Genomic DNA, 55455 nt, shown 5'->3' on the forward strand with positions numbered 1-55455 from the left:
CCGAATACAGGTGCCAAACGACGCACCCACACGCGTGGTGGTAAACAAGTCGTAGTCCCTGAGCATACGATCCACCATCACCTGCTGATCCCGCCCGAGGAACTTGAACGCGGTGATCCCGCAATACAGCCGCGGATCATCCGAGGTCAGCACTTCAATGCCCGGCAAGGGGCGCACCTGGTTTACCCACAGATCCCGCAGGTAATTGACCCGCGCCCCCTTGGCCGCGGCGCCACCCAATTGCCGATGTTCTTCAAACACCAACGGCAAGGTCATCAGCGCGGGAAAGTTCGGTGTGCTGTAGGACGTACGAGCGCGCACATCCGTGGCCGGGTAGTGAAACTCGCCCATGTCCGGGTCGATATCGGCCAGGCGCTCGGGGGCGATATATAAAAAGCCCAGGGTCAGCGGTGCACCCATCCATTTGTGCAGGTTGAAGCCCGCGAATTGGATGCCCAGTTCAGCCAGGTTGAACTCGAACTGGCCCAGGGCGTGGGCGCCGTCGAGGATCACGTCGATATGCTGTTCGCGTGCGGCCTTGGCAATGGCCGCAACGGGCATCACCAGGCCGGTGCGGTGAGTGACATGCGTCAGGGCCATCAGTTTAAGACGCGGATACTGCGCGAACGCCTTGTTATACGTCTGCACCAGGCTGTCGAAACTGGCCGGGTGGGTGTGTGACACCTCGATCACCTCCACGCCGCGAACATCGGCAAGCCAGCGCATGGCGCCCTTGACCGTGTCGTACTCCAAATCGCTGATCAGCACCTGGTCGCCGGGTTGCAGGCGGTTGTAGTTGCGGATCAGCGACTGTAAGGCTTCGGTAGCGTTGCGCGTGAAGGCGATCGACTCGGGGTCGACGTCAATCAATGCCGCCAGCGTGCGGCGAATCTCGACGTTTTCACCTTGCTCGAAACGTTGGCGCACATGCACCGAGTTGCTGCGGTTGATAAAGCTGATGTGCTCAAGGTATTGCGCCTGCACTGCACGGCTCATACGCCCGAAGTAGCCGTTTTCCAGGTTGATCGGCCCGGGTTGCAGGTCATAGCACTGGGCGATGGTGTGCCAGTGGCGTTCGTTGTCGGCATTCCTTGGCATGGCGAGTCTCTTAATGGCGGGGGGCGGGTTTGCCGTGTTTGGCCCGCAGTGGTTCGAGCAGTTCGGCCAGGCCGTTGTGGTCGATTTCCTGCATCAAGGCCAGCAGACCGCCCAATTCGCCGTGGGGGAAACCTTCACGGGCAAACCAGTTCAGGTAGGGGCCAGGCAGGTCGGCGATGATCCGGCCCTTGTATTTGCCGAAGGGCATTTCGCGGGTGATCAGCAGTTCGAGTTTTTCAGGATTCATGAGCTTCGCGGGATTGAGGCGAGGTCTTCGAAAATACAGGCATTCTGCATGAAGGCCAAATGACAGATCATGCAAATAACGCACATACAGATGGTTCAATATTTCATAAGTTATTGAAATTAAAGGATAAGTTAATTCTTAAAAACCTGGCACGGGCGCTGCAATAACCAAGACACCCTTCTAACCCGTACAAGGAATTGAAAAATGACTGACATCAATAAAGAATCGATCTCCGTACTGAACGACCTGATCGAAACCAGCATCGACGGCCAAAAGGGTTTCAAGGAATGCGCTGAAGATATCAAGCATCCGGAACTCAAGGCTCTGTTTGCCAAGCGCTCTGCTGATTGCGCCACTGCCGCCGCTGAATTGAAAACCGCCGTGCGTGCCCTGGGTGGCGATCCGGAAGATTCCGGCAGCGTAGCAGGTGCTCTGCACCGTGGCTGGGTCGACGTGAAGTCGATGGTCACTGGCAAGGATGAAGAAGCGGTACTGAACGAAGCCGAGCGCGGTGAAGACCACGCACTGAAGGCTTACCGTGAAGCGATCGAGAAGATCAACAAGCACAACCTGCTGGGCATTCGTGACCTGGTGGAGCGTCAGTACCACGGCGTACAGCGCAACCACGACCAGGTAAAAGCCCTGCGTAACCAGGCTCGTGCTCAGTCGTAAGACCTGCACTGTAGCAACTGTGGGAGGGGGCTTGCTCCCGATGGCGGTGAATCAGTCGACCTATTCAGTGACTGACTCACCGCCATCGGGGGCAAGCCCCCTCCCACATTTTGCATTGAGTGACTTTTAAGGTTGCGCTTAGCCTCAGCCGATGCTGATCGGCGGCAACTCTGTCAGGGTCACAACCTGTTGCTTGCGCGGCGCGAGGATCTCTGCCTCGCCATCCACCACCAGCTCATCACGCTGGTTGAACACCCGCGTGGCAATGCGCACACGGAACTTCGGCAGCTTTTCGAGAATTTCCAAACGCACGGTAAGGGTATCGCCAATCTTGACCGGCTTCTGGAAGGTCATTTGCTGGCCGATGTAGATAGTGCCCGGCCCAGGCAGCTCGCAGGCTACGGCCGCACTGATCAGCGCACCGCTGAACATGCCGTGGGCAATGCGCTCCTTGAACATGGTTGCCTTGGCGTATTCGGCATCCAGGTGCACCGGGTTGTGGTCGCCGGACATGGCGGCAAACAACTGGATATCACGCTCTTCGACGGTCTTGCTGAAGCTGGCGGTCTGGCCCACTTCGAGCGCCTCGTACGGGGTGTTGGTTACCTGGGTCATCTAAAGGTGCATCCTGTGGCTTATCGGTAATTAATCGGCTGATTTTAAAGCAAAAACTATTCGCAGCGGGCTGGCCTGCGCAACGTCAGCGCCTGTTCCAGCCAGCTCAGAAGGTCGGCGGTGACTTCATCACGGTTGGTTTCGTTGAATACTTCATGCCGCGCCTGCGGGTAGAGGTTCAATTGTATGTTCTGGCAGCCGGCCTCACGCAGGGCATGGGCCAGGTCCTTGAGACGCTTGCCTTCACTTACCGGATCACATTCGCCGCCCATCACCAGGATCGGCAAGCCCGGGTCGATCTGCGCGAGATTGGACGCTTTGCTGATTTGCTGCAAGCCGCCCAGCAGGTCGATCCACAACTGGTTGGTGCAGCGAAAACCGCAGAGCGGGTCGCTGATGTACTTGTCGACTTCGTCCGGGTCGCGGCTCAGCCAGTCGCAGGCGGTGCGATTGGGTTTGAACGCTTTGTTGAACGAGCCGAATGACAGGAACTCGATCAACGCACTGCGGCCGCGCAACCCCTGGCGCATGCGTTCGATACGTGCGATCAGCCGTGCCGCGCTATACAACGCTACCGGCTGGAAATTCGAACCGCTGAGAATCGCGCCATGCAGGCTGGCGCTGTGGTGCAGCAAATAGCCCTGGGCGATGTAGCTGCCCATGCTGTGGCCGAGCAAAATAATCGGCAGGCCCGGTTTTTGCTGGCCGATATGCTGGTTGAGGCTGGCCAGGTCGCCGACCACTTTGTTCCAGCCATCCTTTTCAGCGTACAGCCCCAGGGTGCCCTCATCGGCAGTACGCCCATGACCGCGCTGGTCCAGCGCATACACCCCGTAGCCGGCGCTGCACAAGGCGTCGGCCAGGCGAGCATAACGACCACTGTGTTCGGCCATGCCGTGGGAGAGCATCACCACCGCCTTGGGCGGGGTGTCTGGCAGCCATTGATTGACGTACAGGCGGCTGTGGTCATTCGCGGTCAGCCAGAAGGTGCTGTGGGTCATGGCGGCTTCCTTTGCTCAGGGTCGTTGCAGTGTATAGCTCATTCGCAGAGTTGAGGGGTATCTGCCTACACGTTAGACGCAAGATTCATACAATCAATGACACGATTTAGCGTATTTGCCTGTTTGCTCATAGCTGCTAACGTCCCCAAAGCTCCGCTTTTTATAAACGCTTAAAGCGGCCGGACATACTCAGGTAAGAGGACAAGAATAATGCAACCTGATTTCTGGAATGACAAACGCGCAGCGGGCGTTCCCAATGACATCGACCTCACAACCTACAAGTCGGTGATCGAAGTTTTCGAGCGTTCCTGCAAGACCTTTGCCGACCGTCCGGCGTTCAGCAACATGGGCATTACCCTGACCTACGCCGAGCTTGAACGCCAGAGTGCGGCGTTCGCCGGTTACCTTCAACAGCACACCGACCTCAAGCCTGGCGAGCGCATCGCGGTGCAAATGCCTAATGTGCTGCATTATCCGGTTGCGGTATTCGGCGCATTGCGCGCCGGGCTGATCGTGGTCAATACCAACCCGCTGTACACCCCCCGCGAGATGCGCCACCAGTTCAAGGACGCAGGTGTGCGGGCGCTGGTGTACCTCAACCTGTTCGGTTCGCGGGTGCAGGAGGTCTGCACCGACACCGAGATCGACTACTTGATCGAAGCCAGGATGGGCGACTTCATGCCCGCCGCCAAAGGCTGGCTGGTCAACACCGTGGTCGACAAGGTGAAGAAGATGGTCCCGGCCTACCACCTGCCACGGGCTGTGTCGTTCAAGCGTGCGTTGCGCATGGGCGCGGGCCTTGGGGTGACGCGCCATCCGGTAACCCTGGACGATATTGCCGTGCTGCAATACACCGGCGGCACCACCGGCCTGGCCAAGGGCGCGATGCTCACCCATGGCAACCTGGTGGCGAACATGCAGCAGGTGCGGGCGTGCATGTCGCAACTGGGTGAAGACGGCCACCCGCTGATCAAGGAAGGGCAGGAGGTCATGATCGCACCGCTGCCGCTGTACCATATCTATGCATTCACGGCGAACTGCATGTGCATGATGGTGTCCGGCAACCACAACGTGCTGATCACCAACCCACGGGACATTGGCGGCTTTATCAAGGAGCTCAAGCAGTGGCGCTTCACCGGGCTGCTGGGGCTCAACACCCTGTTTGTGGCGTTGATGGATCACCCGGATTTCAAGAGCCTGGATTTCTCCCATCTCAAGATCACCAACTCCGGCGGCACAGCTCTGGTCAAGGCCACGGCGGAACGGTGGAAGGCGCTGACCGGTTGCTCCATCGGCGAAGGCTACGGCCTCACCGAAACTTCACCGGTGGCCAGCACCAACCCGTACGGCGGCCTGTCGCGCCTGGGGACCGTGGGCATTCCGGTGCCGGGCACCGCCATGAAAGTGGTTGATGATCAAGGGCACGAACTGCCGTTGGGTGAGCGCGGCGAGTTATGCATCCAGGGCCCGCAGGTGATGAAGGGGTACTGGCAGCAACCCCAGGCCACCGCCGAAACCCTGGACGCTGAAGGCTGGCTCAAGACCGGTGACATTGCCGTGATCGACACCGACGGCTATGTCAGCATTGTTGATCGCAAGAAAGACCTGATTATCGTCTCCGGCTTCAATGTCTATCCCAACGAAATCGAAGATGTGGTGATGGCCCACCCGGCCGTAGCCAGCTGCGCGGTGATCGGCGTGCCGGACGAGCGCACGGGGGAGGCGGTGAAGCTGTTCGTGGTAGCGCGGGCCCAAGGGGTGAGCCTTGAGGAGCTGAAGGCGTACTGCAAGGCCAACTTCACGGGGTACAAGGTGCCCAAGCACATTGTGCTGAGGGAGTCTTTGCCGATGACGCCGGTGGGGAAAATTCTGCGGCGCGAGCTTCGCGACATCGCCTGAATTGAAATAGGGTCAAAATGTGGGAGGGGGCTTGCTCCCGATAGCAGTGTGTCAGTCAACAGAGTCTTTGGCTGATCCACCGCTATCGGGAGCAAGCCCCCTCCCACATTTGTTATCCGTCGCCCAGGAAAGCCCATTCCAGAGCGTATTTCATTGATATAGAATTTTTGCTCTAAAAGTGACCATTGGATATTCTTGAGTCATGTTTATGACTGTAGGGCCCTCTTTTGGCTCTAGGCGGCCCTCGGCAAAGCTGCTACTCTCGGCGCGCTTTGTGACGTCTCGGCCTGCTTGAAAGCGCCAGATTCACCTAAAAACATACACCAATAATAATCGCATCAAATGCGATGATGAATTCGCGTCGCTGAGGAGTGGGCTTCCATGAATGAAGACTTTTGGAAGGATAAGTACCCCGCCGGGATTGCTGCACAGATCAATCCAGACGAGTATCCGAATATTCAGGCGGTACTGAAGCAGTCCTGCCAGCGCTTCGCCAACAAACCGGCTTTCAGCAACCTGGGCAAGACCATCACCTACGGTGAACTCTACGAATTGTCCGGGGCATTTGCCGCGTATCTGCAACAGCATACCGACTTGAAGCCTGGCGATCGAATCGCCGTGCAACTGCCCAACGTCCTGCAATACCCGGTCGCCGTGTTCGGCGCCATTCGTGCCGGCCTGATCGTGGTCAACACCAACCCGCTGTACACCGCGCGGGAAATGGAACATCAATTCAATGATTCCGGGGCCAAGGCCCTGGTTTGCCTGGCCAACATGGCGCACCTGGCTGAAAAAGTCGTGCCCAAGACCGCCGTCAAGCATGTGATCGTCACTGAAGTCGCCGACCTGCTGTCGCCGTTCAAGCGCCTGCTGGTCAACAGCGTGATCAAGTACGTGAAGAAGATGGTCCCGGCCTATCACTTGCCCCAGGCCATCACGTTCAATAACGTGCTTGCCAAGGGCCATGGCCAGCCGGTGAATGATGTCAGCCCGGCCAGCAGCGATGTGGCGGTGTTGCAATATACCGGCGGTACCACCGGTGTGGCCAAGGGCGCGATGCTGACCCACCGCAACCTCGTCGCCAACATGCTGCAATGCAAGGCGTTGATGGGGTCCAACCTCAACGAAGGCTGCGAGATCCTGATCACACCGCTGCCGCTGTACCACATCTATGCCTTCACCTTTCACTGCATGGCGATGATGCTGATCGGCAACCACAACATCCTGATCAGCAACCCGCGTGACCTGCCGGCGATGGTCAAGGAACTGTCGAAGTGGAAGTTCAGCGGGTTCGTCGGCTTGAATACCCTGTTCGTGGCGCTGTGCAACAACGAAGCCTTCCGCAAACTCGATTTCTCCGCGCTCAAAGTCACCCTGTCGGGCGGCATGGCCCTGCAATTGGCGGCCGCCGAGCGTTGGAAGGCCGTGACCGGCTGTGGTATCTGCGAAGGCTACGGCATGACCGAAACCAGCCCGGTGGCCACGGTGAACCCGATCCAGCATATCCAGATCGGCACCATTGGCATTCCGGTACCGTCCACAGTGTGTAAAGTCATCGCCGACGACGGTACCGAGTTGGCGCTGGGTGAAACCGGCGAGCTGTGCGTCAAGGGCCCGCAAGTCATGAAGGGCTACTGGCAGCGCGAAGACGCCACCGCCGAGATGCTCGACAGCGAAGGTTGGCTGAAAACCGGTGACATCGCGATCATCCAGCCAGACGGCTATATGCGCATTGTCGACCGCAAGAAAGACATGATTCTGGTCTCCGGCTTCAACGTCTACCCCAACGAACTGGAAGACGTACTGGCAGGCCTGCCGGGCGTGTTGCAGTGCGCAGCCATCGGTGTGCCGGACGAGAAGTCCGGAGAGCACATCAAGATCTTCATCGTGGTCAAGCCAGGCGCCACCCTCACCAAGGACCAGGTGATGGAGCACATGCGCGCCAACGTCACCGGCTACAAGGTGCCCAAGGCTGTTGAGTTCCGTGATGCGTTGCCTACAACTAACGTCGGCAAGATTCTGCGGCGTGAATTGCGTGATGAAGAACTGAAAAAGCTGGGTGTGAAGAAATAGCCCGGTAAAGCGTGAATTGAAAAGTACCCCTCGCTGAGGGGTATTTTTTTGCCTCTGGCGCGGCGTAATGCCCGGCTTGTCACTCCACGGGCTTGTGTGATATCGACTAATAACGACGCACGCTCGCTAAATACGCGACGCTTGCAAGTTGACGGCTGATCGAGGAGTGATGATGGACTTAGGGATTAGAGGTAAATGGGCTGTCGTCTGCGCTGCCAGTAAAGGGTTGGGTTATAGCTGTGCCCAGGCGCTTGCGGACGAGGGGGTAAACATCGTGATTAACGCACGGGGCGCGCCTGACTTAGAGGCTGCCGCACAGCGTTTGAAACTCAGAAACCCTGAGGGAGAAGTCATCACGGTGGTAGGTGATATTACTGACCCTTCGATTCGCCAGGCATTGGTCGATGCTGCCCCGCAAGTTGATATATTGATCAATAATGCCGGGGGGCCCAAGCCTGGGAACTTTCGTGAGTGGACCGATCAAGAGTGGCGTGCAGCAATTGATACCAATATGTTGGCACCTATCGAACTCATCAAGTCAGTGATCGATTCCATGGCAGGTCGAGGCTTCGGCCGGATAATCAATATAACTTCCGGCGCGGTTAAAGCGCCCCTGGATGCATTGGGGCTTTCAACCTCAGTCCGATGTGGGCTTACCGGTTTTGTGGCGGGCTTGGCGCGTCAGAAAGACTTCGCGTCGAGAAACACCACGATCAATAATATTCTCCCCGGTGCGTTCAAAACCGAGCGATTGGAAAATACCTTTCAAGTGGCGACAGAGCGTTCAGGAAAAACAGTGAACGCTATGGCTGAAAGTCGACTGGCAACCATTCCGGCGGGGCGCTTTGGTGACCCGGCTGAGTTCGCTGCATTGTGCGCTTTTTTATGCAGTCATCAGGCTGCCTATGTGACCGGTCAGAACATCCTTATCGATGGCGGCGCCTACCCGGGTATCTTCTAATGGATAGCCAAAGATGTCGTTGTGCCATATGAAATAGTAGAGTTTTTAAAATTTAAACCGCCAGCGATGGCGGTTTTTTTATGGGTTTTGCTTTTTCTTGTGTGCCGTAACGGACTGAAGTAAAACGAAAAAATTCAATGAGTCATAGATTGGATCCAATCTTATTCCATTTTGTTATTTGAAACGCGTTAAACCCTAGGATAGGTTTTTAGTGGTTGTAACAAGATATTTCTGTCGCGTCGGTGAGCGTAATGCCCGCTCGCCGATCACATTGGATCTACTGTCTTAGGGAGCAATGCATGTCGACCCAAAAACGCTTGAAAGTCTTTCCTACCTCATCGATCGGCACTATCGCCACCATCCCGTCCTCAAAACCTGAAACACAACGGGCAATTATTGCCGCCAGCCTCGCCTCGGGAACTTCTTATATTTACAACGACCTTCGTTGCCTTGAAACCGAAACAATGAAAAAGGCATGTCGTAGTATTGGTGCAATTATTGAGGAGCAACCAGGCAGATTAGTGGTAACTGGCACAGGCGGCTTGATCAAGCCCGAAAAGAAGGTGATCGACGCTCTAGGCTCCGGGTTGGTATTTCGAGTGTTTGCTGCGTTGACGTGCTTTACAACGACGCCGGCGGTTATTACCGGTGATGAAGTTCTGCGGGGGCGTGTCATGGAGCCTTTGTTTGTCGCCCTGGAAGGGCTGGGGGCCCATATTTCATGCATCAACCACAGTGGCAAGGCCCCGATTGTGAACTGGGGGGGTTATAAAGGGGGAGAGTGTACGATTGAGGGCAATATCAGCTCGCAATTCATCACTGCGATTCTGTTCTGCGCCCCCCTCGCCAAACAACCTACGGTGGTGAATATCCGCGGTGAAATTCTGTCGCTTTCGTATATCAAGCAGACTTTGGAAACCCTCAGCACCGCGGGGATCAGCTATGAGGTGAACGCTGACTATTCACAAATTACGGTGTATCCCGGCCACTATCGCAGCGCGAACTATACGATCGTCGGTGACTACACCTCATCGTCCTATTTGATCGCGGCCGGCATCATCTTTCCGGGCGAGTTGACGCTCAAGAACATGAACAGCAAGAGTTTGCAGGGCGAGCGTGCGATTCTCAAAGTGGCCGAGGCGCTGGGCGTCAATGTTGAGTTCAATGACGCTGCCAATGAAGTACGCATTGTTAATAAGTTGGCTGAGTTAAAAGGCAAGTATCATTTCGATGCGAGTGATTACCCCAATATTGTGCCGACACTGGCGGCGATCGGTGCTTATGTGCAGGGTGAGTTCAAAGTGACCGGCGGCTCCATTACGCGCTTGCACAAGTCGCCACGCATTGAGGCGATGGTGACCGAGCTGGTGAAAATGGGTGTGGACATACAGCCGTTGTTTAAAAACGGCGTCTACGATGGCTTCGTTATTCGTGGTGAACCGAGTTACGCCGGTGATGCAGTGTTGTCAGCCTGGGGTGACCATCGAATTTTCATGTCATTGTTTGTGGCTTCCTTGCGGTGCCAACAGCTTAATGAGTTGGATGGTTATCAGGACGTTCATTGTTCCTTTCCGGATTTCTTCCAGGAGTTTGAACGTCTGGGCGTGTCGTTTGAAGAAAGCTCGACAGCTGCCAAGCATGTTGAAGTCTGACTTTTTATCTTTGAATTAAAGGGAGGGTGGCCTGGGTCACCCTCTATATAACGGATTATAGATCATGAACTTTCGAGAAAAGCTTGAGCGGGATGGGTACGTCGTTATTCCAGGAGTACTCTGCAGCGAGCAGGTGGAAAAGTTGCGTAAAACGTATGTCCATAGTTTGGCAGAGACCGAGCAGAGCACGCTGTTGCCAACGGCGTTTCTGCAATTTAGTGATATGGTCAATGCACTGCTCCATCCTGGTGCTATTCAGGCGATAAAGGATATTTTTCAGTCGGATTTTTCGCTGTTACCGAATTTTACGGTGCGCGAGAGCGTTTATATACCATGGCACAATGATGCGTACTTTCTTCCCGACGAAGTGATTTCGCCTAGCGCATTTCCCGAATTCTTACAGTGTGCTTATTATCTTCAAGATAATGATCCTGTGTCGGGCGGCGGCATCACCTTACTGCCGGGATCGCACAAGCTCAGTAAAGATGAAGTCAAGATCAGGCTCGCCGAACCGGTAAAATTCGAGCGCACGATCATGAGTAAGGCCGGCGATCTGGTTATTTGGGATAATCGAGTAACTCATCGCAGCAGTGCGCCGGATCAGACGCCTGTGGAAACAAAGCTGGCCATTCAATGGACTGTTTCTGCTTCGACCAAACATAACGCATCCTACATTACCTACCTGCGTGCACGGGCTGAGCGCAGCCTGCATGTTTCGGACTATTTGCCCAACAGCCCCAAGCCATATTTTGCCGATATGCCCAATGTGCGCTACCCCTCTTCTTTTTCACAAGATGCCGTGTTGAAGATGAAGGGCGAGAACATAAAATTTATCGAGATCTGAACAGGGGATTTGCAATGGAATTGCAAAGTACTGGCGAAACCGGTGCACATTACATTCTTCGCCAACTTCAGTCTTTGGGGGTTACGCACTTCTTCATGGTGCCTGGCAAGTTGATCAATGCGTTTATGCGTTGTTATCCCAGTGATGGCTCTACAACGCTTGACATTGAACCGGTGGTTACAGCGTGTGAAACAGGCGCGTCCTATATGGCCGAAGGCTATGCGCGTGCCAGTGAAACATTCGGGGTGTGCCTGGTGATAGGCGGGCCGGGTGTTACCAACGCGCTGACCGGGATCGCTTCCGCTTACACGGACCACCAGTCGGTCTTGCTCTTGTCGGGCCAGATTGCGTCATCGCTGGAAATGCAAAACGTGCTGCAGGACGGGAGCCAAACCGGCGTGAATCTGTGTGATGTATTCAAACCCATCACCCGCAGTGCCCTCGAGGTCAAGGCAGGGCAACCCTTGTCGGCGTTTTTGCGCGAATCGGTGCGGTTGTTGAAAGGCCTGGAAAAAGGCCCGACCTACTTGGCCGTCAGCAAGGAAGCACTGTACGAGAAATCCACGAGCCGCGCCGATATCGCCGCCAACGTACTGGAGTCGTGGAGCAACCAAGCGCTTGCCGTTGAAAAGATCAAAAGCGCGGCGATCAAGGCCGTGTTCAAGCGCTCGACCAATCTCGTCATTCTCGCGGGGCTACGTTGCAAAAACTCCAAGGTTGGCGCTGCGCTCCTGGCATTTTCCGAGCGCTTTTCGATTCCGGTCGCGACCACCTTGAGCGCCAAAGGGCTGTTCCCGGAGGACCATCCAAACGCTTTGGGCGTTTACGGTTATTCGGGAAACAAGCGCGCTATCGAGGCGTTCAAGGGCGGTGTGGACGGTGTGATTCTCCTTGGGCTTGATACCACTCAATGGAGCACCATGCTCTGGTCCCATGAGCTAAGGCCTCAATTTGGCGCGATCCAGGTGGATGAGAACCCAGATTATCTGGGACGGTATCTTGATATTGATCACGGTGTGGTGGCGACGGGGGAGGGTTTCCTGAGGCTGGTCAGCGAGGTTCACGCACAAGAGCTGGAGGCCAGCCAGGAGAGTCGCTCCAGATGGTCGAATGATCTTCAACGGGTGCCGCTGCATTACCCGGTCGATGCCAAAGCTACGGGCAATCTTGCCGACCATCCCGCCGCCTATATCCCGGTGCTGCAAGCGTTTTTCCCCAGTGATGGCGTGGTGTGTGTCGATTCGGGCTCCCATCGATCCTTCTTCGGCCACTACTGGACCGCGCGGGGGGCGGCGGCCTATTTATCGGCAACCACATTAGGCCCGATGGGCTGGAGTATCCCGGCAGGCATCGGTGCAAGTTTCGCCCGCCCCGATGGCAAAACCATGGTGATTACCGGTGATGGCTGCATGCTGATGCAGGGCCTTGAGCTATCGACCGCCGCGAAACATGGGTTGAATATCGTCTTCGTCGTTTTCAATAACCGGTCCTATTCGGCAAGTTACTTCAATAACAAAGACAACTTAGCCGCGCTGACGCAAATTCCCGATTACAACTGGTGCCTGTTTGCCCAGAGCCTGGGCGTGAGCGCGACGTGCGTGGACTCCCCACAGGCCTTGCAAGATTGTATTGAAAGCATCATGAGCACCGCCGCACCTCATCTGATTGAAGTCAAATGCGACGGGCGACATACCACGCCCAATAGCGAATACGGCACACGCTTGAAAGACCATCCATTACTGTAAGGAGCCTGTCGTGAATTCTAGAATGGTGATCACCAACTCCTGCCTGATCCTGGTATTGGGGTTGTTTTCCATTGACTTGTACAACCCCGCCTTGCCGGAGATTGCACGGGTATTTTCGGTAACTGACGCGCAGTCCCAAAACCTGGTGGTCTTCTATCTGGCAGGCTTTGCACTGTCCCAGTTGGTGTATGGGCCGATCTCCGATAGAAAAGGGCGGGTACCGGTGATTATGGTCTCCCTTGCCCTCGGCGCCTTGGGCAATTACCTGACGTCGACGGCGGACAGTATTCAGGCGCTCTATCTGTTTCGTTTGTTAACAGGCATCGGTGCTGGCGGTTGCCCCGTGATAAGCCGGGCAATATTGAGCGATACGTTCAAAGATAAAACCGAGTTGTCCAAATCGCTGACGGTGTTCTCCATGGCGTCCCAGGTCTCGCCTGCGCTTGCGCCGGTACTGGGTGGTTTTATTACTGCTGCACTTCCTTGGCAATATAATTTCTACGCACTGACCCTGATCACGCTGCTCGGCGCCGTATTTATCAAGGCCACACTGGTTGAAACAGCTCCGCTGCAGGGCGTGCCTTCCAAACGGCTTGAGGGTTTCAAAGTACTGCTGCGCGACTTCAACTTCATGGTTTACAGCCTGGTCTCTGCGGTACTGTTTGCGATCACCATCGGCTACTTCACCGCGAGCCCATTCATCTATCAATTGCAGTTCCATCTGCAGAGCCAGGAAAACGGCCTGCTGTTCGTTGGCTACTCTGCGGGTATCGTCTTGGGTTCTTACCTGACCAAGCGGTTTTTGAATCGTTACTCGCCTGAGCGCATCCTGATGACGTCCCTGGTGGCGCTGACGGTGTTGGCGGCGCTCGCTCCGCTGGTTCTCCAGGCATTCAAGCTGGTCACGGCCCCGGCGTTGGTGGCGTATGGCTTTTTGGTCGCTCTCGGCTGTGGCCTGTCCTCACCCTTGTTGTTGGGGATCAGTCTGCATGGCCAGGCAAAACATGCCGGTACCGGGAGTGCGCTGCAAGGCGCGATCAAGATGGCGGGCGCGGCACTGGCGCTGTTCTTTTTCTCTGAGGGGCACACCAGCACCGCCATGGGGCTGATGATGGGGATTCTGGTCATGTCGCTGTTTTGCCTGTTTGCCATCGCCCTGGCTCAACGTATTGCCGGTCGGTCAGTGGCAACCGCCTGAAAGTGCGCGAGAGCGTGACTGTGGCACAGCAGTCACGCTCTCGCCGGTTAGGGGCGATGGTTACAGAGTGAACTGGGCAAAGCTCACGCCGGCACCCGCCGGGCGTACATCCTTGAGGAACGAGTCCTTGTCGGCGCTAAGTTCCAGGGTTATCTCCGGCTTGCGCTTGCCCGCATTGCGTACCACCAACCCTTCCAGCTTTTCGCGCAGAAACACAGTCGGCACCTTCAGGTGCAACAACTGGTCCGTCTCGGCGTTATGCATCAGCAGATGGATCCACTCGTACTGGCCCACGGCAATCCGCGCAACGGGCAGGTCGAACCACCAGATGTTGCGCTTGTGGTCCAGGTCGGTGAAATGGCAGTTGTTGACGCCGAGTACGGCACCGCCCAGTTCCTGGTTTCTGCGGGCGATAGCCTGTGCTTTATTGAGTTTCATAACCTTCCTACGGGATCTGTTATTCAGCGTTGCAGCCTGAATGTGCCGGGCATTCTCGTGGGTTGGCCGCAAAACATAAAGCCAAACCTGCGGCAGGCGATAAAATGCCTCGCGAAAATAATTGAAACTCTGCCGAAGCGCCCTGGGTCAACCTCTACGTAATGACCAAAACCCTCGATTGTTCCAGGAGAAATACCATGAGCAGCACATCGGATAAGGCAAAAGGTTTGGCGAACGAAGCGGTCGGCAACATCAAGCAGGGTGTCGGCAAAGTCACAGACAACGACAAGCTGCGTGCTGAAGGCGTGATCCAAGAGAAAAAAGGTGAAGCGCAGCAAGCAGTCGGGAAAACCAAGGACGCGGTGAAAAAAGCCACCGAATAAGGCGTTCTCCTGGGTTTGCCCAGCAGTATGGCGGCCATCCACGGATGGCCGTTTTTGTGTGAACTGTTGCAACTAAATTTTGGAAATTGTTTCAAAGTCGCCAAATGGGCTACTTTGATGTAGAAAACGGCCCCTGAGTCGCCCACGAACTCAACCTCTTTGCGGCGAAAGGAGACGCTATGATTTTTCCGGTACTCGATGGTCTCAAGCTGCACAAGGTGCTGATACGCACCGTCAAGGAATTCGTCGATGACGAGATGCCTACCTACGCTTCGGCACTGGCTTACCAGATGCTGTTCTCCTTGTTTCCCTTCCTACTTTTCCTGATTGCCCTGATCGGTTTCCTGCATCTGCCGGACTTCTTCACCTGGCTGCGCCTGCAGTCGGAGCTGGTGTTGCCGCCCCAGGCGCTGGAGCAGGTCAACCCGGTCATCGACCAGTTGCAACAGTCCAAGGGCGGCCTGCTTTCGGTTGGTATCGTCATCGCGCTGTGGACCGCCTCTGCGGGCGTACGCCTGATGATGAGTGCGATGAACGCGGCCTATGACGTCGTCGAAGGCCGGCCGATCTGGAAGCGCTTCCCCCTGTCGATTTTCTACACCGTCGGCATTGCCGGCATGTTGCTGGCCGCCGCTGCGCTGATGGTGCTTGGCCCGCAGGTCATGGAGTGGCTGGCCGGGCAGATCGGCATGCAGGAGTTCGTCGTCACCCTGTGGACCATCCTGCGCTGGCCATTGATCGTGATCCTGCTGATGTTCGCCGTGGCACTCATGTATTACGTGATGCCGGACGTCGAGCAGAAATTCCGCTTCATTACCCCAGGCTCGGTGTTGGCCGTGGTGGTGTGGATCGTGGCTTCCCTGGGCTTTGGTTATTACGTCAAGACCTTCGCCGACTACAACGCCATGTATGGCAGCATCGGCGCGATCATTGTCCTGCTCCTGTACTTCTATATTTCCGCCGCCGTGTTACTGCTGGGTGCGGAGATGAATGCCGTGATCGAACACATGTCGGCCGAAGGCAAGGACCCAGGTGAAAAGGAGTTTGACGAACCCGGTCACACCGATGAAAAAAAGCACGTCTCGGGCCTAGGCCGGGACCACTCCAAGCCCACTCCTGAAGAAGTGCCGCGATGATCCGTGAAATCCTGAAAATGGGCGACGAACGCCTGCTGCGTATCGCCCCACCGGTACCGCCGGAAATGTTCGACAGCCCCGAGTTGTGGCAACTGATCGACGACATGTTCCAGACCATGGAACACGTGGGCGGTGTTGGCCTGGCTGCACCGCAGATTGGTGTCGACCTGCAACTGGTGATTTTTGGTTTCGAGGCCAGCGAACGCTACCCGGAGGCGCCGCCTGTACCGCAGACCATCCTGATCAACCCGCTTATCACGCCCCTGAGCCCGGTGCTGGAAGAGGGCTTCGAAGGCTGCCTGTCGGTGCCGGGTTTGCGCGGCGCCGTGAACCGTTATCAACAGATCCGCTACGAAGGTTTCGACCCCAAGGGCGAGCCGATTGTGCGTTTTGCTGACGGCTTTCATGCACGGGTGGTGCAGCATGAGTGCGACCACTTGATCGGTCGGCTGTACCCGTCGCGGATCACTGATTTCAGCAAGTTCGGGTTTATCGAAGTGATGTTTCCGGAATTGGATCCGACAGCTGACGAATAAACACCAGGCTACCTGAGGTCCCAATGTGGGAGGGGGCTTGCTCCCGATAGCGGTGGACCGGTCGACATTTCAGCGACGGATACTCCGCCATCGGGAGCAAGCCCCCTCCCACATTTTTATCCGGCATCATTCAGGTGATTGAGAACCCCATCGCAATCATCGGCTTGTTCCGTTTGTAGCGCACCAACCGCTCGCTGAGGGACTGCGGCAGCAGCGTGTCCTGACTGAACCCCATACGCTGATACAACCCCTCCAGATCCGGATGGCACAGCAGCCACACCGTACCCTCCACTCCGGCTACCGCCTGCTCAATCAAGCGTGCCGCCAACCCCTGGCCGCGATAGGCCGGATCGACAAACACCCCCGTCAGCCACTGCCCACCCACCACCGGGCTCAAGCACAACCCAGCCACGATCTCGCCGTCGCGAGCTACCCACAAACGGCCGCCCTTGAGGGCCTTCATCGAAGAGTTGTGGCTGCGGTAAAACTTGTTCAACAGTGGCCACAGAGGCTCTGCCAGCGGTTCGATGTGCAGTTCGGGCATGGTCTTTGGGCCAGCGGGGTCAGGGCCGGGGATTATAAGCGCCTTCTGCCGGGCAATAGGTGGTATACCCAGTGCTACATCCCCTTAAGTTGAGCATGCATCATGGCCAAAGGTATGGATTCAAAGAAAGCCGCGAAGAAAAAACCGGCAAAGACCGCCGATGAAAAGCGTGCGGACAAGAAAGCCAAGAAGTCCGAGACTGGGCTGTTCGGTCACTGAGTTACAAGCTTAGAACCAAAGGATCTGCAAGATTGGCGCGTCTCGCGGCACAGAGTAGGAAACACCTGCTCTGAGCTGCCGATGGCCAACTACCTTGACCTGAGCCACCGCCGGGAAATTCAAGCCCTGGCTGCAAGTTTTACTGCGAAGACCGAATGGCCGACCTGGCTGCTGTTGCTCGGCGTGTATGCCGGCTGGTTCGGTGTGTTGTTTGCCAGCCACTGGCTGGGCCTGTGGTGCAGCACCTTGTTGCTGATCCCGTTGGTGACCCTCTGGCTGTCGCTGCAACACGAGTTGCTACACGGCCATCCCACCCGTTTGCCGTTGGTGAACAAACTGCTCGGTTACGCGCCGTTTGCCGTTTGGTACCCCTATACCCTGTATCGCGACAGCCACCTGTTGCATCATCACGACGAAGACCTGACCCTGCCCGGCATCGACCCGGAAAGCCGCTACCTTAACCAACAGCAGTGGGACGCCAGCTCGCGCTTGCAACGCAGCGTGCATTGGCTGACCAAGACCGTATTCGGTCGCTTGCTGCTGGCGGCACCCCTGGCCATCAGCCGCTTACTGCGCGATCAATGGCAACGCCTGCCAGAGGTTTGGCCGATGTGGCTGGCCCACGGCGCCGTGACCCTGTTGATGCTGGGTTTTATCGCCCATTACAGTGCCTTGCCGGTGTGGCATTACCTGCTGCTGGTGAGCGTGCCGGCCTTGTCCTTGGCGTCGATCCGTTCCTACTATGAACATCGCCCGCATCCGCGGCCGGAACAGCGCACGGTGCTCAACGAAGCGTACTGGCCCTGGCGCTGGCTGTTCCTCAACAACAACCTGCACCTGGTGCACCACGACCTGCCGAAACTACCCTGGTACCTGCTACCTACGGTATATCGCGCCCGTCGCGAACAGTGGCTCGCGCGCAGCGGTGGGTTCCTGGTGAAGGGCTACGGCCAGTTGATCGGCCGCCATGGCCTCAAGGCTATCGACAGCCCTCGGCACCCCTTTGCCTGAGAGATGCCCATGAGTGAGCACTATGCCGAGTTGCGCATGTATGTCGCCCCGGAGCCCATCGAGCAAGCCAATCAACAGTGGCTTGCGCGCATCCTTGAGCGCTTGGGCCTGCATCGGCGTAACGCCGACCACCTCGACTTGCCCGGCCTGTGGCTGGCGCCAGAATTGCTCGTCACCCAAACCTGCGGCTACCCGCTGATGACCCAACTGCGTGGCCAGGTTCGCGTCGTCGGTCGCCCCCGCTACGAGCTGCCCCATAGCAGCAATGGCGAACACTGCAGCCTGTTGCTGAGCCGCGTTGACAACCCACGTACTATCCTGGCGCAGTTCTACAACAGCCGCGGGGTGATCAACGGCCACGACTCCAACAGTGGCATGAACCTACTGCGCCACTGCCTGGCACCGTTGCAGCGCGACGGGCGTTTCTTCGCCAGCGTCGCCGTCAGCGGTGCCCACCGTGAGAGCCTGCGCTGGCTGCGTGAAGATCGCGCGGACCTTGCTGCCATCGACAGCGTGACCTACGACTACCTGGCGCGTTTCGTGCCCGAAGAGGTCGCGGGTTTGCGCATGGTTACCCGCAGCGCGCCGAGCCCGACCTTGCCCTATATCGGCCCGCCGGGCTTGAGCGATGTGCAGCTGAAGCAGGTCCGCGAAGCGATGAACCTGGCGTTGCAAGACCTGCCGCAGGTGGCGCAAACCCTTGGTGTGCAAGCCGTGCTCCCCGCTAGCGAAGACGACTATCAGGTGCTGTTGGATTACCAACGGCAAGCCGCCAGCCTTGGCTATACGTATATTCAATAAAGCTATATAAAAATGCATTTTAAATATTATTAAAGAATAAGAGGCCTTGCTAGGATCGCTCTACCGGAACACCGGACATAACGCGCACCCTACTCGACAGGAGCCACTATGTCCGGCGCCGACACCTCTCACCCCGCCTACGTGGGCGCACTGTTCCGCAGCCATTACGCCTGGTTGTGCAGCCGCTTGTATCGTCAACTCGATTCCCGTGCACATGCCGAAGACATCGCCGCCGACACCTTTGTCCAGCTCCTGAGCGCACTCGACGTCGCCCCGATCCGTCAGCCTCGCGCCTTGCTCACCACGATTGCCCAGCGCCTGATGTATCAGCTGTGGCGGCGACGTGACCTGGAGCGCGCCTATCTCGACGCCCTGGATAACGATGAAGCCTTTAGCGTGCCGTCCCCCGAAAACCTGGCCCAGACGTGCGAGGCGCTGCAGGCCGTCGACCAGTGGCTCGACGGCCTGCCGGCCAAGGTCAGGGCGACGTTCCTGTTGTCCCGACTCAATGGCCTGACGTACCCCGCGATCGCGGCCGAACTAGGAGTTTCCCAGCGCTCGGTCAGTGATTACATGGCCCGCGCCCTTAACGGCCGCCTGCGGTTGTGCCTGGAATGAACGCCACGCCTGACTCACTGCACACGGCCAATCCGCTCACGATCACGACCATGAGGCAACCCATGAAAAAACTGAAAAAACTACTAGGGGGTTCGCTGCTGGCGCTCACCGTCCTGGCCCAGCCTGCGCTCGCCGCCGAACCTCCCACCCTGCGCATCGGCTACCAGAAAAGCTCGGTGAGTATGGTGCTCGCCCGTGAGCACAAGCTCTTCGAAGCTGCGCTGCCCGGCACCCAGGTGCAATGGACCGAATTCCTCGGCGGCCCGCCGCTGATCGAGGCACTCAACGCCGGCAGCCTGGACATCGGCAATATCGGCGACATCCCGCCGATCTTTGCCCAGGCGGCAGGCATCGACTTGCAGTACTTTGCCGTCGAGCCCAACGACGGCAAGACCGAAGCCGTGCTGGTGCCCAAGGCCAGCACCGTGCAGAACGTCGCGGAGCTCAAGGGCAAGCGCGTGGCGTTGCTCAAGGGCTCCAGTGCACACAACCTGTTCCTCAAGAGCCTGCTGCGCGCCGGTTTGCAATGGAAGGACGTGAACGTGGTGTACCTGTCGCCTTCTGACGGCCGTGCGGCCTTCGAACAAGGCAAGGTCGATGCCTGGGTGGTCTGGGACCCGTACTACTCGGCCGCCGTAGTCGACGGCTCTGCTCGCGTGCTGGGTGATGGCCAGGGCCTTAACCCTGCCGGCAGTTTTTTTGTGGTCAACGGCCCGTTCGCCCAGCAACATCCCCAGGCCATCGCCACCATTATCCAGACCCTCGGCAAGGCGCAGCGACTATCACTCGACCAACCCGATGAAAGCATCGCATTGATGGCCGGCACCCTTGGCCTGCCACCGGCGGTGGTCAAAAGCTACTTCGAGCACCGCTCGCCCGCGCCGATCCGTCCGTTGCAGACGATCGACGTCGCCAATCAGCAGCGCACGGCGGACCTGTTTTTTGCCAACGGCCTGATCCCTAGAAAGGTCGACGTGCAGCAGATTGTCTTCAAGCCCGAATAAGCCCCTCTCATCGATTGAGCGCATTTCAGAACATGGGGTGCGCGCCGCCAGCGCCCGGTTGGCAATGCTGGCTGATTAGTGGCCTTGCATAGCGCCAACCCCTGTCTATGCTCACCCAGGACCGTTAATGATGCTTGGCCTATAAAGCGTTTTGAATGGTTATTTCCCCGTGAAGGTTTACCAACACAAGAATGGAATGCGCCGTTCAGGCGCCGGGACTCAAGGGTGATCTGACCATGTTCAACCGCCATCACAAATCCGACCTGCAAGAAATCCAGCGTTTTTCCTGTGCCCTCACCGAAGCCAATGCCAAGCTCGCAGCCATCAGCCGTTCCATGGCGATGATCGAGTTTGATCGCACAGGCGTGATCCTCGAAGCCAACGAAAATTTCTGCAAGAGCATGGGTTACAGCGTCGATGAGATCCGCGGTAAACATCACCGCATTTTCTGCGATGAGGCCTACACCCACACCGACGAATACAGCAAGTTGTGGCGTGACCTGGCGCGGGGCGAGGCGCTCAGTGGCACCTTCATGCGTTTGAACAAGCGCGGTGAAGAGGTATGGCTTGAAGCCAGCTACATGCCGGTGCTGGACAGCGACAACCAGGTACGCAGTGTGATCAAAGTGGCGTCGGATATTTCTGCACGGGTGCACCATGAACACGAAAACCAGAGCCTGATCGACGCCATTGGCCGTTCCATGGCGGTAATCGAGTTCACGCCCCAGGGCCAGATCCTGAATGCCAACGACAATTTCCTGCGCACCGTGCAGTACTCACGGGAGGAAATCATCGGCCAGCACCACAGCATGTTCTGTCATCGCAGTGAAGTGGAGTCGCCGGCCTACAAGGCATTCTGGGCCTCCCTCAATCGCGGCGAATACCACTCCCATCGCTTCGAGCGTAAAAACAAATACGGCAAGACCTTGTTTCTGGAGGCGTCCTACAACCCGATCTTCGATACCAATGGGCGCCTGTACAAAGTGGTGAAATTTGCCAGCGACATCACCGACCAGGTCACCACCCTGCGCACCGCCGCTGATTCGGCCCACGCCACCTCCGTACAAAACGACGCCTGCGCCCGCAAGGGCTCGCAGGTGGTGCAGCAAACGGTACAGATCATCGAGGCCATCTCCAGCGACTTGAACCAGGCTGCCCACAGCATCGATGCGGTCAACAAACAGTCCGACATCATCGGCGCCATCGTGCAGACCATCCGCAGCATTGCCGAACAAACCAATATGCTGGCGCTCAACGCCGCGATTGAAGCGGCGCGAGCCGGTGAGCATGGACGTGGGTTCGCAGTGGTGGCCGATGAAGTGCGCAGCCTCGCGGCCCGCACCAGCCAGGCGACGGTGGAGATAGTGGATGTGGTGCGCAAGAACCACGACCTGTCATTGAGTGCGGTGACGAGCATGCAGTCGAGCTTGAGCCGCACGGGGCTTGGGGTGGAACTGGCCAACGAAGCGGGGCAGGTGATTCTTGAAATTCAGGAAGGCTCGCGGCATGTGGTGGATGCAATCAGTCAGTTCAATTCGACGCTGCAACTGCAATAGTCGAAAACTCTGCTGATCCCATGTCAAAGGAGATCCAAATGTGGGAGGGGGCTTGCCCCCGATGACGGAGTGTCAGTCACTGCATTGGGTGACTGACCCAATGCCATCAGGGGCAAGCCCCTTCCCACATTGGTCTACTGTGCAGCTTAGATAGCAGCCAGGGTCTCTTTCACCGTCTGCGCCTGTGGGTCAACCGTCTTTGCTGCTACCTGCTGCTGTTGCTGCTGCTGAAGCCGCTCGGACACTTGCTTGGCAAAGGCGTTTTGCTCTTCCACCGGCAGGGCGTTCAGTTGCTCCAGGGTCAGGCCCCGTTCTTTGAGCAATTGATCGCGAATGCGCTCGGCCGGGGTCTTGGTCATGTAATCGGTGAACTCACTGCGGGCTGAGCCGGCGACGCTGGTCGCTGGCACATTGCTGTTCGACGCTGTGGCCTGCAACTGCACGCGAGTCTTGGCGAACGCCTCATCAATTCGATCGCCGGCCTTATCCAATGCCTTCTGCGCGACCGGTACCGTAACGTTCTGCTGCGCGGTCTGCAGGGCGCCGCTGTATAGCGCGCTGGCGGCGGCGTTGGCGGGGTCCATGTCGGGTCGCTTGATCTGTTGGACGGTCGACATGGCTTGGGTATTGTTGTTAACCAGCATGATCGGTCACCTGTGCAAATGGTCGGTGCCACAGCTGGAGCAAATAGCGTGCCGTGTGTGCAAACCCCAAGGTTTACTGAGAATGGCTTGGCTGCCGCGGCAAGCATGCTGCCGCAGGCGGCCAAGCATTGCCGTCAGTGGGCGATATTTTCCAGCGCGAGGTTACGCGTACGCGGCCCGAACCAGCTGATGGTAATCATCACGATCAGCATGCTGCTGGCGATAAACGCCAACACCCCTGGCGTGCCCAGGTGTTCGAGGATAAAGCCGATCAACAGGCTGCTGAACACCGTAGATAGGCGGCTGAACGAATAGCAGAACCCCACGGCCCGTGCGCGGATATTGGTGGTGAACAATTCGCTCTGGTACGAGTGATAACTGAAACTCAGCCAGGCATTGCAGAAGGTGATCATCACCCCGCAGAAAATCAGCCCCAGTGCGCTGGTTTGCAGGGCGAACAGGCTACCGAAAATCACCGCGCCCATGGCGGAACCGACAATCTGCCATTTGTTTTCAAAGCGGTTGGCCACCTTCACAAACAGCAACGGCCCCAGCGGGTAGGCGAGGGTGATGATAAAGGCGTACATCAAGCTGTGGGTCACGCTGACACCCTGGCCCGACAGCAGCGCCGGCAACCAATTGCCGAAGCCGAAAAAACCGATGGCCTGGAACACATGGAACACAATCAGCATCAAGGCGCGGCGACGGTAGGGCGGTTGCCAGATATCGGCAAAACGGCCGCTGCCTTGAACGCTGACGGCTTCGGGTTGCGGCTCATCCAAGGGCTTGCCGTGATCTTTCAGGCAGCGTGTTTCCAGGTTGTCCATGATCGCACCGGCTTCTTCGAAACGGCCCTTCTGTGCCAGCCAACGCGGCGATTCAGGCAGGCGCTTGCGCAATTGCCAGATAAACAGCGCAAACACCGCGCTGCTCAACACCACCCAGCGCCAGCCGGAGATGCCGAACGGCGCCTGGGGCACCAGCCACCACGACATCAAGGCCACGGCGGGCACCGACAGAAACTGAATGAAAAACGCAAAGGCAAACGCCGAACTGCGCATGCGCTTGGGCACCAGTTCCGAGAGGTAGGCATCGATAGTCACCAGTTCGATGCCCAGGCCGATGCCCACCACAAAGCGCATGCAGATGATGCCCAGGGCGGAGGTTTGAATACCCATCAGCACTGTGGCGACGGTGTACCAGATCAATGCAAAGGTGAAGATCGCCCGGCGCCCGTAGCGGTCGGCGATGGGGCTGAGCAGGCTGGCGCCGAGGAACAGGCCGAGGAAGGTTGCCGAGGCGAACGCAGCCTGGTCCGAGAAGCCAAACACGCCCTGGCTGCCGGTATTAAAAATGCCGTCGCTGATCAGGCCGGGGCTGATATAGGCGGTCTGGAACAGGTCATACAGCTCGAAAAAACCACCGATGGACAGCAGCGCCACCAGGCGCCAGACGGTGGACACGGCGGGCAGGCGATCGATGCGCGCGCTGATATGGGCGGCGCGGAGCGGGTCGATACCGTCGGTGGTGGATTGGGCGGGCATGGTGAAAACTCAGTAAGTGATGGGGATTTCAAATACCTGGAATGCATCATCCAGCGGTTGGTAGCCCAGCACACGTGTGGTTTCGCTCAAATCCAGACGCTTGAAGCGGTTGTTGGAGATGCCGTGGGCGATCAGGTGCTTCACGCCGACGGTTTCCACTGAGCGTTGCAGCAGTTGCACGGCATCCCGCGGGCTGAGCCACGCGCTGAGGTCGCGGGCGTTGTTCAGGTCGTGGGTTTCGGGGAATTCAAAAGCGCCGATGCGCAGGGCGATGGTCGACAGCGGCGTCTTGGCTGCGTAGTAGCCACACAACGCCTCGCCATAGCATTTGCTCACGCCATACATATTGGCGGGCATCACCGGCATACCGGGGGTGATCTGGCGATCCACCGGGTAGCCTTCGATGGTTTGCGCGCTGCTGGCAAATACCAGGCGCTGCACGCCGGCGGCCACGGCAGCTTCGAACAGGTAGGTGGTAGCGAGTATGTTGTTGGGCAGCAATTCGTTGAATGAGGCACTGGCGTGGGGGATACCCGACAGGTGCACGATTACGTCGATGCCTTCGAGCAGGGTCGCCAGGCTGGATTTATCGCTGAGGTCGGCGTGTACGAAACGGTGTCCACCCAGGTCGAAATCCGGCGCGATGCGGTCAGTGAGCGTGAAGCGGTAGCGGTCTTGCGAGGCCTGGAAAAATGTCTTGCCGATTCTGCCGCAGGCGCCGGTGAGTAGTACGTTGAGTCCGTTCACGTGGGGTCCCTGTGCTTAGTTGTGGCCGTCGAGGGCGAAGGTCTTGAAACCGGCGTGCTGGCTGAGCCGCTGATAGTAGGCGGCAATGGCTGGGTAGGGCGGACGCTGCATGGGCGTTGCCTGCCAGCGGTGTACCGAGAGGCCGATCAAGATATCGGCGAGGGTGAATTCCTCGCCGGCCACATAGGCACCGGTCTTGGTCAGTTGCTGTTCGAGAATGCCCATCTTGTCGTTCCATAGCTGCACCGCGGCGGCGATTTGCGCCGCGTCGAGGCCGTCGGGGTTGTTGCGTACCAATGCGGTGAAAGCGTCGCTCCAGGCGCGATTGAGTTCCACGGCTTGCCAGTCGATCCATTGCTCGACACGCGCCCGGGGGGCGGGCTCGACAGGCAGCAGGTCGTGGCGTTGGTACAGGCCGACGAGGTAGCGACAGATGGTGTTGGACTCCCACAGCACGCCGTGGTCGTCGATCAGCACAGGTATCTGCGCGTTGGGGTTCAGAGCGAGGAACTCGGTGGACTGGGTGGGCTTGAAGCCGATGCCCCAGTCTTCACGCACGTAGTCGATGCCCAGTTCCTGGCAGGTCCACAACACTTTGCGCACGTTGATGGAGGACGTGCGGCCCAAGATTTTCAGTGAATGTCCCATGGTGCTTCCCTGGCGATGGAAAGTGGTCAATCTAGCAGGGGTAAAGTGGGCACGGTTAAAAAATGTGGGAGGGGGCTTGCTCCCGATAGCGGTGGGTCAGTCAACTTACAGATAGCTGACCCACTGCAATCGGGAGCAAGCCCCCTCCCACATTTGGACCGAGTAAGGTCTCAGCAGCGTGGTGTGTGCTGGTCCATGGCCTTGCCGAGCAGCGAGTTAAATGAGGGTGGCAGCTGTACGCAGGTTAGTAGACCGGTGGACACTCAAAGCCGGCGCACCCGAAAGTGCCCTACGCACAGCCGCCATTAACACAGGCAGACTTCTGATCGTTCCCACGCAGAGCGTGGGAACGAGCGGGTCAGGTGCTCTCCCGCACCTGCAACTCAAACCCCATATCCACCACCGGCTTGGCGATCTTGTTGCCCGCCATGATCGTCAGCAAATGCTCCGCCGCACGTCGACCAATCGCCTCGCGTGGCGTGCTGATGCTGCTCAGGCGCGGCACCATGAATGCCGACGCGGGCAAGTCGTTGAAGCCCAGCACCGCGACACGCTCCGGCACCTTGATGCCGTGACGCATGGCTTCAAGCAGTGCGCCCTGGGCCAGGTCATCGTTGCCGAAGAAGATCGCATCCACATCCGGATGCGCTGCCAGCAATTGCAGGAACAGTTCGCCGCCCAGGCCCACGGAAGAGGGCCGTGGCGTCAATAGTTCCAGCGCTGGGTCGTACATGCCCGCCTGCTGCAAGGCGCGGCGGAAACCTTCACCGCGCAACAACGTGCGCTGATCCAACTGTGCGCCGATGTAGGCCAGGCGCTTGCGCCCCCGGGACAGTAAATGTGCCGCTGCCGTCTCGCCTGCTGCCAACTGTGAGAAACCCACGCAGTTCACCCCGGCATTGGGGTCCAGATCCATCATGTACACGCACGGCACATTGCTGGTCTCGACCATTCGTCGCGCGCTTTCGGTGCGGTCGAATCCGGTCAACAGCAACCCCCGTGGCTGGTAAGACATGTAGTTGCGCAACAGGTTTTCTTCTTCATCGCGCGAATAATGGGAGTTGCCGATCAGCACTTCAAAGCCCTTGGGCCGCAGTACCTGATGGATGGCTTCCAGTGTTTCGATAAACAACAAGTTGGACAGCGACGGCACCAGCACCACCACCGATTGGCTCTGGGCCGACGCCAGGGCGCGAGCGGCGGGGTTGACCACGTAGCTGAGTTCGGCGGCGGCCTGCTGGACTTTTTCCACCAGTTCGGTGGCCACGGTGCTGATACCGCGCAAGGCGCGGGAGGCGGTGATTGGGCTGACCCCGGCCAGGCGTGCAACTTCATTGAGGGTAGGGCGGCCCGTCGTGCGGGTATTTTTATCGTTCTTGGAGGTCATCAGGCGGCTTGCCAAACAAAAATCGAGGCACTAAGGTAGCGCTGTCTCCAAAGGGCTGCAAATTATTGAACCTAGGGTTGCCTGATCCGGTTCGAATGATTGGAGCAGATGCACGCGTCACTCCATAAAAATGACAAGTCGGCGCGGGAAAAGCCTGTTTTTGCACTAGCCTTATGCTGTGCAAAGGTAGCGCTATCTGCGTCCTGAGGTGTTTCATGAGTCAACCTGTTACCGCCCTGGTCATCATGGGTGTTTCCGGCTGTGGCAAGTCCAGCGTCAGCGAAGCCCTGTGCCGCCTGAACGGCGCCACTGCCATTGAAGGCGACAGCTTTCACCCCGCCGCCAACATCGAAAAGATGAGCGCCGGCCACCCCCTTAACGACGACGATCGCGCCGGCTGGCTCGACATCCTGTGCGATGAACTGCGCCGGTCGCTCACAGCGGGCGAGCATCCTGTGCTCACCTGTTCAGCCCTGAAAAAGAAATACCGCGACCACCTGCGCGAAGCCGCGCCGGGCCTGGGCTTTGTCTTCCTGGAGCTGACCCGCGAAGTGGCCGCCGACCGCGTGTCCCACCGCCCCGGCCATTTCATGCCGGCAAGCCTGATCGACAGCCAGTTCGCCACCCTCGAATCGCCCAAGGGCGAACCGCTGACCCTGGCCCTCAATGCCAGTGAAGACAGCGTCGAGGAGCTGGCCGAGCAGACCAACGCCTGGTGGCTTAAGCACGGCTTTGAACCAACTCATTAATTTTTTGCCGGAAAAGATAGCGCTATCCCCGGCAGGAAATTCAACACCCGCTTTAATAACAACAACAAACAGGAGAGACCCCCCATGTTTGGCATGTCCCACGAGTCTTACCTGCTGCTAGATGCAGTGGTCACTATCATCGGGTTGATCGTTCTGATCACCAAGTTCAAGGTGCACCCGTTCATTGCACTGATCATCGCGGCCGGTTTCCTCGGCCTGACCTCGGGCATGCCCGTGGACAAGATCATCAAGGCGTTCCAGGACGGTTTCGGCGGCGTGCTCGGCTTTGTCGGCATCATCCTCGCGCTGGGCACGATGCTTGGCAAGATGATGGCCGAATCCGGCGGTGCCGATCAGATCGCCCAGACCCTGATCCGCGCCTTCGGCAAAGAGAAGGTCCAGTGGGCCATGATGTTTGCCGCGTTCCTGGTGGGCATCCCGCTGTTCTTCGAGATCGGCTTTGTGCTGCTGATCCCGCTGGTGTTTATCGTGGCACGGCGTACCGGCGTGTCGCTGATCAAGATCGGCATCCCGCTGCTCGCCGGCCTGTCGGCGGTACACGGCCTGGTGCCACCGCACCCGGGCCCGCTGCTGGCGATCGGCGTGTTTGGCGCAGATATCGGCAAAACCATTCTGTACGGCCTGATCGTCGCACTGCCAACCGCCATCATCGCCGGCCCGATCTTCGGTACGTTTATCGCCAAGTACATTCCGGGCAACCCGTCCCAGGAACTGGTCGATCAATTGGCCCGCGAGACGGATAACAAGTCGCTGCCAAGCTTTGGCATCACCCTGGTCACCGTGCTCTTGCCGGTGTTCCTGATGCTGCTCAAAACCTTTGCCGACATCGCCTTTGCCGAAGGCAACGTGGTGCGCAACTGGATGGACATGATCGGTCACCCGATCACCGCCTTGCTGCTGGCGTTGCTGCTGTCGCTCTACACCTTTGGCCATCGCCAGGGCATCCATTCCAAGCAGATCCTCAAGCTGCTCGACGCCAGCCTGGCGCCGACCGCCGCGATCATCCTGATCATCGGTGCCGGTGGTGGCTTCAAGCAGATGCTGGTGACCAGCGGCGTGGGTGATGTGATCGGTCATATGGCAGTGAACGCACAGATCAACCCGATCCTGCTGGCGTGGCTGGTGGCGGCGGTGATTCGTATCGCCACCGGTTCAGCGACGGTCGCGACCATTACCGGTGCAGGCATTGTGGTGCCGGTGGTCGGCATGATTCCGGGCGTCAACCGCGAGTTGCTGGTGCTGGCGACGGGCGCGGGTTCGTTGATCTTGTCGCACGTCAACGATGCGGGGTTCTGGCTGGTCAAGCAGTACTTCAACATGACCGTGGCCGAGACGTTCAAGACCTGGACGGCGATGGAGACCATCCTGTCGATCGTGGCTCTGATCTTCATCATGTTGCTGTCGTTGGTGGTGTAAGCCACACCGCACAGTCTGGGGTGAAAACCCAATCAAATGTGGGAGGGGGCTTGCTCCCGATGGCGGTGGATCAGTCACCAGATGTATCGACTGAACCACTGCTATCGGGAGCAAGCCCCCTCCCACATTTTGACCGAGTTAGACGCTGGCTTTGGGTACTAGCCCATCGGCCCTGAACATCCCGCGAATCCCGCGCACCGCCTGGCGGATCCGGTCCTGGTTTTCGATCAGCGCAAAGCGTACGTGATCATCGCCATACTCGCCAAAACCAATCCCCGGCGACACACACACCTTCGCCTCCAGCAGCAACTTCTTGGCAAATTCCAGCGAGCCCATGGCGGCATACTGTTCGGGGATTTTTGCCCAGACGTACATCGACGCCTTGGGGTTCTCCACCATCCAGCCCAGCTCATGCAAGCCCTTGACCAGCACGTTGCGGCGTTGGCGGTACTGCTCGGCGATGTCTTTGACGCACTGCTGATCGCCTTCCAGCGCAGCAATCGCTGCGACTTGCAGCGGTGTGAACGTGCCGTAGTCGTGGTAGCTCTTGATCCGCGCCAGGGCGTTGACCAGTTCGGGGTTGCCCACCATGAACCCGATGCGCCAGCCGGCCATGTTGTAGCTCTTGGACAGGGTAAAAAACTCCACCGCGATGTCCTTGGCGCCGGGTACCTGCATGATCGAGGGGGCTTTCCAGCCGTCGTAGACGATATCGGCGTAGGCCAGGTCGTGCACCACCAGCACGTCGTATTGCTTGGCCAGGGCGATCACTCGCTCGAAGAAATCCAGCTCCACGCACTGCGCGGTGGGGTTGGACGGGAAACCGAGGATCATCATCTTCGGCTTGGGGATCGAGCCACGAATCGCCCGTTCCAGCTCGGCGAAAAAGTCCACGCCCGGCACCAGCGGCACCGAACGTACCTGGGCACCGGCAATCACCGCACCGTAGATATGAATCGGGTAGCTGGGGTTGGGCACCAGCACGGTGTCGCCCTGGTCCAGGGTGGCCAGCATCAGGTGCGCCAGACCCTCTTTGGAACCGATGGTGACGATGGCTTCCGACTCGGGGTCGATATCCACTTCATAACGGTCCTTGTACCAGCGCGAAATCGCCCGGCGCAGGCGCGGGATGCCTTTGGAGGTGGAGTAGCCGTGGGTGTCTTCACGCTGGGCGACGGTGACCATTTTTTCCACAATGTGCGGTGGCGTGGCGCCGTCGGGGTTACCCATGCTCAAGTCGATGATGTCTTCGCCGCGCCGACGCGCAGCCATCTTCAGCTCGGCAGTGATATTGAAAACGTAAGGGGGGAGTCGATCTATGCGCGCAAAGCGGCGCGGCGAACCTTGGTCGGCCATTGTTGCCTCGAGAGTACGTAAGCGCCCGGAACCGTCCGAGCGACGTCGGCCACTGCGGTGGCCTGCGAAGCAGACAATACGGGCGATGATGGCAAGTTGTCCAGATGCGTAGGAAAAATTTCTACATGGAGTGTGGCGCGGATATGCCCCTATACTCGATGCGGGTTTGTTCCCTCATAAGAAGGAGACTGTTCGTATGGATCAGCAGACAAAACAACCGTTGGAGCCACGCATGGAAGCCGGCAAAGCGCTGGTGATCGCCGGTGTGCAAGGGCGTTATTCGAAGGCCACCGTAGGCGATATCCCCAAGTTATGGGAGCTGTTTGACACGTGCATTAAAGACATCAAAACGCGCGTCGGCGGCGTGACGTACGGGGTTTGCTACAACCCCCACCACGGCGAATTCGATTACATGGCGGGGGTTGAAGTCCCGACCAAGGGCGACGTGCCCAGCAACTTCGAGTTCATCGAAATCCCCCCGCTCAACTATGCCGTGTTCCCCCATTACGGGCCGGTGCAGGCACTTGAGCAAACCTACGAACGCATCATGTTCGAATGGCTGCCGCATTCGGGCTACAAGGTGATGGGGGCGGATTTCGAGCGCTATAGCGCAGATTTCGATGGGAGGAAGGGCACGGGGACGGTGGAAATCTGGCTACCGGTTGGAGAGCGGGGCTGACTCCGCATTCGATGTCACGTAAACACGACAGGCGCGCGTGAAAGTCCTGTTTACGTGACATTACCGTTATGAACTGAATATCCAGCGCAACCGGCGCTCATACCCGACCCGTCCCTTGTAGGCCTCGCCGCTGTCCACCCATCCCGCCCCGAGATACAGCCCCATCGCCGCCAGGTTGTGCGTGTCCACAGACAACTCCAACCCTTTGATCTGCGGCCATGCCGCGAGCGCGATGGCCGGTAGTGCCTGTAAACACGCCTTGCCGAACCCAAGCCCCTGCTGACTGCGATCCACCTGCAACGCATGCAGCGTGGCGCTGTGTTCATCGGCCCAATGGGGCAGGCAGGGGGGGCGCTTGAGCAGCAGGAAGGCCACGGGAATGTCGTCTGCCAAAAACGCAAAGCCTTTGACCCCAGGGCTTGGGTTGGCCAGCAAGGTATTAAGGGCGCAGTAGATATCTCCGCTAAACGGCAATTGTTCAGGATGAACTTCGATGGCGCCCACTTGCTGTTGTTGCACAGCATTGAGCGCCTCGTAGGCAACAAGGCGGGTTTGCATCGGGCTATCCGAACGGCTGCAAAGAAGGGCTCAGTTTATCGGGTTTGACCTATGGGAAATTATTTTTCCGTGGTGTGTCGATTGGCACGAAGGCCATTCGACTAAGAGTGTCCTACGTGATTTTCCACCCCAAGGAGTCATCGCCATGAGCACTGCCATCAACCACCTGATCGAGCAATGGAAACAAGCCGTCGTCAGTCGCGATATCGACAAGATTGTCAGCTTTTACGCCGACGATATCGTCTCGTTCGATGCCGTAACCGCTTTGCAATTCAAAGGCAGGGCGGCCTACCGCGCGCACTGGGAAGAATGCATGAAGCATTGCCCCGGCCCCGGTATCTTCGAGTTTCATGAACTGCATATCGTCCAAGCGCCAGACAGCGCGTTCGCTCACTGGCTGGCCCACTGCGGCGGTGCCGGGCCCGATGGTGAGGTGAAAGCCTGCTGGATGCGCGTGACCGCTGGGTACCAGCGCATCAATGGCCAATGGAAAGTGGTGCATGAACACTGGTCGGCGCCCTTTGATATGCAAAGCGGCACGGCGCTGTTTGACCTGGAACCCTGAGCGCCGCGAACTATAGTCAGTCATCCGAACACGGAGAACGCTATGAAATACCTGTGCCTGATCTACAGCGACGAACAGGTGTTGCACACCTCGGCCGACAGCCCGCACGACTCGGAGTGTTTTGCTTACGCCGAAGCGATCCAGGCCAGCGGACGAATGCTGGCCGCCGAGCCGCTGCAACCTGTGAATACCGCCACCACCGTGCGCATGCGCGATGGCAAGGTGTCGATCACCGACGGGCCGTTTGCCGAAACCAAAGAGCAGCTCGCCGGGTTCTACCTGATCGACGCCAGGGACCTTAACGAAGCGATCCAGGTGGCGGGTGGCATTCCGGCGGCCCGGGTCGGCAGTGTGGAAGTGCGCCCGGTGCGCGAACTGAACCTGCCGCAATGACGCTCAGTGGTCAGGTCGAAGCCATTTACCGCAGCGAGTCACGGCGTGTGCTTGCCACGCTGATTCGCGTGCTGGGTGATTTCGACCTGGCCGAGGAGGCGCTGCACGAGGCGTTTTTTGTCGCCGTGCAGCGCTGGCCCGAGGACGGCATACCGGATAACCCACGGGCCTGGCTGGTATCGACCGGCCGCTTCAAAGCCATCGACCGCCTGCGCCGCCAGGCGCGGTTTACCCCGTTGCTGCAAGAGCAGGCCGACACGCTGCAGGCAGCTGACTGGAGCGATGACGACGTGGAAGATGACCGCCTGCGCCTGATCTTCACCTGCTGCCATCCGGCGCTGGCCCCTGATGCCCAGGCCGCGCTGACCCTGCGTGAGATCTGCGACCTCAGCACCGAGCAAATCGCCCACGCGTTCCTGGCCACACCTGCCACCATCGCCCAGCGCATCGTGCGCGCCAAGGGCAAGATCCGCGATGCGAAAATTCCTTACCAAGTGCCGTCCCGAGCCGAATTGCCCGAGCGATTGGATAGCGTGTTGCGCGTGATTTACCTGGTGTTCAACGAGGGCTACACGGCCTCCACTGGGGCGGACCTGACGTGCGAAGACTTGACCCTGGAGGCCATTCGCCTGTGCCGTTTGCTGATGCAATTGCTGCCGGAGCCGGAGGTCATGGGCTTGTTGGCGTTGATGCTGTTGCATGAGTCGCGAAGGCCCGCACGCACCTCGGCCAACGGCGAACTGGTGCTGCTGGATGCTCAGGACCGTGGGCTGTGGGATACATCGTTGATAGCTGAAGGCTGCAACTTGGTGGAGCAGGCGCTGAGCACCCGGTGCTTCGGGCCGTATTGCTTGCAGGCGGCGATTGCGGCGGTGCACGCCGAGGCTGCCTGCGCCGGGGAAACCGATTGGCGACAGATTATCGGGTTCTACGATGTACTGCTCAGAGCGGTACCCTCGCCGGTGATCGAATTGAACCGGGCAGTTGCGGTGGCGATGGAGCAGGGGCCATTGGTGGGGTTGGCGCTGGTGGAGGGCATTTTGCAACGCGGTGACTTGCACGATTACCACTTGGCGCATTCGGCCCGCGGGGAGTTTTGCCGGCAGTTGGGACGGCTTGAAGAGGCCCGTGCAGCGTACGAAAAAGCTCTGTCGCTGACCCAACAAGTCCCGGAAAAGCGCTTCATCATGCGCCGCCTCGCCGAACTCAATCCCCCCAGACAATGACTATCCAAATGTGGGAGGGGCTCAGTCGAGCATCTTGCCCAGCAACCAACTCCCAGCAGGCCCCGGTGGGTGTTGGCGTGACCACAACGCATCCACCGCCACCGAGCGCGGCCAACTGCGAACCTTGAGTTCGACCAACTGATTGCCGCCAAAACGTTCCACCAGCCAGCGTGGAATCGGTGCCCAGCCAAAACCCAGTTGCGCCATCTCCATCAACATCAGGTAACTCGGTGCCGACCACACACGCTGAGTGCTGCGGTTTTCATTGGGGTTGATGATGCTTGCCAAGCGCAGTTCCCGGTGTTGCTGCAAGACGTGCGCAAGCACCCTGTCCAGGCCAGCCAATGGGTGTTTAGGCGAAACGAACAGCGCGATTTCCGTGCGTTCTTCCACGCAGGAGAAGGTCAGATCCGGCGGGTAAATCTCTTGTTTCTCGATAAACGCAATCTGTGCCCGGCCGCTTTGTACCAGCGCGATCAGGTCTTCGCATTCGGCGATCAGGCATTCCAGCTCAAGGTCCGGATAGCGTTGCTCGAAGGCTGTGAGGGCGATTTCGAATCGATCCGATTGGTAAGTATCGGACATGGCGATACTCAACTTCGGCTCCAACCCCTGGGATAACTGACTGGCGGCCAACTCCAGGCGACTGCTGGCCTCCAGCACCTGTTCGGCCCGTTGCAGCAGTACCTGCCCCGCCGCAGTCAAGGTGGGTTTGCGGCTGCTGCGATCAAACAGCACAACGTTCAGGTCAATCTCAAGGCTGGCCACCGCCGCGCTGACAGTCGACTGGCTTTTGCCCAGCTTGCGCGCAGCGGCGGAAAACGAGCCTTGGGTAGCGGCCTGGACAAACGCCTGGAGCACTTCGTGGGAGGCCATACTATCGCCTTGCTCGATGGTTATTGGTTATGAAGTATCGAGACAAAGCCTGATCATGGCAACCATCGTCATTCACGGAGCCGGGTCATGAACCCTACCAAGTCGATTACTGAACGTGTTTTCCAAGCCCTGGGTTTTGAAGGCTTGGCCTTGTTGATCTGTACGCCGCTGTTGGTGTGGATCACCGGCAGGCCGGCACTGGAGATGGGCGCAGTGACCCTGGGCATCAGCCTGCTGGCCCTGAGCTGGAACGTGGTTTTCAACAGCCTGTTCGACCGCCTCAAAACACACCTGCAACTGGCCAACAGTGGCTGGACCCGGGTGCTGCACGCGCTGTTGTTCGAGGGCGGCCTGATCCTGCTGGCAGTGCCGTTGATTGCGACCTTGATGAAGATCAGCCTGTTGGAGGCGTTCATCCTCGACATTGGTGTGCTGCTGTTCTTCCTGCCGTACACCTATGTGTACCACTGGGGTTATGACGTGTTGCGCGAGAAAATCGTCGGTAAAACCCCAGTAGCCCTGTAGGTGGGCGCCTACAGGAACATCCCGCCCGACGCCTCGATCCGCTGGCCGGTGATCCAATGGCTGCCATCGGCCAGCAATGTCGAAATCGCCCCGCCAATGTCGTCCGGCAAACCGGCGCGGCCCAAGGCCGTGTTATTGGCGACCATGGCATTCACATCGCTGTTGTCGCGCACCGCGCCGCCGCCGAAGTCGGTGGCAATCGCGCCCGGTGCCAGGGTGTTCACGGTAATACCGCGTGGGCCCAGCTCTTTGGCCTGGTAGCGCGACAGCACTTCGACCGCTCCTTTCATCGACGCATAGGCTGCATACCCCGGCAGGCTGAACCGCGCCAGGCCGCTGGAAATGTTGATGATGCGTCCGCCATCGCTGATCAACGGCAGCAGTTTTTGCGTGAGAAAAAACGGCGCCTTGACGTGGATCGCCACCAACTGGTCGAACTGGGCTTCGGTGGTCTCGGCGAAGCTGGCGTGGGCAGCGATGCCTGCGTTATTGATCAGAAAATTGAAATGATCCTGAGCGAAAACATCCTTGAGCAACGCGCCGACTTGGCCAACGAACCCATCGAAGCTTGCGCTCTGGCTCACGTCCAGTTGCAGCATGGCGGCGCGGCCACCCAATGCCTCCACTTGGGCAACTACGGCTTGGGCCTCGCCTGCGGCGCTGTGGTAGGTGCCGATAATGTCTACGCCTTGCGCAGCCAGGTGCAGCGCAGCGCTTTTGCCCAGGCCACGGCTGGCGCCGGTGATGAGTGCGATTTTACGGGTCATGGTGCAGTCCTCAGTGATAGTTAGTGGAACTGAGTGTATTTGTCCGGTCATGACGTGATAAACAGGCTAATATCGGAATCACTGGCCGGATAAGGCGAACAATCTAATGAACAAGCTTGAGCTGCTGCGCACCTTCGTACGCGTCACTGAGTTATCGAGCTTTACCCAGGCCGGCCAAAGCCTGGGTTTGCCACGCTCTACGGTATCCGAGCATGTGCAGGCGTTGGAGGAGTTGCTCGGCGCACGGCTGTTGCAACGCACCACGCGCAAGGTGCAGGCGACCCAAGACGGGCGTGTGTTGTATGAGCGCAGCAAGGATCTGCTGGCGCATATGGAAGAACTGGAAGGGTTGTTTCGCCAGGATGAAACCCAACTGGCCGGGCGCATACGGGTGGATATGCCCAATGTCATGGCGCGGGGTTTGATCGTGCCGAACTTGCCCACGTTCATGACTCGCCACCCCCTGATCGACATCGAGATCAGCGGCTCGGACCGCCAGGTGGACCTGATCGCGGAAGGTTTCGATTGTGTCGTGCGCGTCGGTGCCCAGCCCGACCAAACAGTGGTGGCGCGACGGGTGTGCAGCATGCCGATGGTCAACTGCGTGAGCCCGGCGTATCTGCACCGTTACGGCATGCCTGCGACATTGGCTGACCTGGCGAATCACCAATTGGTACATTACGTGCGGCCCCTGGGCGCACGCTCGGCAGGGTTCGAATACCTGGTGGGCAACAAGGTGCAACATTTGCCGATGGCAGGAAGGGTGACCGTCAACAGCACCGATGCGTATCAGTCGGCGTGCCTGGCGGGTTTTGGCATTACCCAAGTGCCCCAACTCGGGATCCGCGATTTATTGGCCAGTGGCGAGTTGGTAGCGGTGCTGCCGGATTACCAGGCACCGCCTCTGGACGTGTATTTACTGTACGCCGGCCAGCGGCATTTACCGCTGCGGGTGCGGGTGTTCATGGACTGGTTGACCGCCACCCTGCAAGCCCATCTTTAACGGCGCGCCGACAACTGCTGCGGCGCCAGGAACGCATCGTGGAAGTAATCGCGGAAGGCTTGCATCGCCGGGGTAAACGCGCGCTCGCGGTGCCAGGCCAGGCCGACGCTCATGGGCGTGACCGGGTCGGTGACGGTCAGGGTTTCGATGCGCTTGCCTTCCAGCGACCAGGGCCGGTGCACCAGATCCGACAGAATCGCCACGCCGCTGCCATTGGCAACCATGCTGCGCACCGCTTCCACCGAGCTGGTGCGCAGCCGCACCCTGGGGGTTTGCCCGGCCTGTTCCCAATAGCGCATGGCACTGTGTTCGGCTTCATCGACGGTCAGCAGGATGTAGGGCTCTTGCGCCACGTCCGCCAGGCTGACGGCTCCGCGTTCACACAATGGGTGATGGCTGGGCAGCCACAGGCGGCGTTCGGAGTTGAACAGGATCTCAGAGACGATATCCGCGTGGGTGAGGTTGGCGGTAAGCACCACGGCCATGTCGAACTGGCCATCGAGCAGGCCCTGTTCGATGGCCTGACGTTCCTGCTCGAACACCTCGATAGTCACGTCCGGATGCCAATGCTCCATGCGCTGCAAATGGTGCGGCAGGAAATAACCCAGCACTGTGTAGCTCGCCGCCACCCGTAGCACGCCGCTGGCGCGGTAATCCGGCAGCGGGCTGTTCAGGGCGTCTTCCACGCTGCGCACAATCACATAGGCGCGGTTGAGAAAATGTCGACCGGCGTCGGTGAGGTTCATGCCCTGGGCCGAGCGCACGAACAACTGCACGCCGAGCATGGCTTCCAGCTCCTTGATCGCCGTGGTCACCGCCGACTGGGAAATATTCAGGTGAATCGCTGCCTGGGAAATCTGGCCGATTTCAGCGGTGGCAACGAAGTAGCGAACCTGGCGCAAGGTAAGGGACATGGTCAGTATCTGATTTTCAGAAGATAGGCCATCTGATAATAGATCTTCCCAAGGGGTCAAGCCCGAGCCTACTTTCCTGGCATCACTTATGGCGGAGCAATCTTGATGCGGGCAGTGGATTTCAATTCGGACATGGGCGAAAGCTTCGGCCCCTGGACTATCGGCGACGGCGTCGACGCAGAGCTGATGGCTCACATCAGCTCGGCCAATATCGCCACCGGCTTTCACGCCGGCGACCCCGGCACCATGCGCCGCACTGTCGAGCGCGCCAAGCAATTGGGGGTGGCTATCGGCGCTCATCCGGGTTTTCGCGACCTGGTGGGCTTCGGTCGTCGGCATATCCATGCACCGGCCCAAGAGCTGGTGGACGATATGCTCTACCAGCTTGGCGCGCTGCGTGAAATGGCCCGCGCCCAAGGCCTGACCTTGCAACATATCAAGCCCCACGGCGCGCTCTACATGCACCTGGCCCGCGATGAAGAGGCTGCGCGGCTATTGGTGCAAAACCTGCAAATCATCGAGCCGACGCTGTTGCTGTACTGCATGCCCAATTCGGTGATCTGGCGCATTGCCAAGGAACTGGGACAGCCGGTCGTGCGCGAGTTCTATGCCGACCGTGAGTACGATCTGAGCGGCTCCATCGTGTTCACCCGCAATGTGCGTGCACTGGACGCTGCCACCGTTGCAGCCCGTGTCCTGCGCGCTTGTCAGAGCGGGCTGGTACGTACCGTGGAAGGCGAAGACCTGGTGATTGAATTCGATTCCATCTGCCTGCACAGCGATACCCCTGGCGCCCTGGACTTGGTGCAAGCCACCCGCGAAGCGTTGGACCAGGCCGGTATTGAAGTCCGGCCCCCCCAATAAGAGCTGTACCTCACTTTTTTGCCTGCCTTTCTACAATGATTCCAAGAGGAACAGACATGGCTGAAACGTCCCCCATCCGCTACAGCTTCGGCGGTGATGAACACCTGTTTGCCGAGGTCAGCGACAGCATGTCCCTGGAGGCTTTTTTCAAGGGCATGGCGGTGACCCGCGCCGTGGAACGCCTGGCGCTGGAAGGCGTGCTGGATGTGTGCCTGGCCAATGCATCCTTCCAGATTCGCTTCGACCCCGACCGCATCGCGCCTCACGTGCTGCTCGACGCGGTGCAAAGCGCCGAAGCCCAGGCGGTGGCCGAGCGCACGCTGCACACGCGCATCATCGAGATCCCGGTGCTCTATAACGACCCCTGGACCCACGAAACCCTGATGCGTTTTCGTGACCGTCACCAGGACCCCGGCGGCACTGACCTTGAATACGCCGCCCGTATCAACGGCCTGGCCGACGTGGACGCGTTTATCGCCGCCCACAGTGGCGCACCCTGGTTTGTGTCGATGGTCGGCTTTGTCGCGGGGCTGCCGTTCATGTTCCAGATGGTCGAGCGCGAACGGCAATTGCAGGTGCCCAAGTACCTGCGGCCGCGCACCGACACGCCGAAACTGACCCTGGGCCATGGCGGCTGCTTTGGGTGTATCTATTCGGTTCGCGGTGCCGGCGGTTACCAGATGTTCGGCGTGACCCCGGCACCGATCTACGACCCGCAGCAGCAGTTGGCCTACCTCAAGGAGCACATGGTGTTCTTCCGTCCTGGCGACATCGTGCAGTTCAAGCCGATGGACCGGGAGGCTTACGACCTGGCCGTCGCCGAAGTGGAAGCCGGGCGTTTCGATTTGCGCATTCGCCCGGTCGAATTTTCCCTCGATGCCTTTCTCGCCGATCCCATTGGCTATCCGCAAACCCTGCAGGAGGCGCTGGCATGATCAAGGTGCTCAAACCCGGCCTCGCCACCTCCGTGCAGGACCTGGGGCGCGAAGGTTATTACCACCTGGGCATTCCGCCATCGGGGGCGCTGGACCAATACGCGCTGAGTGCAGCCAACCATCTGGTCGGCAATCCAGTGGGCGTGGCTGGCCTGGAATGCACGCTGATCGGGCCTGAGCTGGAGTTCCAGCACGACGCGCTGATAGCGTTGAGCGGCGCCTTGATGTCGCCGCGCCTGGACGGCGAAGTGGTGCATCAGGACACCGCCTTCGCCGTGCGCGCCGGGCAGGTGCTGCGCTTTGAGTTTCCCGTGGCCGGCGCGCGGACTTACCTCGCCGTTGCCGGGGGCATCGACGTGCCGTTGGTGCTTGGCAGCCGCTCCACCTACACCCTTGGTGCTCTCGGTGGGTTTCACGGGAGGCGCTTGCAGGAGGGCGATCTGTTGCCTATCGGCACGGCCAGCGGTGCGGGGCGTGCGGGCAACAGCTTGCCGATGGCGTTGCGTCGTTCGGTAGGCGGTGATGTCACGTTGCGCGTAGTGCCGGGGCTGTACTACGAGCGCTTGACCGACGCGGCAAAAAGCAGCTTTTTTGCCGAGCCGTGGACGGTGGGCTCCGAGGCCGATCGCATCGGCTATCGCTTCAAGGGCGGCAGCGCATTGAGCTTCCAGCCGCGGGAACAGCCGTTTGGCGCGGGCTCCGACCCCTCCAACATCGTCGACAGTTGCTACCCGATTGGTTCGATTCAGGTACCGGCGGGGTTGGAACCGATTGTGCTGCATCGCGATGCGGTGTCGGGCGGTGGCTACGCGATGATCGGCACGGTGATCAGCGCCGACCTGGACTTGATCGGGCAGATGCAGCCCAATCAGCGAGCGGGGTTCGTGGCGGTGACATTGGAGCAAGCGCTGGAGGCGCGGCGGGTCTACAAAAAGCGCCTGAAGGCCATGGCCGGACTCTTCACACCCTGAAGAAACATAAAACCAAATGTGGGAGGGGGCTTGCTCCCACATTTTGATTTTCTGTGTGTCAGAACAATTGGGTAAAAAGCCAGTAGAGGCTACCCGACAGTAAAATCGCCGCCGGCAAGGTCAACACCCACGCCATCAACAAATTGCGGATGGTCCTCATCTGCAACCCCCCGCCATTGGCGACCATGGTCCCGGCTACACCCGAGGACAATACATGGGTGGTCGACACCGGCAGCCCGAACATATCCGCCGCGCCGATGGTCAGCATCGCCACCGTTTCGGCCGAAGCGCCTTGAGCGTAAGTCAGGTGAGTCTTGCCGATTTTTTCGCCCACCGTCACCACGATGCGCTTCCAGCCGACCATGGTGCCCAGGCCAAGGGCAATGGCCACGGCGATCTTCACCCACAGCGGTATAAAGCGCGTGGCGTTGTCGATCTGTTGCTTGAACAGTTGCAGCTTGCCCTGGGTGTCGGCGTCGAAGTTGCCGACCTTGCCTTTGTCCATCAGGCGGATGGTTTCGCTGGTCAGGTACATGTCGTTACGCACGTTGCCGACGGCTTCGGCCGGTACGGCGGCGAGGGAACCATAGCTTTTCACTTCTTCGCCGATATGGCCGGTGATGGCGGCGAGTGCGGGCACCAGTTCCGGCGTGGCCTCTTTGGTGCGAACGTAGGTCGACAAGGTGGCACGTGAATCGCCCGGTGCCGGCTGCGGCGCTGCTTTGACCAAGGCAGCCTGGGTCACTTCAGCGACGGCGGCAAATTGCAGCGACTGATCGGCAGGCATGGTGCGGTTCAGCGCGTAGGCCATCGGCAAGGTGCCCACCAGGATCAGCATGATCAGGCCCATGCCCTTTTGCCCATCGTTGGAACCGTGGGCGAACGACACGCCGGTGCAAGTAACAATCAGCATCCCGCGAATCCACCAGGGCGGCGGCGTGTCGCCTTTGGGTGCCTTGTACAGCGCGCGGTTTTTGACAAAGACGCGCAGGGCCAGCAACAGCAAGGCGGCAAACGCAAAGCCAATCAGCGGCGACAGCAACAAGGCATAACCAATCTTGATCGCCTGGCTCCAATCCACACCGCTGGTGCCGTCACGTCCGTGCATCAGGGCATTGGCTACGCCTACGCCAATGATCGAGCCGATCAGGGTATGAGACGACGAGGCTGGCAAGCCCAGCCACCAGGTGCCCAGGTTCCACAGGATCGCGGCGATCAGCAAGGCGAAGATCATGGAGAACCCGGCCGATGAACCGACCTGCAAAATCAGCTCCACCGGCAGCAGGGCAATGATGCCGAACGCCACCGCGCCACTGGAAAGCAACACGCCGAGGAAATTGAAAAAGCCCGACCACACCACCGCAAAATGCGGTGGCAGCGAGTTGGTGTAGATCACCGTCGCCACTGCGTTGGCGGTGTCATGGAAGCCGTTGACAAACTCAAACCCCAGAGCGATCAACAACGCCACGCCGAGCAATAGGAATGGCGTCCAGGTGGTGAGCTGGGCGCCCATTTCGTGCATGTCGTGCATCAGGCTGTAGGCGGTGAACAACAGGCCCATCGCAAGTACGGCGAAGAACATGATCACCGTCAACAAGCCTGGTTTTGTGTCCAGCCGGGGTTGGGAGGAGGGTGAAGCGTGGGGGGAGGCAGTCAGGGAAGGGGTGACCATGCCGGAGCATCCAGTGTGAGGAGGATGGCCTTAATGATCATTGCAGAATGTTACAAGGGTGCTGCGACAGATCAGTGTTTGGCGCAATCTCGTGTGCCGCCGGTCTACAAATCAGTGCGGTTTAAATGTGGGAGGGGGCTTGCTCCCGATAGCGGTGCATCAGTCAGAGAGTTTTTGGCTGACCCACCGCTATCGGGAGCAAGCCCCCTCCCACAGTTTGATTGCATTTCAATGTTAGTAGTCCTTGCGCTTTCGGAACGCCCACCGCCCAGCAATCAAGGTAAAAGTCGCGACCAGCGCCACCAATATCCAGAAACCTTCCGGGTCTTGGGACAGCGGCACCCCACCCACATTCATGCCAAAAAAGCCGGCGATGATATTGATCGGCAGCGCCAGCACCGTTACCACCGTCAGGGTGAACAACGTGCGGTTACTTTGTTCATTGAGGTTGGCGGCGATTTCCTCCTGCAACAGCTTGATGCGTTCGCCCAGGGCCGTCAGGTCGTTGATGATCAGCGCAAACTCCTCGGTGGATTTGCGCAACTCCTTCACGTCTTCCTTTTGTAGCCATTGCGGCGGACGGTTGAGCAGGCGCAGCAGCGAGCCCGGTTCCAGCGCCAGCAGGCGTTGCAGGCGCACCAATACACGGCGTGCAGCGCCCAGTTCGGCGCGATTGGTGGATAGGCGCGAAGACAGCAACTGATCTTCGATATGGTCGACGCTGATACTGGTCTTGCGCACGATCTGGGTCAGCACTTCGCCCTGGTCGCGCAGCAAATGCACCAGCAGTTCCAGGGGCGAGCGAAAGTGTTCACCGGCTTTTACCGACGAGCGCAATTTATCCACCGAATGCAGTGGTTGCAGGCGCGCACTGATCAGCAAGCGGCTGCGCGCGCATACCCACAGTGTGGAAATATCCGACGACACCATGCTGCTGAAGTTGAACACCACATCGTTGACCACCGCCAACAAGGCCGAGTCCACATGTTCGATGCGTGTGGAGCGCGAGCCTTCATGCAGCGCTTCAAAAAATTCCTCCGGCAGCGACAAATGCGCCTGCATCCAGCGCTCGCACGCGGCGTGGGCGAGGTTCAAGTGCAGCCACAGAAACTCTTCCGGATCTTGTGGCTGCTGCAAGGCGGCGAGGGCGGTGGCTGAGTCAATCTGCTGGCCTTTTTCGCCGGGGCGAAAGCGGAAACCGTAAAGCAGGCCAAACAGGTCGGGGTCCTGATGGGCGTGGTCGATGCTGTGATTCATGGCGGCTCGCAGAGAAAGGGCCTGTAGGACGTTTCACAGGTTCCTAGGCGAATCATTGCAAGGCGGTATGACGGTTATGTGACGGTTTGAGGCGCGCATAAAAAAACCGCGCCACTCGAAGGTGGCGCGTTTTTTGGGGATGCAACTCAGGTGTCTTGCTTGTTTTCCAGTACAGCACCGGTCTTGGCGTCGAGCTTCACTTCAAAGCGCTTGCCGGTGGTATCGGTCAGGTCCACTTCGTAGACATACTGGTCGGCGACGCCGTGTTTGGTGTCCAGTTCGGTGTCAGTGATCGAAGCACCAGGGTGAGTTGCCACGGCTGCTGCGTTGAGCTTGTCGAAAGACATCACAGCGCCGGACTTGAGCAGGCCTTCAATGTGATCCGGACGAACATCCGCCTGGGCCAGACCGGCAGTCAGGGTCAGGGCGGTGGCAGCGAACAGGGCAGTCAAAGTTTTCATGGTGTGTCCTCTTGGGTGAACTGTTTAAGTGGCGCCAGATTAACCGGCGCAACTTAACTCATCCTTAATGGCTCACTGACACCAATGCCCTTAGTACTTATGGTCGTTGAGCAGGTCCTGAACACTGGACGACGGCCAGCGTTTGTAGAACTTCAGCAGCTCGGCGGCACGGTTGGTGAAGATGCCATCGACGCCGGCCTTCATGACTTTCTCGAAATCCACCGGCTCATCCACGGTGTACACATGCACCAACAGGCCCTTGTCGTGGGTCAGCTTGTTCATTTCAGGCTTCACCAGGTCGGTGTAGCTCTGGTCGCCGTGGTCGGTCAGTTCAGCCGACGGGCCGGTGCCGATGGCGCCAAGGCTTTTGGCCTGGTCGACCCATTTTTCGAATTCGGCGGCGTCTTTCGGTTCTTGCTTGGCGTAGTAGGCAGCCTTGGTTGTTTCACCGGACTCGGCGAAGGTGACTTTGGATTTGGGCTCGATACTGCCTTCACCCACCCACAACAGCAGGATCTTCGGTGTGTTGGGCATTTCTTTCTGCAACTCTTGCAGGCTTGCAACTTCAAAGGTTTGCAGCACCACGCGGCCACGGCCTTGGCCGACGCCGGTGTTGCTCTTGCCCAGCTTGGAGCCGGCGGAACTCAGCCAGCCCTTGTCCAGCAGCTTGTTTTTCAGGTCGGCTTCGATCCCCGGGAACTGCTTGGGCTCCTTGGTCTCGATGTACAGGCCGGGTTTGTGCGAGGGGTTGCCTTCGGCGATCTTGATGATGTCGTCCAGGCTCAGGATCTTCAGGCCAACGAAGCCTGGGCGCGCGCGGTCCGGGTAGGCGGCGTTGAACCAGCTGCCGGCGTCGAGGGTTTGCAGTTCTTTCCAGGTGAACTCGTTGGCAGGCGCGTCTTTGCGCTCGGGGAACTTGGTGGCCACGTCGGTGGTGCGCTGCAGGTTGTTGTCGTGCAGGGCGAACAGCACGCCGTCCTTGCTGCGTTGCAGGTCCAGTTCCAGGTAGTCGGCCCCCAGGTCGCGTGCAACCTTATAGGCGGCGGCGGTGGATTCAGGTGCGTCGTAGGAAGCACCACGGTGAGCGATCACGGCAGGGTAGGGTATGCCTTCGTTTGTTGCCAATTCAGCCGGGCTGACCGGGTCGGCAGCCTGTGCCTGGCCAAGGCCGAGCATCAACGCCAGCAGCAAGGCGCTCTTGGTAAACGTGACAGGCATATGCGAAGTCCTTTCGTGGAGGTAACTTTGAGAAGGTGTCCTTTTTAACAATTGATTGCGAAAGGCGCTATCACCAAACCGACATTAACGTGCGCGCGAGCCAATTTTGTCGGTTTTTTTGTGCTGCATTGCAGTATTCTTGGCCATAGCTGCCCCGTCAGAGGGCAGTATTTTTTGCCACGCGTGTAAACCATCTTTCCAGTCCCTATGGGACTTTTCAGTGAGGTTTACCATGCGCATCACTTCAGAACTTATCTGCCAGGCCGCCGACCAACTCCAGGGTTTTGTCGGCCTCAATCGCAAGACCGGCCAGTACATCGTGCGTTTCAGCGAAGATGCCTTCGGCATGGACGTGGCCGATGACGGCATCATTCCCACCGCCGAATTCGTCTGGCTACCGGCCGCCGACCACACCATGACCCTGTGCCGCGAACGCATACAGTTGCTGCTGGACCAGAACATCGATGACCGCATCAACATCACCGAACCGTTGCGGGTGTATATGCGCCGGGTGGAGATCCCGCAGATCAGTGCGTTGCGCAGTTTGGTGAGCTAGCCCGCAGCTTTTTCTGGTCGGTGAGGGTCAAATGAGGGGTAGTGTTTCAACGAGGGTAGGTGTACGCCCGCTCTACCTTGCATACCCGCGTGTGAAACGCTGTGTACCAAGTGGCCCGCCCTCGCTCACGCGCCTGCCGATGCTCGGCCTGCTGTTTCCAGGCCAGGATCGCCGCTTCGCTGGTCCAGTAGGACACTGTGATCCCCAACCCATCTTCTCGCGCCGACTCCACCCCGAGAAACCCAGGTTGTTCCGCCGCCAGTGCCAGCATCCGCGAGGCGGCCTCGCCATAACCCTGGTCGCCATCGGTACGCAGTGAGCTGAAAATCACCGCGTAATAAGGCGGGGCCGGTGTCTTGGCGATCATACCAATGCCCCTCGACACGCTTTGAGCAGGGCCAGTGCCAAGGGCGGGGTGATGCCGTTCAGCGCAGCGCGTTCAGGCTGGAACAGGGTGGCGACGAAGAACGGATGGTCGAGCAACTCCACGGCGCGCAGATCGCCCGCTGAATCGTGGCCGGTGGGAATCAGGTTGCCTTCAAGCAGTGCGCCAGCAAACGTGGGGTTGATGCCGTAGCGGCATCGATAGCCTTCGTGGATATCCACGCTGGCGTAGGCTTGGGCAATACGGGTGTAAGGGGCCAGGCGCACGGTGTCGTTCACTTCTACCAGGGAGCAGCTCAGGGGCGTGATGACGGCGCGTTCAGCGTCTGGAGCCAACTCGCCATGCTCTGCATCGGCCCAACCCAGTACGTTGCGGGCATATTCCAATACAGCATGTTGAAAACCACCGCATGTGCCGAGGAAAGGGCGTCTTTGCTCGCGAGCAAAACGGATTGCCCGCAGTGCGCCCTCGGTGTCGCGATAGGGGCTGGCGGGGACGCACCAGAATCCGTCAAAACCGTGCAGGGCAGAGGTGCAGGTGAGTGTGTCGGTGTCGAGCCATTGCACCTGGACGCTCAGACCCAGGGCGGCGGCGGCCTGCTGTAGCGCCAGCGGGATAGCCTGGTGGGCGATCACATCAGGGTTGTAGTCGCCGACCAGGGCGAGGTGCAGGGCGGGGGCTGTCATCATGTATGTCCCATGGCTTGTAGTGTGCTGATACCCACTATAAATTGGCGTTCGCACAATCAATATTGGCATTTACGCACATGCTCAATGCAGCCACGCACTATCAACTTGACTACCCCGACCTGTCATTGATCCTTGCCCTGGTGCGTGGCGGCACCTTGGCACGGGCGGCAGCGTTGCTGCGGGTGGACGTGTCTACGGTGTTCCGTGCGGTGCGGCGGTTGGAGTCGGCCCTGGGCCAGACCTTATTTGAAAAAAGCCGCGTCGGATACTTGCCCACCAGCCTGGCGAGCAACCTGGCGCAACAGGCCGAACGCGCAGAACTCGCATTGGAGGCTGCGCGCATTGGTGTGGAGCAGGGTGGAGAAGTGATCAGCGGCACCGTGCGCCTGACCTGCACCGACTCGGTGTTGCAAGGGTTGCTGCTGCCGGCCCTGGCGCAGTTCATGCCGGCCTATCCAGCACTGGTGCTGGAACTGAGCACGTCCAATGACTTCGCCAACCTCAGCCGTCGTGATGCGGATATTGCCCTGCGCCTGACCAGCAAACCGCCGGAGCATCTGGTCGGACGTTGCCTGGGAACTGTTGCGTACCAAGTGTACGCCAGTGCCGACTATGCTCATCGGCATGCAGGCCAGGCGCTGGCCGACCTGGCCTGGATCGCTCCGGACGACTTTTTGCCCGACCACCCCACGGTAGCCTGGCGCCGTGAACATTTGCCAGGTGTGCGTCCCAGTTATCGCTGCAACAGCATGCAGTCGGTGACTGAACTGGTGCGTGCCGGGTTGGGTGTGGCGGCGTTGCCGGATTTTCTAATGGGCGAAGGCTTGCAAGCACTGAGCCCTGCATTGGTAGGGCACGACACCGCGCTGTGGCTGTTGACACGGCCTGATTGCCGGGCATTGCGCTCGGTGGTCACGCTGTTTGATGAACTGGGGCGGCATGTGCGCGGGCGGCGAAGTTAGGCTTTACGCACAAACTGCGCATGCATTTCGCACGTCAGGGTCTCGATGCGCTCGGTCAGTTGCTTGGTCATTTCCGTCAGCCGGGTATTCTGCTCCAGCAGTTCCATCAATTGCTTGGTGGTCTGGGCCGCCTGGGCCTGGCGTTCGGTGTTGGCGGTGGCGAGGGCTTCGCGGTGCTGTGCGTCGGCGTCGGACTGAGCTTTATCCCGCGCAGCCTGGCGCGTCTGGGCCAGCAGGATCAGCGGCGCGGCATAAGCCGATTGCAGGCTGAAGGCCAGGTTGAGCAGGATGAACGGGTAGACGTCGAAGTGGGTGACGCCGGTCACATTCAACACCACCCACAAAACGACGATCGCGGTTTGTGCGCCCAGGAAGGTCGGGGTACCAAAAAAGCGTGCGAAGGCCTCGGCTTTGAGGGCAAAGGTGTCGTTGCCAAAGGTCGGCGCCAGGTGCGCGTGACCGCGGTGGAAACGCAAGTGGTCAGTGGGGGCGGATTCGGGTTTGTCTGGGGTCATGGCGGGCTCGAGTGCTTAGCGTAAAGACAACCAACACTATAGACCGAGCCCACCAGCCACCGACATGAAGAACCGGTCAGCGATTGCCCCGGTCGTTGGCAAACGCGCTCACCGCCTGGACCGCTTCGCCGGTGCCTTCGCGAATCTGCAGGATCACCGTGCCCGCCTGGTTGGCCAGTTCTACGCCGTGGGCGGCACGGTCGCGGGTGGCGTCCATGCTGTCGATGGCTTGGCGGGTTTCGTCCTGGATCATGGCGATCATGCCGGAAATTTCGGCGGTGGAGCCGCTGGTGCGCGCTGCCAACTGCCGCACTTCATCGGCAACCACGGCAAAGCCACGGCCCTGCTCGCCGGCGCGTGCGGCTTCGATGGCGGCGTTGAGGGCCAGCAGGTTGGTCTGGTCGGCGATGCCGCGAATGGTGTTGACGATGGCGGTGATCTGCTGCGAGCGCTCGCCGAGCTTGGCGATCAGTTGCGAGGATGTGTCGATATCCCGAGCAATTTCGCGCATACCGGTAGCGGTTTTCTGGATCACCTCGGCGCCTTTTTCGGCCATCTCCTGGGTGCTCAATGACAGGTGATAAGCCTGGGCCGCGCTCTGTGCCTCGGTGGCATGTTGTTGGACCCGGGCGGTAACATCGGAGGCGAACTTCACCACTTTGCACAGGCGCCCGCTGGCGTCGTACACCGGGTTGTAGTTGGCTTCCAGCCACACCACCTGGCCGTTTTTATCCACCCGCTCGAACTGGCCATTGAACAGCTCGCCCTGGTTCAAGCGTTTCCAGAACTCGCTGTAGGCTGCACTGTTGGCCAGTTCGGGTGTGCAGAACAGGCGGTGATGCTTGCCCTGGATCTGCGTCAGGCTGTACCCCATGCGCTGCAGGAAGTTTGCGTTGGCGGTGATAATGGTGCCATCGAGGTTGAACTCGATCATCGCCATGGCGCGGTCGATGGCTTGCAGCTTGGCGTTGGCTTCACTTTCAGCTTGCAGGCGTGGGGTGACATCCATGGCGTACTTCACCACTTTGGTCACGTGACCGGCTTCATCGCGTACCGGGTTGTAGCTGGCTTCCAGCCACACCGAATCACCGTTGGCACCCACCCGCTCAAAGGTGCCTGACTGAAATTGGCCGTTGCGCAGCTGCGTCCACAGTTGGTTGTACTCGGCGCTGCGGGTGAACGCCGGGGTGCAGAACATCCGGTGGGACTGGCCCAGGACCTGTTCGGCGCGGTAACCCATGGTCTTGAAGAAGTTCTCATTGGCCCGCAGCACGGTGCCTTGCAGGTCGAATTCGATGACGGCCATGGAGCGCTCGATGGCATCCAGCAGGCTGGCCTGTTGGGCAATGCTGTGTTGCAGGGTGCTGATGGTTTTCTTGTGGGTGTTAAATAGCATGTTAGAGGGCTCGGGCATGCAAGCATATGCGGTATCCATGTATTTGCGCCTGACCCCGTAGGGCCCCAGGCCTTACGGTTGACTTGCTCATTGCCAGCTTCCTGATGCTGACAGAGGGGGTGGAACAAGGGGTTCAGAGTGATCGGCCGGCCCAGAAGTTCGCTGCTTGAGCAGGGGCATTTTCGGGTAGCCGACCAATGGCGGCATTATGCTATTGCGGCAGGCCCGCCGACGAAGATTCGGACGAGGTGTTATCAGACAACTGCGGCTGAACAGGCGATCTTCGATCGCTGGTCCTGACGCGGTTGCGGCCGCTGTTCTTGGCAGCGTACAGCGCGCGATCCGCAGCGTTGAGCCACATGACCGCATCCTTGAAGGCCGGTTGAAAATCCGCCAGGCCGATGCTCAGGCTCACGCGTAATTCGGGGATCTGCGCAGTGCGGTAGTTACTGAACTTTTCGCGCATCTGTTCCATGAGTCGCGCAGCATCTTGCAAGGGCATTTTCGGAAGGATCACACAGAACTCGTCACCTCCGTAGCGGCCGGCGAGGTCTTCTTCGCGCAGGTGCTGGCGTAATTCCTGGCTCAACTGGCGCAGTACCGCATCCCCGACGGTATGGCCGTGCATATCGTTGATACGCTTGAAGTGGTCGATATCGATCAGGGCAATGGTCGCCTGGCTTTGTTGCTGTTGGCACTTATGGAACTTGAGGTTCAGCAGGTCTTTCCATGAGCCATGGTTGAGCAGGCCGGTCAGGCTGTCGATACGGCTCAGGGCGCTGAGGGCGCGTTTATGTTGCGACAGTTTGATTGCCAACTGATAACAGACCATGCCGATGGCCATCGGGTAGAGCGTCAGCATCGGCAAGCAGGTGTAGACCTCGGAAAGGCTGACGCTGGAATCGAACTTGACCCCGAACAGGCTCCAGGCTATCGCGATGCCGGCGGCTTGTGCGAGCAGCCCATGCAGGAGCAAGCGTGTGCCACCGGCAGCGACGTTATTCATGGCCATCATCGACAGAATGGTGACGGCCGTCAGTGGCGAAAACTGGGTGGCCGCTGCCCAGAAACCGCCCGACAATGAGTCATACAGCAGGTTGCGCCGTTCGGCCTGATAGGGAAACGGCGAATGGGTCGAGATCAGATAAGCCACGTGCGGCCAGGCAAGGCCATTGAACAACAACAACGCCCATACCCAGCCTGGCATTGACAAGGGATACAACGCGCCGATTACGCTGATGCTACCGATACCCAGGCCGATGATCCTTGGCTTGTAGATACGTCTGGCAAATGAAAGCCCTTTGCCTCGTCTGTTTTCCATAGTGTCCTGGGTCAGCTGTTTTTTGCAGGTGCGACAGCGTGCGTCAACGGTCGGCGTCGATGATCGGATAATAGCGGCCGATATTGTCGATTATTCCTGTAGGAATAATCAGTGTCCTTTCAGGCCATTTGCGCAAAACAGCGGGTGAATGCGCCAAAAGCGACCTTTAATGTCGCCCCGGCAACAGGTCCTGATGCAGGGGCGGGGTGCGCACTTCGTAGCCGGCGAGGAACAGGTCGATTGCAGATTCGATGACGTTGGCCTGGGCGGCCACATCGAGGGTGGGCTGGCCGAGCGTGATTTGCGGCCAGAAGGCAAAGGCCTTGAGCAGGCTCTGGATCTGGTGAGCCGCGAAAGCTGGATCGGTACAGTTGAGGCGGCCGTCTTCCTGGGCAGCGCGCACCCATTGGGTAAAACCTTCTTCCCGTGCGCTGAGGCGATTGACCATATCTTGCGCACGTTCGGGCGAATGGATGGTGGCAGCAATGGCCACGCGCGCCAGGTCGAGGAAGTTGGCGTCCGACATCATCTTCATTTTTGCTTCCAGCAACTTGCGCAGTTGATCGCGCAGCGGCTGGTCGCTGGCGTAGTTCACGTCCAGTTGGGCAACGCTGCTGGCCCACAGTTGGCTCAGGATCTCGGCGAACAGCTCTTCCTTGCTGGGAAAGTGGTTGTACACCGTGCGCTTGGAAACGCCGGCGGTGGCGGCAACTTTGTCCATGCTGGTGACCTCGAAACCGTTCTCGCGAAATTCGGCAATCGCCGCCGCCACGATGGCGTCGCGTTTACGCTCGGTGAGGCGCTTGGGGGCAGTCATGGATGGCATTCGACTCAATCAGGAAATTACACTCAGCAGTTTACTTGCTCCGGATTTTGTTGCAATCTAGAAACTACACTGTGCAGTGTAATTCTTCTTCGTACTGTAGGAGTCACTCGGTAATGGCCACGATTTCAACCCGTGTCGACCCTGCGCCTGCAGCGCTCCAGCCTGCCGGGCAGGACCAGGGGCACTTCACCAATGACGCCCCGGTGCAACACGGCGGTTTTGGCAAAACCTTGCGCATTTTCTGGAACATGCTGTTCAACAAACCACGCACTACGCGGCCAGTGGGGCCGATCCCGGTGCAGCCACTGACCCGCGAGCAGTTGTTGGCGGCACCCGACCACACGGTGTTCCGCCTTGGGCATTCGACGGTACTGCTGAAGATGCGCGGTAAATTCTGGGTTACCGACCCGGTATTCGCCGAGCGCGCGTCACCGTTCAGTTGGGCAGGCCCCAAGCGTTTCCACGCCCCTCCTATCAGCCTTGAAGCGTTGCCACCGCTGGAGGCGGTGATTCTTTCCCACAACCACTATGACCATCTTGACCACGAGGCTGTGGTGCAACTGGCTGGTAAGACCCGCTACTTCCTGGCGCCCCTGGGCGTGGGCGAGACGCTGATCAAATGGGGGATCGATGCCAATAAAGTCCATCAGCTGGATTGGTGGCAGGGCACGGAAGTCGATGGCATTCGTTTTATCGCTACCCCGGCACAGCATTTTTCCGGACGCGGCCTGTTTGATAGCAACCAGACCCTGTGGTGTTCCTGGGTGATGATCGACGATGCGCGGCGCATCTTCTTCAGTGGCGACACTGGCTATTTCGATGGTTTCAAGCGCATTGGCGAGCAGTATGGCCCGTTTGACCTGACCCTGATGGAGACCGGCGCCTACAACGTCGATTGGCCCCATGTGCACATGCAACCGGAGCAAACCTTGCAGGCGCATATCGATCTCAAAGGGCGCTGGTTGTTGCCCATTCACAACGGCACCTTCGATCTGGCATTCCATGCCTGGCACGAACCCTTCGACCGCATCATGGCCCTGGCCTGGGAGCGCAATGTATCGATCACCACCCCGGCGATGGGGCAGGCGTTTCGATTGAACCAGCCCGAGCGCGGCCATGCGTGGTGGTTGGAGGTGGAGACTGAGGGTACGCAGGAGCGCCTCGCCAGCTGACAGCAATGGCCGCGGAAAAAGGAGTTTTCAAGCTGTTTCAAGGCTGCGACAGGCGCCAGTCAAGGGTGCGATGATCTCCGAGAATCTATTTTCGGGGTAGTTCCGATGGAAAGTGAATGTAGCAAATATTGGCGAGTCGGCATGGCGTGCCCATCCAAGCAATTGGCGCCGGGGCTCGAGGAGCCCGCTGCGAGTATCCATCCTGCTACTGGCCCTACAAACTCACGCAGCATCGCTTTTGGTGCCGATCCTGCTTTGGCCACCAGCATACCAATCCCCGGCTATAACGCACCGGCTCTTCCCCTGAAACCTACGCGCGATCCCTCGTTGTCGTTGATTGCCTTGAGCGGCCTGGAGCCCTCAGGGCCGGTGATGGTCGAGGTGCCTCTGGTACAGAACAATAGCACTTTCAGCGCTGCCTCGACGTTGAGCGGCAGGCGCGTGGGGTTCGCCCAGCGGTGGGGGCATGATCAAACACCGATCGGACACGGGGTGGCATTCTTGCGCGCGTTGGATGTTCTGCGCCGGGCCGGAACCAACTTGGTCCCGGTGCCTGCGCGCCACGCCGATGACCCGCGCCCTGGCGGCAATGAAATCGATGAGCTTGTGCGCGCGTACCAACTGGACGCTCTGGTGGCCGATAGCCAGAACGCCGCCTTCCACGACGCATGCTGGAGTGGCTACCCAAGGCTTAACGAACCGCTTGAGGATGGTGCAGTGTTGTGGTTCTACGGTGCGCGGTGGTCGAAGGATTCCCTTACGGCACTCGTACTGGGATACCGCAGTGCTCGACGTCTGGGAGTACAGGAGGTGCTGAACAATCCAACAGGATGAACTACCGATGTCGCGCTTCTTGGCGGGAGGGGAGTTTTTAGACTGGCACCTGGGTCAATCGGGATCCTTCGCCATTTCTTCCTCTCGCAGGAGATATTTCATGTTTGGTATCGGCTCTGGTGTAAGTTTTTTTGTTAACTACGCACATAACACTTTGCCTGTTCAATCGTCGCCAGCGATTTCAAAACCTATCCCCGCCGGGACGGAATATGCCAGTGTGCGCGAACTGGCTGAGCAGATGTCGCGACCGGGAGGCATCACCTCGCAAGGGCTGGTCAATTATTTTCAGGAGCGCATCCGCACGCTGGATCCGCAGCTGAGTTCTGTTATTGAACTCAACCCGCAAGCGCTTGAAAGCGCCCGCACGCTGGACCAGGAACGGGCCAATGGCAAGGTGCGCGGACCACTGCACGGAATACCTATCTTGCTCAAAGACACCATTGAGACTGCAGGCATGCAAACCAGTGCAGGTGCCTTTGCTCTGGTAGGGGAGGCGGCGGGTAAAAACGCTCCATTAGTTGAATACCTGATCAGCCAGGGCGCCGTGATTCTCGGTAAAACCAACATGACGGAGCTGGCCGGTTTTCGCGGCGCTCCCGATGGCTGGAGTACCCGCGGTGGTCAGACTCGCAACCCACATCATCCGGACGCGCAGGTGGGTGGCTCCAGTTCCGGCTCGGCCGCAGCCGTCGCCGCAGGGTTGGCCCCCTTGGCGGTGGGGGCCGAAACCAACGGCTCGATCATCGTGCCCGCAGCATTCAATGGTGTGGTTGGGCTCAAGCCCAGCGTCGGTTTGTTGGACCGCAATGGCATTATCCCGGCTAGCCAGCACCAGGACACACCGGGCCCGATGGCACGGTCGGTGTTCGATGCGGCGCTGATGCTCAACGCCATGTCTGGCCGCGACCTCCACGATCCGGCGAGCGTGGGCGCTCCAGAAGGGGTTGATTACACGCAGTTATTGGTACCTGGTGCGTTGAAGGGCAAGCGTATTGGATATCCCAAGACGTTTTCTGCAAACGGTGAAGTTCAGGCTGTGGAAAATAGTGCGCAATTCAGCAAAGCACTGGAGGTGCTTGAGGCACAAGGGGCGGTTTTAGTGCCGATTAACCTGCGTATGGCAGATGAGTCACGCTATGAAGAACTGTTGTT

General features: G+C 59.0%; 57 protein-coding genes and 2 pseudogenes (2 of these 59 cut by a window edge). 33 read left to right on the forward strand and 26 right to left on the reverse strand.

The genetic code is table 11. The features are described from left to right. Positions 1–1098: the 5' portion of an aminotransferase class V-fold PLP-dependent enzyme gene (locus JH25_RS06515; RefSeq protein ID WP_032879761.1), read on the reverse strand. 78 nt of this gene lie to the left of the window's left edge; the window shows 1098 of its 1176 coding nt (coding positions 1–1098); its start codon is at positions 1096–1098; its stop codon lies beyond the left edge, outside the window. Between the two features lie 10 nt (positions 1099–1108). After that, entirely contained in the window at positions 1109–1345 is a 237-nt protein-coding gene (locus tag JH25_RS06510; protein ID WP_005790761.1) for a DUF3820 family protein, read from the reverse strand. Between the two features lie 204 nt (positions 1346–1549). On the opposite strand from JH25_RS06510, the gene JH25_RS06505 reads away from it, so the two are divergent. Beyond that, positions 1550–2017 (forward strand): ferritin-like domain-containing protein, encoded by a 468-nt coding sequence (locus tag JH25_RS06505; RefSeq protein ID WP_003175720.1) that lies wholly within the window; start codon positions 1550–1552, stop codon positions 2015–2017. A 144-nt stretch (positions 2018–2161) separates the two neighbouring features. Here JH25_RS06505 and JH25_RS06500 read toward each other — a convergent pair whose 3' ends face one another. Both JH25_RS06500 and JH25_RS06495 read right to left on the reverse strand, forming a co-directional pair. After that, positions 2162–2632, reverse strand: coding sequence for a MaoC family dehydratase (locus tag JH25_RS06500; protein ID WP_003193747.1), 471 nt, complete (start codon positions 2630–2632; stop codon positions 2162–2164). Positions 2633–2688: 56 nt separating this feature from the next. Next, a complete protein-coding gene (locus JH25_RS06495) occupies positions 2689–3633 on the reverse strand; it encodes an alpha/beta hydrolase (protein ID WP_032879762.1) in 945 nt (314 codons plus the stop codon). A 210-nt stretch (positions 3634–3843) separates the two neighbouring features. Here JH25_RS06495 and fadD2 point away from each other — a divergent pair, with 210 nt between their 5' ends. The 7 genes from fadD2 (at position 3844) to JH25_RS06460 (ending at position 14005) form a co-directional block, all read left to right on the forward strand. Beyond that, entirely contained in the window at positions 3844–5532 is a 1689-nt protein-coding gene (fadD2, locus tag JH25_RS06490; protein WP_032879763.1) for a long-chain-fatty-acid--CoA ligase FadD2, read from the forward strand. 381 nt (positions 5533–5913) lie between these two features. Further along, positions 5914–7605: a long-chain-fatty-acid--CoA ligase FadD1 gene (fadD1, locus tag JH25_RS06485; protein ID WP_032879764.1), complete on the forward strand. Its 1692-nt coding sequence runs from the start codon at positions 5914–5916 to the stop codon at positions 7603–7605. Positions 7606–7777: 172 nt separating this feature from the next. Next, the gene (locus tag JH25_RS06480) at positions 7778–8566 is read left to right on the forward strand and encodes an SDR family oxidoreductase (RefSeq protein WP_032879765.1); all 789 of its coding nucleotides are present in this window, start codon (positions 7778–7780) and stop codon (positions 8564–8566) included. A gap of 299 nt (positions 8567–8865) precedes the next feature. Further along, complete coding sequence (gene aroA, locus JH25_RS06475; RefSeq protein ID WP_032879766.1) at positions 8866–10218, forward strand: 3-phosphoshikimate 1-carboxyvinyltransferase; 1353 nt, start codon at positions 8866–8868, stop codon at positions 10216–10218. 64 nt (positions 10219–10282) lie between these two features. Next, positions 10283–11062 carry a phytanoyl-CoA dioxygenase family protein gene (locus tag JH25_RS06470; protein WP_032879768.1) on the forward strand — a complete coding sequence of 260 codons (780 nt, stop codon included), beginning with the start codon at positions 10283–10285 and terminating at the stop codon, positions 11060–11062. Positions 11063–11076: 14 nt separating this feature from the next. Further along, positions 11077–12807 carry a thiamine pyrophosphate-binding protein gene (locus tag JH25_RS06465; RefSeq protein ID WP_032879769.1) on the forward strand — a complete coding sequence of 577 codons (1731 nt, stop codon included), beginning with the start codon at positions 11077–11079 and terminating at the stop codon, positions 12805–12807. A 10-nt stretch (positions 12808–12817) separates the two neighbouring features. After that, positions 12818–14005 carry a multidrug effflux MFS transporter gene (locus JH25_RS06460; RefSeq protein ID WP_005790744.1) on the forward strand — a complete coding sequence of 396 codons (1188 nt, stop codon included), beginning with the start codon at positions 12818–12820 and terminating at the stop codon, positions 14003–14005. A gap of 60 nt (positions 14006–14065) precedes the next feature. On the opposite strand, the gene JH25_RS06455 is transcribed toward JH25_RS06460, so the two are convergent. Beyond that, a complete protein-coding gene (locus JH25_RS06455) occupies positions 14066–14443 on the reverse strand; it encodes a hypothetical protein (protein ID WP_005790741.1) in 378 nt (125 codons plus the stop codon). Between the two features lie 197 nt (positions 14444–14640). Here JH25_RS06455 and JH25_RS06450 point away from each other — a divergent pair, with 197 nt between their 5' ends. The 3 genes from JH25_RS06450 to def all read left to right on the forward strand — a co-directional run bounded on the left by JH25_RS06450 (position 14641) and on the right by def (position 16498). Continuing rightward, on the forward strand, positions 14641–14826 hold the full coding sequence (locus tag JH25_RS06450) for a CsbD family protein (protein WP_032879770.1): 186 nt from the start codon (positions 14641–14643) through the stop codon (positions 14824–14826). Between the two features lie 179 nt (positions 14827–15005). Then, positions 15006–15962: a YihY/virulence factor BrkB family protein gene (locus tag JH25_RS06445; protein WP_032879771.1), complete on the forward strand. Its 957-nt coding sequence runs from the start codon at positions 15006–15008 to the stop codon at positions 15960–15962. Next, the gene (gene def, locus JH25_RS06440; RefSeq protein ID WP_005790734.1) at positions 15959–16498 is read left to right on the forward strand and encodes a peptide deformylase; all 540 of its coding nucleotides are present in this window, start codon (positions 15959–15961) and stop codon (positions 16496–16498) included. Before JH25_RS06445 ends, def begins: the two co-directional genes overlap by 4 nt. A 130-nt stretch (positions 16499–16628) precedes the next feature. Here def and JH25_RS06435 read toward each other — a convergent pair whose 3' ends face one another. After that, the gene (locus JH25_RS06435; RefSeq protein ID WP_032879773.1) at positions 16629–17042 is read right to left on the reverse strand and encodes a GNAT family N-acetyltransferase; all 414 of its coding nucleotides are present in this window, start codon (positions 17040–17042) and stop codon (positions 16629–16631) included. A gap of 300 nt (positions 17043–17342) precedes the next feature. On the opposite strand from JH25_RS06435, the gene JH25_RS06430 reads away from it, so the two are divergent. From JH25_RS06430 to JH25_RS29440, 6 genes and pseudogenes are all read left to right on the forward strand, one after another. Continuing rightward, positions 17343–18272, forward strand: a complete 930-nt coding sequence (locus JH25_RS06430; protein ID WP_032879774.1) for a fatty acid desaturase — start codon at positions 17343–17345, stop codon at positions 18270–18272. Between the two features lie 9 nt (positions 18273–18281). Further along, positions 18282–19073 (forward strand): phosphate/phosphite/phosphonate ABC transporter substrate-binding protein, encoded by a 792-nt coding sequence (locus JH25_RS06425; protein WP_032879776.1) that lies wholly within the window; start codon positions 18282–18284, stop codon positions 19071–19073. Between the two features lie 108 nt (positions 19074–19181). Beyond that, positions 19182–19691: a sigma-70 family RNA polymerase sigma factor gene (locus JH25_RS06420; RefSeq protein WP_032879778.1), complete on the forward strand. Its 510-nt coding sequence runs from the start codon at positions 19182–19184 to the stop codon at positions 19689–19691. Between the two features lie 62 nt (positions 19692–19753). Further along, on the forward strand, positions 19754–20695 hold the full coding sequence (locus tag JH25_RS06415; RefSeq protein WP_078822145.1) for an aliphatic sulfonate ABC transporter substrate-binding protein: 942 nt from the start codon (positions 19754–19756) through the stop codon (positions 20693–20695). 236 nt (positions 20696–20931) lie between these two features. After that, positions 20932–21708, forward strand: a pseudogene (locus JH25_RS29435) (PAS domain-containing protein); the annotation flags it as partial. Positions 21709–21825: 117 nt separating this feature from the next. Further along, positions 21826–22251, forward strand: a pseudogene (locus tag JH25_RS29440) (methyl-accepting chemotaxis protein); the annotation flags it as partial. Between the two features lie 146 nt (positions 22252–22397). Here the strand turns inward: JH25_RS29440 and JH25_RS06405 are convergent. The 5 genes from JH25_RS06405 to JH25_RS06385 all read right to left on the reverse strand — a co-directional run bounded on the left by JH25_RS06405 (position 22398) and on the right by JH25_RS06385 (position 27224). Continuing rightward, complete coding sequence (locus tag JH25_RS06405) at positions 22398–22895, reverse strand: hypothetical protein (RefSeq protein ID WP_032879779.1); 498 nt, start codon at positions 22893–22895, stop codon at positions 22398–22400. Between the two features lie 134 nt (positions 22896–23029). After that, complete coding sequence (locus tag JH25_RS06400) at positions 23030–24439, reverse strand: MFS transporter (RefSeq protein WP_032879780.1); 1410 nt, start codon at positions 24437–24439, stop codon at positions 23030–23032. 9 nt (positions 24440–24448) lie between these two features. Beyond that, positions 24449–25186 (reverse strand): NAD-dependent epimerase/dehydratase family protein, encoded by a 738-nt coding sequence (locus JH25_RS06395; RefSeq protein WP_032879781.1) that lies wholly within the window; start codon positions 25184–25186, stop codon positions 24449–24451. 15 nt (positions 25187–25201) lie between these two features. Continuing rightward, positions 25202–25834: a glutathione S-transferase family protein gene (locus JH25_RS06390; protein ID WP_032879782.1), complete on the reverse strand. Its 633-nt coding sequence runs from the start codon at positions 25832–25834 to the stop codon at positions 25202–25204. A gap of 358 nt (positions 25835–26192) precedes the next feature. Then, positions 26193–27224, reverse strand: a complete 1032-nt coding sequence (locus JH25_RS06385) for a LacI family DNA-binding transcriptional regulator (RefSeq protein WP_164699564.1) — start codon at positions 27222–27224, stop codon at positions 26193–26195. A gap of 212 nt (positions 27225–27436) precedes the next feature. On the opposite strand from JH25_RS06385, the gene JH25_RS06380 reads away from it, so the two are divergent. Together JH25_RS06380 and JH25_RS06375 are read left to right on the forward strand one after the other, a co-directional pair. Beyond that, complete coding sequence (locus tag JH25_RS06380) at positions 27437–27970, forward strand: gluconokinase (RefSeq protein WP_032879784.1); 534 nt, start codon at positions 27437–27439, stop codon at positions 27968–27970. Positions 27971–28054: 84 nt separating this feature from the next. Next, positions 28055–29407 carry a GntP family permease gene (locus JH25_RS06375; protein WP_005790708.1) on the forward strand — a complete coding sequence of 451 codons (1353 nt, stop codon included), beginning with the start codon at positions 28055–28057 and terminating at the stop codon, positions 29405–29407. 138 nt (positions 29408–29545) lie between these two features. Here JH25_RS06375 and alaC read toward each other — a convergent pair whose 3' ends face one another. After that, positions 29546–30763, reverse strand: coding sequence for an alanine transaminase (gene alaC, locus JH25_RS06370; RefSeq protein WP_032879786.1), 1218 nt, complete (start codon positions 30761–30763; stop codon positions 29546–29548). A 196-nt stretch (positions 30764–30959) separates the two neighbouring features. Here alaC and JH25_RS06365 point away from each other — a divergent pair, with 196 nt between their 5' ends. Then, a complete protein-coding gene (locus tag JH25_RS06365) occupies positions 30960–31442 on the forward strand; it encodes a GyrI-like domain-containing protein (RefSeq protein ID WP_032879788.1) in 483 nt (160 codons plus the stop codon). 66 nt (positions 31443–31508) lie between these two features. Here JH25_RS06365 and JH25_RS06360 read toward each other — a convergent pair whose 3' ends face one another. After that, complete coding sequence (locus tag JH25_RS06360; RefSeq protein ID WP_032879790.1) at positions 31509–32000, reverse strand: GNAT family N-acetyltransferase; 492 nt, start codon at positions 31998–32000, stop codon at positions 31509–31511. Between the two features lie 145 nt (positions 32001–32145). Here JH25_RS06360 and JH25_RS06355 point away from each other — a divergent pair, with 145 nt between their 5' ends. From JH25_RS06355 to JH25_RS06345, 3 genes are read left to right on the forward strand one after another with little or no spacing between them, the layout of a single operon-like run. Continuing rightward, positions 32146–32565 carry a YybH family protein gene (locus JH25_RS06355; RefSeq protein WP_032879792.1) on the forward strand — a complete coding sequence of 140 codons (420 nt, stop codon included), beginning with the start codon at positions 32146–32148 and terminating at the stop codon, positions 32563–32565. Between the two features lie 42 nt (positions 32566–32607). Beyond that, the gene (locus tag JH25_RS06350; protein WP_032879793.1) at positions 32608–32958 is read left to right on the forward strand and encodes a YciI family protein; all 351 of its coding nucleotides are present in this window, start codon (positions 32608–32610) and stop codon (positions 32956–32958) included. Further along, positions 32955–34184 carry an RNA polymerase sigma factor gene (locus tag JH25_RS06345; protein WP_032879794.1) on the forward strand — a complete coding sequence of 410 codons (1230 nt, stop codon included), beginning with the start codon at positions 32955–32957 and terminating at the stop codon, positions 34182–34184. The genes JH25_RS06350 and JH25_RS06345 overlap by 4 nt, the downstream gene beginning before the upstream one ends. A gap of 21 nt (positions 34185–34205) precedes the next feature. On the opposite strand, the gene JH25_RS06340 is transcribed toward JH25_RS06345, so the two are convergent. Continuing rightward, on the reverse strand, positions 34206–35060 hold the full coding sequence (locus JH25_RS06340; protein WP_032879795.1) for a LysR family transcriptional regulator: 855 nt from the start codon (positions 35058–35060) through the stop codon (positions 34206–34208). 87 nt (positions 35061–35147) lie between these two features. Between JH25_RS06340 and JH25_RS06335 the strand changes: the two genes are divergently transcribed. Further along, a complete protein-coding gene (locus tag JH25_RS06335) occupies positions 35148–35585 on the forward strand; it encodes a multidrug/biocide efflux PACE transporter (RefSeq protein ID WP_005790692.1) in 438 nt (145 codons plus the stop codon). 8 nt (positions 35586–35593) lie between these two features. Here JH25_RS06335 and JH25_RS06330 read toward each other — a convergent pair whose 3' ends face one another. Further along, complete coding sequence (locus tag JH25_RS06330; RefSeq protein ID WP_005790690.1) at positions 35594–36352, reverse strand: SDR family NAD(P)-dependent oxidoreductase; 759 nt, start codon at positions 36350–36352, stop codon at positions 35594–35596. Between the two features lie 106 nt (positions 36353–36458). Between JH25_RS06330 and JH25_RS06325 the strand changes: the two genes are divergently transcribed. Then, the gene (locus JH25_RS06325; RefSeq protein WP_032879796.1) at positions 36459–37355 is read left to right on the forward strand and encodes a LysR family transcriptional regulator; all 897 of its coding nucleotides are present in this window, start codon (positions 36459–36461) and stop codon (positions 37353–37355) included. Here JH25_RS06325 and JH25_RS06320 read toward each other — a convergent pair. Next, complete coding sequence (locus JH25_RS06320) at positions 37352–38269, reverse strand: LysR family transcriptional regulator (protein WP_005790687.1); 918 nt, start codon at positions 38267–38269, stop codon at positions 37352–37354. The two genes, JH25_RS06325 and JH25_RS06320, sit on opposite strands and share 4 nt — an antisense overlap. 105 nt (positions 38270–38374) lie before the next feature. Between JH25_RS06320 and JH25_RS06315 the strand changes: the two genes are divergently transcribed. Genes JH25_RS06315 through JH25_RS06305 form a run of 3 tightly spaced genes read left to right on the forward strand, consistent with a single transcriptional unit; the run spans position 38375 to position 41039 of the window. Further along, positions 38375–39133: a 5-oxoprolinase subunit PxpA gene (locus JH25_RS06315; RefSeq protein WP_032879797.1), complete on the forward strand. Its 759-nt coding sequence runs from the start codon at positions 38375–38377 to the stop codon at positions 39131–39133. 56 nt (positions 39134–39189) lie between these two features. After that, positions 39190–40068: a 5-oxoprolinase subunit B family protein gene (locus tag JH25_RS06310; RefSeq protein ID WP_032879798.1), complete on the forward strand. Its 879-nt coding sequence runs from the start codon at positions 39190–39192 to the stop codon at positions 40066–40068. Then, on the forward strand, positions 40065–41039 hold the full coding sequence (locus JH25_RS06305; RefSeq protein ID WP_032879799.1) for a biotin-dependent carboxyltransferase family protein: 975 nt from the start codon (positions 40065–40067) through the stop codon (positions 41037–41039). Before JH25_RS06310 ends, JH25_RS06305 begins: the two co-directional genes overlap by 4 nt. Positions 41040–41097: 58 nt before the next feature. Here JH25_RS06305 and JH25_RS06300 read toward each other — a convergent pair whose 3' ends face one another. From JH25_RS06300 to JH25_RS06285, 4 genes are all read right to left on the reverse strand, one after another. Then, positions 41098–42711, reverse strand: a complete 1614-nt coding sequence (locus tag JH25_RS06300; protein ID WP_032879800.1) for an inorganic phosphate transporter — start codon at positions 42709–42711, stop codon at positions 41098–41100. 234 nt (positions 42712–42945) lie between these two features. Next, positions 42946–43968: a transporter gene (locus JH25_RS06295; protein WP_032879801.1), complete on the reverse strand. Its 1023-nt coding sequence runs from the start codon at positions 43966–43968 to the stop codon at positions 42946–42948. A 146-nt stretch (positions 43969–44114) separates the two neighbouring features. Next, positions 44115–44429, reverse strand: coding sequence for a PepSY domain-containing protein (locus JH25_RS06290; protein ID WP_032879802.1), 315 nt, complete (start codon positions 44427–44429; stop codon positions 44115–44117). Positions 44430–44519: 90 nt separating this feature from the next. Beyond that, the gene (locus tag JH25_RS06285) at positions 44520–45647 is read right to left on the reverse strand and encodes a glycerophosphodiester phosphodiesterase (RefSeq protein WP_032879803.1); all 1128 of its coding nucleotides are present in this window, start codon (positions 45645–45647) and stop codon (positions 44520–44522) included. A gap of 232 nt (positions 45648–45879) precedes the next feature. On the opposite strand from JH25_RS06285, the gene JH25_RS06280 reads away from it, so the two are divergent. After that, complete coding sequence (locus JH25_RS06280; protein WP_005790675.1) at positions 45880–46203, forward strand: DUF2025 family protein; 324 nt, start codon at positions 45880–45882, stop codon at positions 46201–46203. 46 nt (positions 46204–46249) lie between these two features. On the opposite strand, the gene JH25_RS06275 is transcribed toward JH25_RS06280, so the two are convergent. Further along, a complete protein-coding gene (locus JH25_RS06275) occupies positions 46250–46570 on the reverse strand; it encodes an antibiotic biosynthesis monooxygenase family protein (RefSeq protein ID WP_032879804.1) in 321 nt (106 codons plus the stop codon). Next, entirely contained in the window at positions 46567–47274 is a 708-nt protein-coding gene (locus JH25_RS06270) for a CTP synthase C-terminal region-related (seleno)protein (RefSeq protein ID WP_032881250.1), read from the reverse strand. The genes JH25_RS06275 and JH25_RS06270 overlap by 4 nt, the downstream gene beginning before the upstream one ends. Positions 47275–47354: 80 nt before the next feature. Here JH25_RS06270 and JH25_RS06265 point away from each other — a divergent pair, with 80 nt between their 5' ends. Then, positions 47355–48239 carry a LysR family transcriptional regulator gene (locus tag JH25_RS06265; RefSeq protein WP_032879805.1) on the forward strand — a complete coding sequence of 295 codons (885 nt, stop codon included), beginning with the start codon at positions 47355–47357 and terminating at the stop codon, positions 48237–48239. Here the strand turns inward: JH25_RS06265 and JH25_RS06260 are convergent. From JH25_RS06260 to JH25_RS06250, 4 genes are all read right to left on the reverse strand, one after another. Continuing rightward, a complete protein-coding gene (locus JH25_RS06260; protein WP_032879806.1) occupies positions 48236–48754 on the reverse strand; it encodes a DUF1003 domain-containing protein in 519 nt (172 codons plus the stop codon). The two genes, JH25_RS06265 and JH25_RS06260, sit on opposite strands and share 4 nt — an antisense overlap. Before the next feature lie 76 nt (positions 48755–48830). Beyond that, complete coding sequence (locus JH25_RS06255) at positions 48831–50150, reverse strand: methyl-accepting chemotaxis protein (protein ID WP_032879807.1); 1320 nt, start codon at positions 50148–50150, stop codon at positions 48831–48833. A 211-nt stretch (positions 50151–50361) separates the two neighbouring features. Further along, positions 50362–51471, reverse strand: a complete 1110-nt coding sequence (locus JH25_RS0127325) for a diguanylate cyclase (protein ID WP_081883330.1) — start codon at positions 51469–51471, stop codon at positions 50362–50364. A 166-nt stretch (positions 51472–51637) separates the two neighbouring features. Then, entirely contained in the window at positions 51638–52288 is a 651-nt protein-coding gene (locus JH25_RS06250) for a TetR/AcrR family transcriptional regulator (protein ID WP_032879809.1), read from the reverse strand. Positions 52289–52410: 122 nt separating this feature from the next. Between JH25_RS06250 and JH25_RS06245 the strand changes: the two genes are divergently transcribed. From JH25_RS06245 to JH25_RS06235, 3 genes are all read left to right on the forward strand, one after another. Continuing rightward, entirely contained in the window at positions 52411–53469 is a 1059-nt protein-coding gene (locus JH25_RS06245; protein WP_032879811.1) for an MBL fold metallo-hydrolase, read from the forward strand. 327 nt (positions 53470–53796) lie between these two features. Further along, positions 53797–54303: a hypothetical protein gene (locus JH25_RS06240; RefSeq protein WP_236648063.1), complete on the forward strand. Its 507-nt coding sequence runs from the start codon at positions 53797–53799 to the stop codon at positions 54301–54303. A gap of 100 nt (positions 54304–54403) precedes the next feature. Next, on the forward strand, positions 54404–55455 hold the 5' portion of the coding sequence (locus tag JH25_RS06235; RefSeq protein WP_032879813.1) for an amidase family protein. Its footprint extends 451 nt past the window's final position; 1052 of the gene's 1503 nt are visible here — the first part of the coding sequence; the start codon lies at positions 54404–54406; its stop codon lies off the right edge, out of view.

The sequence above is a fragment of the Pseudomonas sp. BRG-100 genome, from assembly GCF_000737955.1.
Classification (GTDB): domain Bacteria; phylum Pseudomonadota; class Gammaproteobacteria; order Pseudomonadales; family Pseudomonadaceae; genus Aquipseudomonas; species Aquipseudomonas synxantha_A.

Bases quoted from the DNA above. Each gene is read 5' to 3' on its own strand.
- JH25_RS06510 (WP_005790761.1), bottom strand. From the start codon at position 1,345: ATGAATCCTGAAAAACTCGAACTGCTGATCACCCGCGAAATGCCCTTC.
- JH25_RS06505 (WP_003175720.1), top strand. From the start codon at position 1,550: ATGACTGACATCAATAAAGAATCGATCTCCGTACTGAACGACCTGATC.
- JH25_RS06500 (WP_003193747.1), bottom strand. From the start codon at position 2,632: ATGACCCAGGTAACCAACACCCCGTACGAGGCGCTCGAAGTGGGCCAG.
- JH25_RS06495 (WP_032879762.1), bottom strand. From the start codon at position 3,633: ATGACCCACAGCACCTTCTGGCTGACCGCGAATGACCACAGCCGCCTG.
- fadD2 (WP_032879763.1), top strand. From the start codon at position 3,844: ATGCAACCTGATTTCTGGAATGACAAACGCGCAGCGGGCGTTCCCAAT.
- fadD1 (WP_032879764.1), top strand. From the start codon at position 5,914: ATGAATGAAGACTTTTGGAAGGATAAGTACCCCGCCGGGATTGCTGCA.
- JH25_RS06480 (WP_032879765.1), top strand. From the start codon at position 7,778: ATGGACTTAGGGATTAGAGGTAAATGGGCTGTCGTCTGCGCTGCCAGT.
- aroA (WP_032879766.1), top strand. From the start codon at position 8,866: ATGTCGACCCAAAAACGCTTGAAAGTCTTTCCTACCTCATCGATCGGC.
- JH25_RS06470 (WP_032879768.1), top strand. From the start codon at position 10,283: ATGAACTTTCGAGAAAAGCTTGAGCGGGATGGGTACGTCGTTATTCCA.
- JH25_RS06465 (WP_032879769.1), top strand. From the start codon at position 11,077: ATGGAATTGCAAAGTACTGGCGAAACCGGTGCACATTACATTCTTCGC.
- JH25_RS06455 (WP_005790741.1), bottom strand. From the start codon at position 14,443: ATGAAACTCAATAAAGCACAGGCTATCGCCCGCAGAAACCAGGAACTG.
- JH25_RS06450 (WP_032879770.1), top strand. From the start codon at position 14,641: ATGAGCAGCACATCGGATAAGGCAAAAGGTTTGGCGAACGAAGCGGTC.
- JH25_RS06445 (WP_032879771.1), top strand. From the start codon at position 15,006: ATGATTTTTCCGGTACTCGATGGTCTCAAGCTGCACAAGGTGCTGATA.
- def (WP_005790734.1), top strand. From the start codon at position 15,959: ATGATCCGTGAAATCCTGAAAATGGGCGACGAACGCCTGCTGCGTATC.
- JH25_RS06435 (WP_032879773.1), bottom strand. From the start codon at position 17,042: ATGCCCGAACTGCACATCGAACCGCTGGCAGAGCCTCTGTGGCCACTG.
- JH25_RS06430 (WP_032879774.1), top strand. From the start codon at position 17,343: ATGGCCAACTACCTTGACCTGAGCCACCGCCGGGAAATTCAAGCCCTG.
- JH25_RS06425 (WP_032879776.1), top strand. From the start codon at position 18,282: ATGAGTGAGCACTATGCCGAGTTGCGCATGTATGTCGCCCCGGAGCCC.
- JH25_RS06420 (WP_032879778.1), top strand. From the start codon at position 19,182: ATGTCCGGCGCCGACACCTCTCACCCCGCCTACGTGGGCGCACTGTTC.
- JH25_RS06415 (WP_078822145.1), top strand. From the start codon at position 19,754: ATGAAAAAACTGAAAAAACTACTAGGGGGTTCGCTGCTGGCGCTCACC.
- JH25_RS06405 (WP_032879779.1), bottom strand. From the start codon at position 22,895: ATGCTGGTTAACAACAATACCCAAGCCATGTCGACCGTCCAACAGATC.
- JH25_RS06400 (WP_032879780.1), bottom strand. From the start codon at position 24,439: ATGCCCGCCCAATCCACCACCGACGGTATCGACCCGCTCCGCGCCGCC.
- JH25_RS06390 (WP_032879782.1), bottom strand. From the start codon at position 25,834: ATGGGACATTCACTGAAAATCTTGGGCCGCACGTCCTCCATCAACGTG.
- JH25_RS06380 (WP_032879784.1), top strand. From the start codon at position 27,437: ATGAGTCAACCTGTTACCGCCCTGGTCATCATGGGTGTTTCCGGCTGT.
- JH25_RS06375 (WP_005790708.1), top strand. From the start codon at position 28,055: ATGTTTGGCATGTCCCACGAGTCTTACCTGCTGCTAGATGCAGTGGTC.
- alaC (WP_032879786.1), bottom strand. From the start codon at position 30,763: ATGGCCGACCAAGGTTCGCCGCGCCGCTTTGCGCGCATAGATCGACTC.
- JH25_RS06365 (WP_032879788.1), top strand. From the start codon at position 30,960: ATGGATCAGCAGACAAAACAACCGTTGGAGCCACGCATGGAAGCCGGC.
- JH25_RS06360 (WP_032879790.1), bottom strand. From the start codon at position 32,000: ATGCAAACCCGCCTTGTTGCCTACGAGGCGCTCAATGCTGTGCAACAA.
- JH25_RS06355 (WP_032879792.1), top strand. From the start codon at position 32,146: ATGAGCACTGCCATCAACCACCTGATCGAGCAATGGAAACAAGCCGTC.
- JH25_RS06350 (WP_032879793.1), top strand. From the start codon at position 32,608: ATGAAATACCTGTGCCTGATCTACAGCGACGAACAGGTGTTGCACACC.
- JH25_RS06345 (WP_032879794.1), top strand. From the start codon at position 32,955: ATGACGCTCAGTGGTCAGGTCGAAGCCATTTACCGCAGCGAGTCACGG.
- JH25_RS06340 (WP_032879795.1), bottom strand. From the start codon at position 35,060: ATGGCCTCCCACGAAGTGCTCCAGGCGTTTGTCCAGGCCGCTACCCAA.
- JH25_RS06335 (WP_005790692.1), top strand. From the start codon at position 35,148: ATGAACCCTACCAAGTCGATTACTGAACGTGTTTTCCAAGCCCTGGGT.
- JH25_RS06330 (WP_005790690.1), bottom strand. From the start codon at position 36,352: ATGACCCGTAAAATCGCACTCATCACCGGCGCCAGCCGTGGCCTGGGC.
- JH25_RS06325 (WP_032879796.1), top strand. From the start codon at position 36,459: ATGAACAAGCTTGAGCTGCTGCGCACCTTCGTACGCGTCACTGAGTTA.
- JH25_RS06320 (WP_005790687.1), bottom strand. From the start codon at position 38,269: ATGTCCCTTACCTTGCGCCAGGTTCGCTACTTCGTTGCCACCGCTGAA.
- JH25_RS06315 (WP_032879797.1), top strand. From the start codon at position 38,375: ATGCGGGCAGTGGATTTCAATTCGGACATGGGCGAAAGCTTCGGCCCC.
- JH25_RS06310 (WP_032879798.1), top strand. From the start codon at position 39,190: ATGGCTGAAACGTCCCCCATCCGCTACAGCTTCGGCGGTGATGAACAC.
- JH25_RS06305 (WP_032879799.1), top strand. From the start codon at position 40,065: ATGATCAAGGTGCTCAAACCCGGCCTCGCCACCTCCGTGCAGGACCTG.
- JH25_RS06300 (WP_032879800.1), bottom strand. From the start codon at position 42,711: ATGGTCACCCCTTCCCTGACTGCCTCCCCCCACGCTTCACCCTCCTCC.
- JH25_RS06295 (WP_032879801.1), bottom strand. From the start codon at position 43,968: ATGAATCACAGCATCGACCACGCCCATCAGGACCCCGACCTGTTTGGC.
- JH25_RS06290 (WP_032879802.1), bottom strand. From the start codon at position 44,429: ATGAAAACTTTGACTGCCCTGTTCGCTGCCACCGCCCTGACCCTGACT.
- JH25_RS06285 (WP_032879803.1), bottom strand. From the start codon at position 45,647: ATGCCTGTCACGTTTACCAAGAGCGCCTTGCTGCTGGCGTTGATGCTC.
- JH25_RS06280 (WP_005790675.1), top strand. From the start codon at position 45,880: ATGCGCATCACTTCAGAACTTATCTGCCAGGCCGCCGACCAACTCCAG.
- JH25_RS06275 (WP_032879804.1), bottom strand. From the start codon at position 46,570: ATGATCGCCAAGACACCGGCCCCGCCTTATTACGCGGTGATTTTCAGC.
- JH25_RS06270 (WP_032881250.1), bottom strand. From the start codon at position 47,274: ATGACAGCCCCCGCCCTGCACCTCGCCCTGGTCGGCGACTACAACCCT.
- JH25_RS06265 (WP_032879805.1), top strand. From the start codon at position 47,355: ATGCTCAATGCAGCCACGCACTATCAACTTGACTACCCCGACCTGTCA.
- JH25_RS06260 (WP_032879806.1), bottom strand. From the start codon at position 48,754: ATGACCCCAGACAAACCCGAATCCGCCCCCACTGACCACTTGCGTTTC.
- JH25_RS06255 (WP_032879807.1), bottom strand. From the start codon at position 50,150: ATGCTATTTAACACCCACAAGAAAACCATCAGCACCCTGCAACACAGC.
- JH25_RS0127325 (WP_081883330.1), bottom strand. From the start codon at position 51,471: ATGGAAAACAGACGAGGCAAAGGGCTTTCATTTGCCAGACGTATCTAC.
- JH25_RS06250 (WP_032879809.1), bottom strand. From the start codon at position 52,288: ATGACTGCCCCCAAGCGCCTCACCGAGCGTAAACGCGACGCCATCGTG.
- JH25_RS06245 (WP_032879811.1), top strand. From the start codon at position 52,411: ATGGCCACGATTTCAACCCGTGTCGACCCTGCGCCTGCAGCGCTCCAG.